Here is a 56,225-nt window from a genome sequence, read left to right on the forward strand (position 1 = left end):
GGGGCTACGGATTGACCAAGCGAGGCGGCCAGGTCAGCCTGCTCGACAGCGTGGGCGCCCACGACTTGGAAGAAGTCAACGACCTTCGATACATCTTCGATTGCTGCTACTACTGCGGCCAAGTCCCGATGCGGCAGAGCGGCTGCCTCGGCCTGGAACCGCTCGGCGAGTTCCAACAGGCGCTCCCGGATTCCAAAGATGGATGTTTCCATCTCTTCGGTTGCGTCCAACGAGGTGAGAGCCATGCCGCCACCTTATGAGTACAGGCATTAGAGGGGCGAGCAAAAACAGGCGGTGTGTAGGTCCAGTGGCTCCTCCAAGTCCGCAGCCGCTACACCGTCAATGGCCCAGATGGCTGGCCGTTAGGGAATGTTCCTCCAAGGGTTGACGTGACCGGCCGCACAGGCCATGATAGATCGTATACGATTTCGTACATCACATCAGGAGGAGCCTTGTCCGACGGCAATAACGCCCGAAGCACCGCGCAGGCCACTTTGCAGCAAGTGGACGCCCAGACAATCAATGAGGCCGGCAAGGTCCTGGCGGTCCACCTCTCCTACCGCTCGCGCGCCGAACAGCGCGGCCGCATTCCTGCCAACCCCTCCTACTTCATGAAGGCCTCGTCGTCGCTGGCCCTCACCGGCGGCACCGTCGAACGCCCGGCCGGCACCGAACTTCTGGCCTTCGAGGGCGAAGTCGCCCTGGTGATCGGCACCGCAGCCCGCCGGGTTTCGGTCGAGGACGCTTGGGGGCACGTCGGCTTCGTGACCGCCAGCAATGACCTCGGCGTCTACGACATCAAGTACGCCGACAAGGGCTCGAATATCCGCTCCAAGTCGGGCGACGGCTTCACGCCGTTCGGCCCCGCCCTGCTGCCGGCGGCCGACATCAACCCGGATGCACTGCGCATCCGCACCTGGGTAAACGGCGAGGCCGTCCAGGACGACACGACCGCGGGGCTGATCTTCTCCTTCGCGCAGATCGTTGCCGACCTGTCCCAGCTGATGACCCTGCAGCCGGGTGACGTCATCCTCACCGGGACGCCCGCCGGCTCCTCGGTCATCGTTCCCGGCGATGTCGTGGAGGTCGAGGTCGCCGACGAGGCAGCGGGGCTGAGCACCGGACGCCTGTCCACGACCGTGGTCCAGGGCGAACACGGCTTCGCGTCCTTCGGCGACACCCCGAAGATCACGGACAAGGACCGCATCGACGCCTTCGGCAGCGAAGAAGCGGCCGGTCTGGCTCCCGCCGTAACCGGCAAGTCGGCGCTGACGGACGACGTCAAGGCCAAGCTGCTCTCCGTCGCCACGGCCACAATTTCAGGTGCACTGCGCAAGCGTGGCCTCAACAACGTCAGCGTCGACGGTCTGCTGGCTACCAAGCCGGGCCAGAAAGTCATCGGCACCGCACGGACGCTGCGTTACGTCCCCAACCGCGAAGACCTATTCAAGAGCCACGGCGGCGGATACAACGCCCAGAAGCGGATCATCGACGCCGTCGGACCCGGCGAGATCCTGGTCATGGAGGCGCGCGGCGAAAAGGGCTCGGGTACGCTCGGCGACATTCTCGCCATGCGTGCCCAGGTACGCGGCGCGGAAGCCATCATTACCGACGGCGGCGTCCGTGACCTTTCCGAGGTTGCGGCCCTGGACATCCCGACTTTCTACAACGGAGCCCATCCTGCAGTGCTCGGGCGCAAGCATGTCCCGTGGGACTACGACGTGACCATCGGTTGCGGCGGCGCCACGATCCAGCCGGGCGACATCATCATCGCGGATGACAATGGCATCCTCGTGATCCCGCCGGCCCTGGCCGCCGAAATCGCGGACGAGGTCGTCGAGCAGGAGCGCCGCGACAGCTTCGTGTTCCAGATGGTCAAGGAAGGACACAAGATCGACGGCCTGTTCCCGATGAACGCCGACTGGCTGGCCAAGTACCAGCAGTGGGTTGCAGAAGGCAACGGGGCCTAACCATGTCGACCGCCGCGACGACGACCGCCTCGAAGTCGGAACGGGCCTACCAGCTGCTCCATGAGCGGATCGGCAACGGCCAGCTGGTGCCGGGTTACCGCCTGGTGCTGAGCAGCATTGCCGACGAACTCGGCTGCAGCGTGGTACCGGTCCGGGAAGCGATCCGACGGCTTGAGGCCGAAGGACTCGTCACCTTCGAGCGGAACGTCGGAGCAACGGTCGCCTCCATCGACGCCACGCTCTACCTGCACACCATGCAGACCCTGAGCATCGTCGAAGGCGCCGCGACGGGCCTGGCCGCCCACCTCATCACCGACGAGGACCTTCGCCGCGCGCGCGAGCTGAACAACCAGCTGCGCGAGTGCCTGGAGAACTTTGAACCGGTCCGCTTCACGCGGCTGAACAACGAATTCCACGCCATCCTCTACGGCCGCTGCCCCAATCCGCACATCCTGGACCTGGTGCACCGCGGCTGGAACCGCCTGAACGCCATGCGTGCCTCCAGCTTCGACCTCGTGCCCGGCCGGGCGCGGGAGTCCGTCGCAGAACACGAAGGGCTGCTCGAACTGCTGGAAGCCAAAGCCAGCCCGCACGAGATCGAGATGGCCGCCCGGGCGCACCGGACGGGCACGCTCAACGCCTACATGGCCCAGAAGAACCAATCACCCTCCCTCCTTTAGCCAACCTCCGCCAACCCACAACGAAAGGTAGATCATGGCCGACCACTTTGTGCCCGAGAACCTGCCCACCCACCTCCAGCACTACATCGGCGGCAAGCTCGTCGACTCGATCGACGGCGATACCTTCGACGTGCTGGACCCGGTCACCAACAAGCCGTACATCAAGGCCGCGTCCGGCAAGGTCGCCGACGTCGCCGCGGCAGTCGCCGCCGCCAAGGACGCTTTCGAGAACGGCCCCTGGCCGAACATGCTTCCCCGCGAGCGTTCCCGCGTGCTGCACCGCATCGCCGACATCGTCGAGTCCCGCGGCCAGGAGCTCGCCGAGATGGAGTGCTTCGACACCGGCCTGCCGATCAAGCAGGCCCTGGGCCAGGCGCGCCGCGCCGCGGAGAACTTCCGTTTCTTCGCCGACCTGATCGTTGCCCAGCACGACGACGCCTTCAAGGTCCCCGGCCGCCAGGCCAACTACGTCAACCGCAAGCCCATCGGCGTGGCCGGCCTGATCACGCCGTGGAACACCCCCTTCATGCTCGAGTCCTGGAAGCTGGGCCCGGCCCTGGCGACCGGCAACACCGTGGTCCTGAAGCCCGCCGAGTTCACCCCGCTCTCCGCCTCCCTGTGGCCGGGAATCTTCGAAGAGGCCGGCCTGCCGGAGGGCGTCTTCAACATCGTCCACGGCTTCGGCGAAGAGGGCTACGCGGGCGATTCCCTGGTCAAGCACCCGGATGTTCCGCTGATCTCCTTCACCGGCGAGTCCCGCACCGGCCAGATCATCTTCGGCAACGCGGCTCCCTACCTGAAGGGCCTGTCCATGGAGCTGGGCGGCAAGTCCCCCGCCGTCGTCTTCGCCGATGCCGACCTGGAGGCCGCCATCGACGCGACCATCTTCGGCGTCTTCTCCCTCAACGGCGAGCGCTGCACCGCCGGATCCCGCATCCTGGTCGAGCGGAGCATCTACGACGAGTTCGTGGAGCGCTACTCCGCCCAGGCAAAGCGCGTGAAGGTCGGCTATCCCCACGACGAGGCGACCGAGGTCGGTGCCCTGGTCCACCCGGAGCACTTCGAAAAGGTCATGTCCTACGTGGAGATCGGCAAGCAGGAGGCACGCCTGACCGCCGGCGGCGGCCGCCCGGAGGCATTCCCGGAAGGCAACTTCATCCAGCCGACCGTCTTCGCCGACGTCGCACCGGATGCCCGGATCTTCCAGGAGGAAATCTTCGGCCCGGTCGTCGCCATCACCCCGTTCGACTCGGACGAGGAGGCGCTGGAACTGGCCAACAACACCAAGTACGGCCTCGCCGCCTACATCTGGACCAATGACCTCAAGCGGGCCCACAACTTTGCCCAGAACGTTGAGGCCGGCATGGTGTGGCTGAACTCCAACAACGTCCGCGACCTGCGCACCCCCTTCGGCGGCGTCAAGGCCTCCGGCCTGGGCCATGAGGGCGGCTACCGCTCCATCGACTTCTACACCGACCAGCAGGCCGTCCACATCAACCTCGGCGAGGTGCACAACCCGGTCTTCGGCAAGGCCGAGGACGCCGGCGCCGTCAGCGACAGCTAGCCCTTAGACACATCCCAAAGGAGAGAACAATGAGCAACGAGATTCCCAAGCCTTCCGTCCCGGCACCCGACATCCTGCGCTGCGCGTACATGGAGATCGTCGTCACCGACCTCGCCAAGTCCCGCGCCTTCTACGTCGACCTGCTCGGCCTGCACGTCACCGAAGAAGACGAGAACGCGATCTACCTGCGCTCCTTCGAGGAATTCATCCACCACAACCTGGTGCTCCGCAAGGGCCCCGTGGCCGCCGTCGCCGCCTTCTCCTACCGCGTGCGCAGCCCCGAGGACGTGGACAAGGCCGAGGCCTACTACCAGGAACTCGGCTGCCGCACCGAACGCCGCAAGGAAGGCTTCGTCAAGGGCATCGGCGACTCGCTCCGCGTGGAGGACCCGCTGGGCTTCCCCTACGAGTTCTTCCACGAGACCGAGCACGTCGAGCGCCTGCACATGCGCTACGACCTCTACTCCGCCGGCGAACTCGTCCGCCTGGACCACTTCAACCAGGTCACCCCGGACGTCCCGCGCGGCCGCAAGTACCTCGAAGACCTCGGCTTCCGCGTCACCGAAGACATCAAGGACGCCGAGGGCACCACCTACGCCGCCTGGATGCACCGCAAGGGCACCGTCCACGACACCGCCCTCACCGGCGGCAACGGCCCGCGCATGCACCACGTCGCCTTCTCCACCCACGAGAAGCACAACATCATCCAGATCTGCGACAAGATGGGCGCCCTGCGCATGTCCGACCGGATCGAGCGCGGCCCCGGCCGGCACGGCGTCTCCAACGCCTTCTACCTCTACATCCTGGACCCGGACGGCCACCGCGTGGAGATCTACACCCAGGACTACTACACCGGCGACCCGGACAACCCCGTCATCACCTGGGACGTCCACGACAACCAGCGCCGCGACTGGTGGGGCAACCCCGTCGTCCCGTCCTGGTACACCGAAGCCTCCCTGGTCCTCGACCTGGACGGCAACCCGCAGGAAGTCGCCAAGCGCGAAGACACCTCCGAAATGGAGGTGACCATCGGCGCCGACGGGTTCTCCTACACCCGCGCGGACGACGAGTCCGGCTCCTACCGCGGCGAGGCGGCCAAGGGCTTCAAGCTCGGCAACCTGGTCTGATCCCGGGCCTGGCGCCCAACGCGCCGGGCAGCACGGACAAACGGTGACAAGTACGGCGGCGGCACGCACCGCCGTCGTACTTGTCACCTTCCGCGTTAAGGACCACGCAGTTACCCCACTGGCCCGGAGCGGTACGCCGGGAACGGGCGGGGACGGCGCGCCGGGAACGGCGGAACGGTGCTCCGGAAGGCCCGACGCGGCAGCGCTCAGACGTGTCCGGCGCGGATGCGGGCCCGCTGGTCCTTGACTGCGATGGCCAGCGTCGCGAGGACGATCACGGCGATCGCCGAGAAGCCGATGGTGATCGCCGTCGTCCAGTTGGTCTGCGCCAGGGTGGCGAATGAAATGGCGGTGATGAGCGCGATGCCGACGGCCGTGCCGATGCGCTGGCCGGTCTGCTGGACGCCGCCGGCACTGCCCGCATAGTCGATCGGGATCTCGGCGAGCGTCAGCGTCTGGTTCGGGCTGACCACCAGCCCCTGTGCGGCGCCGACGAAGGACAGGCTCAGCATCAGCCACCAGATGCTGGTCCCGTTCAGCTGGTTCAGGTGGACCACGAGCACACTGGATGCCAGCCCGACCAGGGCGCTGGCAATCCCCCAGATGACCACCTTGCGGCCGTATTCCGTGACCTTACCGCCCGCCCAATGCGACCCGAGGGCCACCATGACTGCCGCGGGCAGCCCCACGAGGCCTGCCTCCAGCGCCGTCCGGCCGAGGCCGTCCTGCAGGTACAGGGCGACCAGCACCCACACACTGGTCATGCCCATCATGTAAAGACCGGAGATCGCGGTCCCGTTGGCGAAGCTGGAGAGCCTGAACAGCGCCGGATCCACCATCGGGCTGCGGCCGATCCGCTTGTACCGGTTCTCCCACCACACCCAGGCCGCGAGTCCGGCCAGGCCCACGGGCAGCAGCACCCACACCCAGGCGGCTTCCCGCGACTCGACGAACGGCAGCAGCAGGACCAGCACTACGGCCCCCAGCAGCAGGGAACCGACCGGGTCCAGATCACGCGGCCCGCGGCCGCCGGGATCCTGGCCGGCCGAGGGCGCCGTCCTGGTCCGCATCGGCTTGGGGAACCAGAGGAAGGCCAGGAAGGTGGCCAGGACTCCGACCGGGACGTTGACCAGGAAGGTCCAGCGCCAGCCGTTTTCTTCCCCGGCCAGTTCGACGAGGAGGCCGCCGATGAGCGGTCCGATGGCGGCCGAGACACCGATGACGCTGCCCAGCAGGCCGAAGGCCCGGGCCCGTTCCTCGCCGCGGAAGTACTGCTGGATCATGCCGATGGCCTGCGGGTTCAAAAGGCCCGCGCCGATGCCTTGGATGAAGCGGATGAAGTTGAGGCTGACCGGATCCTGGGCCAGCCCGGCCGCCACGGACGAGAGCGTGAACGTGATGAGGCCGGCGATGAAGATCGGCCCGCGGCCGAAAACGTCCCCGGCGCGTCCCGCCGCCACCAGCACCACGCCGAAAGTCAGCGCGTAGCCCGAGAGCACCCACTGGATGTCGGACTGGGTGGCCCCGAGGCCGATCTCGATCGAGGGTAGTACGACATTGACGATGCTCACGCCCAGCAGGGCCATGAACACCGTCACGAGCAGGACCGTGAGGATGCGCCAGCGGCCGGGGTCCGGCACGAAGTCCGGATCCGCCGGCGGCTGGTTCGGGGACGCGCTCACCCTCCATTCATACGCCGCGTGGCGGAAGCCACAAAACTTGCGCGGCCGTGTCCTGCGAAGCAGACTGCCGATCTATCAATACAGGGTCGCGGCGGCTATAGTTGCCTGGCTGATCGCCGGACCCAGGTGGCAGCGGCCATCGCCCCTGCCAGTTCCAGGAAAATCACCGCCAGCATGGGCTCGGCACTGCCGGCGCCCGCGCCTGTCCCCGCGGACGCTGCCTGCACCGTGGCGGCTACCGCGGTGTGGTGCGCCTGCACCCCGCCGGCAAGCGGCTGCACGAGTAGCAGCAGGTGGAAACCGGCCATCGCGAGGGCCATGGCCATGAAGCGGCGGGCCGCCCCGACGCATCCGGACCGCCAGAGCTGCACGATGCAGGAGAGGCAGGCCGCGGCCATCAGGACCATGAGTCCAAACTCCCACCAGTTCCCGCGGTGCAGCCACGCCATCCAGCCGTGGGCGGCGGCCGATGCCGCTGCCGCCCCGGCACAGAGCCTGGGGTGCAGCGGCACCGGCCGGCGGACCGCGACGTTCGGGCGTTCCCTCACGGCGCGACCGGCCATGGCCACGTCAGCGCCGGCCGGACCCGCCGTAGCGGTGCCGGCAACGGCCATGTCCGCGGTGGCCGTGTCAGCCATGGCAGTGTCCGCCGGCCGGCTTGTTCGGCGGCACGTCCAGGACGGGACTGCGGTCGAAGAAGCCTTCCGGCCGCAGCTTGAAGCCGGCGGTGTCCACCGGCATGATCGGCCAGTCCTCCACCCGCGGGTAATGCGTCAGGCCGAACGTATGCCAGAGCACGATGTCCTCGCCGTCGATCCCCCGGTCCTGCGCCATGTAGGCCGGCAGGCCGGCATCCCCGGCGTGCTGGTTAACGAAATCCCCGGTCGGGTAGCGCTCCTCTTCGGCGTGGCGGGTGACCCAGAGGTCCTTCGTGGCGAAGGCCGCGCGCCGCGCCACCGATGACGCGGAATCCGCGAGCAGCATGGGCTGACCCTGCGGATGCAGCTTGTACCCGACCGGATCGCCCAGGCGGTTCAGCGACTCCGGATTGGAAATGATCCAGGTGCGCCCGGCCGCCATGTCGGCGTCCCTGGCGCCCTCGGCCTCCGTCCGCAGCAACGTACGACGGCGGGTGAACGCGTTTCCGCGCTCGTTGCCCTCGCCGAGCGGGACCCGGACGGCTTCTTCCTCTTCCACCCGGTTCGTCAGGCCGTCCAGCGCCATGTCCAGCCGGGCGCTGAACAGGTGCTGGTGGAACGGGGCACCCAGGCCGGGAGCCAGTTCGGAGGCGTAGGGGTAGCCCTTGCCGGGATGGGCGCTGGTAAACACGATGCCGGTGGCCTTCGCCTCGAACTCGATGGTGCCGTCCAGGTAGAGGTACCAGTAGAAGCCGTAGTCGTAGTTGCCGATGGTGGTGAAGAACGACACGACCATCCGGCGGTTGCGCCGGGTGTAGTTGATGCCGGTCCACAGGTCGGAGTGCTTGGCCAGGATGGACCAGTCCTCCTCGTGCATGCAAATGCCGTTGCGGATCTCGCGCGGGTTGCCGAATCCGTCGGCGATCACGGGCGACAGGTACGTGATGTCGCCCAGGCAGTCACAGCCCAGCTCCAGGGAGTTGGCGTATTGACCCACCAGGTATTCGCCGGTGTCGAAGTAGTTCTGCCAGGACCGTACCGGTGAGGGATCACCATAGGGCACCACCATTTCGGCGATCGACGCGCGCCGGATGATCGAGCGCTTCCGGTGCCCGTCCTGGAAGGCGATGTTGTGCAGGACCACGCCCTCGCGGACGTCGAAGCCGACGTCGAAGCTCCACTTCTCCCACTCGATGTGGTTGCCGCCGGACACGGTGAAGCTCGGGCCCTCCGGCTGCGTGATGCTGATCGGCTTCTGGGTCTCCCGCAACGGGCCGGTCAGCTCGGGATCGGTGTAGTTGCCGTGCTCCGCCGGAACCGCGACCGGGCCGAAGTCCAGCACCTGGTCCACCGTCTTGCTGACGATATCGACGTAGGCAACCAGCCCGTCCACCGGATGGGCCCAGGCGCTGTCCTCGGGGAAATCCTGGTAGAAAGCCAGGCCGCGCAGGATGCGCCGTCCCTTTTCCTCGGGGTATTCGAAGACACCGGCGGAGAGCGGAGCAACCCGCACCTTACCGACGTCGAGGTTGCGGTCGGCGAGCGCCTTCAGCCAGCGCTCGTCCCCGGCGAGAATTTCCTCGACGACCGCGAACTCCTCCTCGAGTACCGGCAGCTCGCCGGTGACGGAGGTGTCCAGCTCCGTCACCGATTCGACTTCGTTCCGGGTCACCGAGACCACCACGTCCTTCGGTGCCGCCCCCGAGACATCGTGCAGGAAGGCACGGAACCGCCGGTCCGCCCCGGGCGCCGCGCCGCGCGGCGGATCGAGCAGGCCCAGGTACGCGAAGCGGATGTTTTCTCCGGCGAGGCCGGCGTCGGCCAGGATCCGGCGGACTTGGGTGATTTCGTCGGCGGACGCCAGCGCATAGGCGGAGGCAAGTTCCGTAGAGGAGATGGTCATGGCTGCCCTTCCAGCGGTTTCGCGACGCGGGGTGCGTCGTTTTTTCTATGGTTGTAGAGAATAGCCTTCCGTAAGATAGCTCACAAGGGTTTTTCTACAATTGACGCAAAACAAGGAGCACCATGCCCAAAATCGTCGACCACGACCAGCGCCGGGTCGAACTGGTCAACGCAACCTGGCGGATCATCGCCCGCCAGGGCATGGAAGGGGCGACCATGCGGGAGATCGCGACCGAAGCGGGATTCGCCAACGGTGCGCTGAAGCCATACTTCCCCACCAAGGACGACCTGCTGACCTTCGCCTTCGGACACGTCTTCAACCAGACGAACCGACGGATGGAGGCGAAGACGGCGGACCTGTCCGGCCTCGAAGCCCTGCGCGCCTTCTGCCACGAAATACTCCCCCTCGACGAGGAAAGAATCAGCGAAGCGCGCATCGTCATCCCCTTCTGGCAGAAGGCCCTGACCGATTCCGCAAAAATGCGCCTGCACGAGGAATCCATGGCCCAGTGGCAGGGGTCCCTCAGCAAGTACCTCGGCCAGGCGCGACAGGCCGGGGAGATTTCGGCCGGAACCGAGGATGACCAGGTCGCCGGGTTCCTCCTGACCTTCGTCCTGGGCGCACAGATCACCGCTGCCCTCACTCCGGCGACGCACTCGCCGGAGCAGCTCATCGCCCAGCTGGACGCCTACCTGGCGCTCCTCGCCGGCGCCTGACCCCAGTTTTTCGCCGGACGTCGAAAAAAGATGACAAGGCCAGGCTCCCGGGCTACATTGGATGCATTGTGATTCACGCCACGCCGTCATTGCAGCCATCGCCCGCAGCGGAACATACCGCGGCGGACAACGCCGTCGCCTTGGCACCGCCGGCCGGGGCACCCCGCAGAGCAGCAGGGTGCGAGCGCGGGACCGGTGCGCACCTCGAAGCCGAGGCCGCCCGTGCCGCGCCTGCTCCGGGTGTCGAAACGGCGCACGCCGCCAGCTTTGACCAGTGGCGCAATCTGGTCAACCAGTCCTTCGTGCCGCTCGATGTACAGGCGGACGCGACGGATGGGTTCCGCGGGCGGATCCGCTCCCGCGTGCTGGACGAGCTCTCCATCGTCGAAGTCAGCGCCAACGGCCACCGGGTGCTGCGCACGCCGTCGCTGATCTCCTCCGCCGACCGGCTGTACTACAAGCTCAACCTCCAGCTCTCGGGCCACGGCCTGCTCATCCAGGACAACCGCGAAGCCAGCCTCCGCCCCGGGGACCTCGCGGTCTACGACACGCACAGGCCCTACACCCTGGGCTTCGAGTCGGACTTCCGCACCCTGGTCCTGATGTTCCCGCACGAGGCGCTAGACCTGCCCGCCGATGCCGTCGGCCAGCTCACCGCCGTCCGGCTCCCGGGCGACGCCGGCCTGGGCCGGATGATCAGCCCGTTCATGGCGCAGCTGGCCGAGAACCTGGACGCGCTCTCGGGCAACAGCGGCCAGCGCCTGGCCAACAACGTGGTGGACCTGATCGCCACCATGTTCGAGAGCGAACTCGACGCCCGGCGCGAAACGGATGCGGGAAGCCATCCGGAACTCCTCGCCAGGATCCGCCGCTACATCGAGGCCAACTTGGGCAATCCGGAGCTCTCCCCCGCCGAGATTGCCGCGGCCCACTACGTCTCGACCCGCCACCTGCACAATATTTTCGCCGCGTCAGGCACGACGGTGGCGAGCTGGATCCGCGCCCGCAGGCTGGACCACTGCCGGAGGGACCTGCGCGATCCCATCCTGGCGGACAGGCCCGTCGGCAGCATCGCCGCCCGGTGGGGGTTCTTGGACGCCGCGCACTTCAGCCGCATCTTCCGCAGCAGCTTCGGAGTGCCGCCCAGCAGCTACCGCCGGCAGGACACCTGACTGGAGGCCACGAAGAGGCCCGCCGGCAGGACACCTGACTGGAGGCCACGAAGAGGCCCGCCGGCAGGACACCTGACCGGAGGCCACGAAGAGGCCCGCCGGCACCGGCCGCCGTCGTCCACACGCCACCACCGCGGACGCTGCCCTAACCGCAAAAGCCACCGGCCGCCGTCGTTCGCCCGGCTGGAGCTCCGCACCTGGACAAGCTGTGCACGATTCGACAAGTGCCGTTCCGCCAAGGGCAAGGCCCGACCGGCCTGCCGTTGCCAGAATCGAAGCATCTTTTTATTCTCCCGTTGGAGGTTTTCATGTCACAGGAACGAACGATGCCACAGCTTGCAGGCGGTTCGGAGACTGGCCTCGGCAAGCGCACGCTGGGTGTTCCGGCGCTGGTCTTCATGATCATCGCCGCCTCCGCGCCGCTCACCGTGGTGGCCGGCGGCACGACGAGCAACTTCGCCGTGACAGGAGTACTAGGGATTCCGCTCTCGTTCATCGTGCTCGGCGTCTGCCTGGCGCTGTTCACCGTCGGCTACGCCGCGATGAGCGCCCATATCAGCAACGCCGGCGCCTTCTACGCCTATATCGCCCAAGGCCTCGGCCGGGCGGCGGGGGTCGGTGCAGCGTGGGTGGCGCTGGTTTCCTACAACGCCATGCAGGTCGGGATCTACGGGTTGTTCGGCTTCGCGTCGGCGTCGTTCGTGAGTGCGAAACTCGGCGTGGATGTGCCGTGGTGGGCCACGGCCCTGGTCGGCTTTCTGGCGGTGGGCTGGCTGGGCGTCCGGAAGGTCGACCTCTCGGCCAAGGTTATCGCGGTCCTCGTCGGCCTCGAGTTCGTGGCCGTGCTGGTATTCGACGTCGTTGCCATCGCCGTCGCGCCGGAGGGGATTTCCGGTGCTTCCATGGATCCCGCCAACCTGTTCACGGCAGGGGTCGGGGCAGCGCTGGCTTTCAGCATCGCAGCCTTCATGGGGTTCGAATCGGCCGCCATTTACAGCGAAGAGGCCAAAGACCCCAAGCGCTCCATCGCCCGCGCCACCTACATTGCCGTGGCCGTCATCTCGCTCTTCTATGCCTTCTCCGGATGGGCCACCGCGACAGCCACCGGACATAGCCAAATCATCGCGAAGTCCCGGGAGTTCGGCCCCGACCTCATCTTCGTGTTCCTGGCCGAGCACGGCGGCACGGTGCTGGCCGACATCGCCCAGGTGCTATTCGTGACGAGTTTGTTCGCGGCGCTGATGGCGTTCCACAACGCCGTGGCGCGTTACGTCTTTTCGCTGTCCCGGGAGGGCGTCCTCCCGCGCCGCCTGGCCTATGTCAATCCGGAGTCCTTCGCGCCGGTGGCGGGCTCACTGTCGCAGTCCCTGGTGGCCCTGGTCATGCTGACGGTCTTCGCGGCCGCGGGAATAGGATCGGAACTGGGGGCGCTCTACCCGGTCCTGACGTTCTTCACTTGGCTGACCAATACGGGGGCGTTCGGGCTGGTCCTGCTGCTGGTGCTGATCTCGGCCGCTGTGATCGGGTACTTCCGGAAGCATGGCGAGGGTTACTCGCTCTGGGTCAAACTCATCGCGCCGGCCATGGCCGTCGTCACTCTGGGCGCCGTGTTCGTCCTGATCGTGGCCAACTTCAACGTCCTGATCGGGTCCGAGGGCTTGTCCACGCTTTCCTGGCTGCTACCGGCGGTTGCCGTGGTGCCCGGCATGGCAGGGCTGTGCTGGGGCCTGTACCTGAGGTCGGTCCGGCCCGACATCTACGCCGGCATCGGCCACGGCGGAACGGACAGCTGACCGCTCACGATCCAGCGGCGGCAAAACCGCACACCCATCGCGTCCGGTACACACCGCTCCTGCTGCCGGCCGGTCCTCCCTTCGGGGCGGGCCGGCCGGTCCCGTTAAGCAGAAAAGCCGGGGCTGCAGAGGTTGGGGGGCTGTGCAGCGCCGGCTTTTCCGGTTCCGGGCTCTCGTTCAGGACCCGGGCGGAGGCCGGCTTCTTCCCAAGCACGGCCATCGAAACCCACCTTAGCCTTGCGGCCAGCGCGTGCGCGATGGGGAGAACTACCCATGCCCCCAACTTGACCTCGGCCCCTGCGGGATGCGGTGACGCACCCGGATTCTGCGGGGAACGCCGTCGCTCCCGCAAACACAGCCCCGGTTACCCACCGGCCCTGCCGGACACGGCCGCCGCGCCTTCACACATGCTGGTCCCGGTGAGGCGCGCAGACCCTGCTGGCGCCTCGTCCGCAGCGGTACACACAGCCCCAGTCGCCCGTACGGGCCCTGCCGGCGCCTCCCGGCCATCCAGGCCGCAGACAACGGAAAGCCGGGCCGCCGCGTAGGGTTCGCGGCGGCCCGGCTGTCGGTATTCCGGCTATCGGCATTCCGGTTGTCGGTATTGCAGAGCGGCTGGTCAGCGCGCTTCGGGATGCGAGCGCAGGTATTCCTGGTGCGCCTCCTCCACCCGCAGGTTCTTCCCCTTGGTCTCCTTGACCATGGAGACCGCCACAAGCGAGATGACGCAGAGGACAGCGATGTAGATGCCGATGGAGATCGTTGTTCCGGTGGCGCCCAGCAGCAGCTCGGCGATCATCGGGGCGAAGGCGCCGCCAAGGATGGCACCGATGGCGTAGCCGATGGAAACACCCGAGTAGCGGACGTTCGCCGGGAACATCTCTGCGTAAAGGGCCGACTGCGGGCCGTAGGACAGGCCCAGGCCGATGGTCAGGACGAATGCGGCGACGGTGAACCAGATGATGCTCGCGGTATCGATGAGCAGGAACATCGGGATGGACCACAGGAGCACCCAGACATATCCAATCTGGAAAGTGCGGATGCGCCCGATCCTGTCGGACAGGATGCCGCCGTACATCGTGAAAATCAGCCAGCCGAACGCGGCGAGCGTGCTGGCCAGCAGAACCGCGGAACGGTCCATGCCCAGGCCGCCTTGCTCGGGCGCTTTAGTGGCGTAGGAGGCAAAGAATGCGATGAGCAGGTAGCCGGCGGCGTTGTTGGCGATGAAGATCAATGCGGTGAGGATGACCTCTTTGGAGTTGTGCTTGAACAGCAGGCCCAAGGGGGCGGCCGATTCCTTCTTGCGCTCCTGCATTTCCTTGAAGACCGGGCTCTCATCTACCGAACGGCGGATCATGAAGCCAACGACGATCAGGACGATGGAGAACAGGAAGGGGATGCGCCAGCCCCAGGCGAGGAAGGCTTCGTCGCTCATGAGGGTGCTGAGCAGCCACATCACGCCGGTGGCCAGGATCATGCCGCAGGGGACGCCGATCTGCGGATAAGCCCCGAAGAAGCCCCGCTTGTCGACGGGCGCGTGCTCAACAGACATCAGCGCCGCGCCGCCCCACTCGCCGCCGGCCGAGAAGCCCTGCAGGATGCGCAGCAGCACGAGCAGGATCGGAGCCCAGATGCCGATCTGCGCGTAGGTGGGCAGCACACCGATAAGTGCGGTGGCGAGGCCCATCAGGACCAAGGTGAAGACCAGCATCATTTTGCGGCCGAGCCGGTCCCCCAGGTGCCCCGCCACGATGGCTCCGAGGGGGCGGAACAGGAAGCTGATGCCCAGCGAGGCCCAAGAGATAACCTGGGCCAGCCCGGCGTTCTCTGCGCCAAGCGGTGCGAAATACAGCTGGGCCAGGACCAGGCCGGCGGCCTGCGCGTAGATAAAGAAGTCGTACCACTCAATGGTGGTGCCGACCAGCGTTCCGGCAAGCACCTTCCGCTCCTCTTTCCGCGTAGAGGGGCTAAGGTTGCCGGCCAGTTCTTCTGACGTTGACATGGAAACTCCGATACTCCCGGTCGAAGATTACCGACAGAACGGTCGGTATGTGACGGATGCCATACTACACGACGGTGAGGCGTATCACACAGAATTTTCGGGCACTTTGCGCTGCTGCGGCAGGCCGCCGTCGAACATCCCGCGGGAGCGGCCACGCGCAACCTGGCCACTCGACGGCGCCGTGCACTGTTCGATAGTTGGACATTTCGTGCCGATATAGAACAATGGTCGTATTGTGAGCGTCCACACAATCATAGGTGGGCGTCTCGACATTGACTGAAGGATGAACCCATGAGCCAGCCTGTCCCCCCGGCCGATGTGTCGACCGCAGGAGTGGAGCGTGCGGCACCGAAGGGGCCAGCACACTCCCAGACCCTCTCGCGCGGCATCCGGGCGCTGGAGATCCTTGCCGAGGCACGGGCCCCGATGACGATTGCCGAACTGTCCCACGCACTGGGGGTCCATCGGTCCATCGCCTATCGGATCCTGCGCACGTTGGAGGACCATTCACTGCTGATGCGCGATTCCGCCGGCAAGGTCCAGGCGGGCCCGGGGCTGGCCGCATTGGCGCGGGGCGTCTCCAGGGATCTCCAGTCGGCCGCCCTGCCGGAACTGACGACCCTCGCCAACAACTTGGCCATGACCGCATTCATCGCAGTCTGGGACCAGCGGGATTGCGTGACTCTGGTGACGGTCGAACCGCGGCATACCGCCGCAGCCCTCGTCCAGCACCCTGGTATGCGGCATTCATTCGCCAGCGGCGCGCCCGGCATCGCCATCCAGGCTGCCGTGGGACGCGAACAATGGGAGCGGCAAGCCCCCGGACAGCCGTTCCGGCCGGAAGCGGAGCTTGCCCGGAAGCTCGGCTATGCCGTCAGCCACGACGAGGTCATTCCCGGCGTATCCTCGGTGGCAGTGCCCGTCATCGTACCGGGTCAGCCACCGGCGGCCATTTCCGTGGTGTACATCCGTACGACGACGTCCACGGAGGACATCGCCGCGTCCCTGCAGCGAGCAGCCTCCGCGATCGAATCCGAACTGCGCTGAATTAGGCGTCCCCGCGGTCGCCGGGTGAGCTGCTGCGGGCGACGGCGGCGGCAAGGAAACCGAGCACGAACAGCGCCGCCGCGGCGGCGATCGGAACAACGAACGCGTCCGCGTAGCCGCCTCGCTCGGCCGCTGCCCCGGCTGCAGCGGATCCTATCGCGCTGCCCAGCACGACGCCGCTTGCCAGCAGCGTCATGACGGTACCGAGCCGGTCCTTAGGTGCGACCAGCGTGCCGATACTGAAAATGGTAACCATGGTCGGTCCGACCGGCAGGCCGATCACGAGCAGGACAATGACCATCGTCCCGACGTCGCCGGGCAGAAGCAGCAAGGCGCTGAAGGCGGCCATCGCCCCGGCGCACACGATCCAGCGTGGCGCTGGCTTCCACCGGGCCGGCCAGTAGGCCACGGAGAGGGCGCCGAAGGCGGAGGTCAGGCCAAGCAGCGAGTACAGCAGCCCGGCAGCATCAGCCGCGCCGAACGTTCCGCCGAATGCACTGAGCGCATTCTGGGATCCGCCGAAGAAGGTTCCCATGGCAATCATGCCCAGGACAGGCACTGACGTCCTCAGCCAGTTGACGGGCTGGCGGCTGCGTAGCGCTTCGGCAGCCGCCTCCGGATGCTGCTGCGCCAGGCTCCGCCGCACGGGTACGACGGCGAACGAGGTGCGGTGGAGGGCAAAGGCAGGCACCAGCGTGGCAGTGATGAGAACGGCCAGAACGAAGGGCAGCCACGGAGCGACCGCAGCAGCCAACAGCCCGACCAGTGCCGGCCCCAAAACGAAGGTCAGTTCGTCCGCGGTGCTCTCGTAGGAGAGCGCGGTGTCCAGAACCTGCTTGTCGTCGCGGGTCATGGCCATCCAACGGACCCGGGCCAGCGGGCTGACCTGGGGAGATGTTGCACCGACTGCAAAGGACGCCGCAAGGATGGCGCCCATTCCGGCCCCTCCCGCTGCGTAGACCGCCAGCAGCAGCATCCCGATGGCCAAGGTATGTGCCGCGGCGGCGAGGAGCAGGACGGGACGTTGCCCCTGGCGGTCCGCGAAGTACCCCAGAGCCGGGGCGCCGATGGCTGAGCCGATACCGACAGCGCCGGCGGCGAAACCGCCCGAGGCATATGACCCAGTGCTGGCGGTCACCATGGTGAGCGTGCCGATGGTCAGCATGGCTAGTGGCAGGCGCGCGGGGAAACCGATGGCCAGGAAGGACGGGCCGGCCAGTTGCGACAGCCGCGCATAGCGGCCCCAGAGGTTGCGTTTTTGCCCGGTTGCAGGGTTTGAAGGAGCCCGGCGGGTGGCAGGACGGCTAGGAAAGCCCGGCGCGGAGCGGCGATTCATTGATTTTCCGTACGCTAGCGTGGCGCATCGTCCCTACCTCCCGATGCGCAGAACCCGGATACGCGGACCATCATACCTGTCCGCGCATCCGTCCGGGCCCGCCGGGGCCCCGTCGGGGTGCGGTCCCCGGCAGCTGCGGCCTCGGCCGCACCCGGCCCTATTGGACGGCGGCCAGCACCGTCCGCACCGTCGACCCGTGGCGGCCCTTCGTGACCCGCAGCTGCGCACCGATCCGCTGTTTCATTTCGGCGACGTGGCTGACCAGGCCGACGACCCGCCCGCCGTCCCGCAACCCTTCGAGGGCGTCCATCACCTGCTCGAGCGACTGCTCGTCCAGGCTGCCGAACCCCTCGTCAACGAACAGCGTCTCGATGTCGATGCCGCCCGATTCGGCTTGCACCACATCGGCTAGCCCGAGGGCCAGTGCCAACGATGCCATGAAGGATTCGCCGCCGGACAGCGTCGCCGTATCGCGGCGCAGCCCGGTCCATTCGTCGCTGACGTGCAGCCCCAGCCCGGACTTCTTGTTGCCCGACTTCGAGTCATCGTGCACCAGCGTGTAGCGGCCGTCCGTCATGGTGTTGAGCCGCTCCGATGCTGCCGCGGCTATCTGTTCGAGCCTGGCCGCCAGCACGTAGGTGGCGAGGGTCATCTTGCGGTCGTTGTCCCCCAGGCCGCGCACCGTGTCCGCGACCGACCGGACGAGTTCGAAACGTTCCTCCACCGGCCTTAGGCGGGCGAGTTGCTCCGCCAGCCGGGTACGGTAGCCCGCCAGTTGTTCCTGCGCGGCCTTCACCATGCCCAGTTGCACCGCTTCCCGCCTGACCTCCTCTTCCAAGGCGCGCGCCTGGTGCCGGGCTGTTTCGACGTCTTCGGCCTTCGGCAGGCCCGCACCCTTCCCGGCCGCCTCCCGGGCCCGGACGATGGCGGGCGATTCAGCCAGCAGCCGCAGCCGCTGGCCGGTTTCGTCGTAGGCGTTCCGGCGGCGCGTCAGGTCGGCGAGCGCAGCCTGGTCCAGCAGCGCGACGCGGGCTTCTTCTTCCGTGCCGAACTCGGACCCAGCCACCGCCGCGGCGAGTTCATCCTCCGCCCGGTCGAGTGCCTGGCTCGCGTGGTCACGCTGGACCAGCAGCTCGGCGCACGCGGTGATCAGCCGTTCGAGGCGGGCAAGTTCGGCCACCCGGTCCTGAAGCCGGCCGCCCTCCGGCAGGACTTCGGCGAGCCGTCGTTCAAGCTCGGCGGTGCGGCTTCGTGCGGCGCTCAATTCGGATTCTGCCGTTGCCCGGTCCACGGCGGTAGCCGACAGCTGCTGCTGAAGTGCCTGCAGCTGCCGTGCGTTGTCCTGCACCTTTTCCTGGAGGATCTCAAGCCGCCGGCGTTCGGCGAGCGCGGCATCCAGTCGTTCCTCGGCGGCGCGTACAGCGTCCTCTGCTTCGGCCAGGGGCGTCGTCCCGCCGCGTGAAGCCAGGACGGAGAGCTCCTGCTCGAGCGCGGAGCAGGCCTGCTGCGCTGCCGCGTGCCGTGCCTCTGCTTCCGCGTGCCTGCTCCTTGCCTGGCCTTCCTGTTCGCGGGTGACGAGTCCATCGCGATCGGGCTGCGCCGGAGCGGGGTGTTCGGTTCCGCCGCACACCGGGCAAGGGCCGCCGGCTGCCAGCGTCTCCGCCAGTTCCGCGGCTGCCTGTTCCAGCCGACGCTCCAGCAGCTGCAGCCAGGTCTCCTTCAGATCCAGCTGCTCTAGCTGCGCGAGATCGCGGCGCCGGCGCGCTTCCTCGGTTTTGCGGACAGAGTCGGCGTAGGCAACGACGGCTTCCCTGATGCTCTTCGCCTGGTCAACCCTTTCGGCCAGCAATGCGGGGTCCTGCGGGAGCCGCTCGACGGATTCAAGCTGCGCCTGAAGGAGCGCCTGTTCCTGCTCCGTCTCCCGCCGCCGCTGTTCCGCGGTTTCCAGCTCTGCCCGCAGGCCTGCGACGTGCCGGTCCTTAAGCAGCTGGGCTTCCTTGGCTTCGGCCAGCCGCTCCGCCTCGGGAAGCATAGCGCGGGCTCGGCCGAGCTCGTCCGAAAGCTGCCTCGAGATACCGTCCAGCAGATCCTTGCCGCCGCGGTCCGGTTCCGGGCGGTCCGCTGCGAAGTGCGGATAGAGCCTGTGGGCCTGTGCGGCGTCGGAGCTTTCGAGGAAATCCTTTGTCGCCTGCTCCACTGAACGGGCCGCCTGGTCCCGGTGCCGGATCGGCGCCGCGAGCAGTTCCGCGGCCCGGTGTGCTTCCAGCGTCCCCATGAGCTCGGCGTGGGCCGCCGCGCCTGCCCGATGCCCGGCAGCAAGCTTCTCCATGCCGGCCAGTTCGGCGGCATCGGACAGCGCGCGTTCCTGGACGACAATGGCATCCTGCAGCCTCCGGACCTGCTGACGCCCGTCATCCGCTGCCGCCTGTCCGGCTGCAGCCTTGTCCGCCAGCGCACCTTCCAGCACCCTGAACAGGTCCTCGTCCGGCAGCGGCTCCGCGGGCAGAACGTCCTCGGCCAGGTGGCGCTGAGCTTCTTCCAGCACCCGGGCCCGAAGCTGGCCGATGCCCGCCCCAGCGGCCTCATAGGCTGTCCTCGCCTTGGCCGCTTCGTCCGCAAGCATCTGCTCTACCGTTTCGAAGCGCTCAGTGTTGAAAAGGCGCTGCAGCAGCGGCCGCCGGTCTTTGGCATCGGCCCGCAGGAAGGCCGCGAAGTCTCCCTGCGGAAGCAGCACTACCTTGGTGAACTGTTCGAGGCTCATGCCGAGGATGGCCAGCAGTTCGGAACCGGCTTCATCATTGCGCCAGGTCTTCGGAATCCAGACGCCATCCGCCTTTTCGCGGAGCAGGGTCAGCGCCTTCTCCGTCACGGTTCCCTTGCGGGAACGGCTGGAAGGCCGTTCCCACTGGGGGCTGCGCGTCACTTCGAAACGCCGGTTGCGGGCGCTGAATTCGCAGACGACTTCCGGGACCGCGTCCGGGGCCGCATGGTCGCTGCGCAGCCGCTTGCCCTGCTGCCGGGCTCCGGGGACCGAGCCGTACAGCGCGAAGCAGACGGCGTCCAGGATGCTGGTCTTGCCGGCACCCGTGGGGCCATTCAACAGGAAGAGTCCCTGGCTGCTGAGCTCGTCGAAGTCGATGACCTCACGTCCGGCGAAGGGCCCGAACGCCTGGATCTCAAGGCGGTGGATCCTCATGCCGACACCTCCGCGGCAGCCGCGCCGGACAGCGTGTCCCGGAGGAGCGCCCGCTCCGCGTCGCTGGCTTCGCGGGAACGGACGTGGTCAAGGAAGCCGCAGCAGAGCTCGAGGTCATTCCTGGCCTCGGCAATCCTCCGGCTATAGCTCATCGCCGCCTTCTCCCGCGGGGACGCAGGCTCGAAGGACAGCACCAGCGTGTCCGCGAAGCGCTGCCGGAGACGTTCCATGGCCTTGGCCGGGCGATCGTCGTCGGTCAGCGTGATCTGGCAGTAGGCTTCCTCGGCCCAGGCATGGTCGGGCGAGGCCAGCAATTCCTCCAAGGTTCCCTTCAGCACGGCAAGGCGCCGGGCGGCCGGCCAGTTCACCGGTTCGACAGAGGCCAGTCCGTCCCCGGCGAATTCGAGGATGAATCCGCCCTTTTCATGCCCCGCTTCGGAAAACGAGTAGGGCAGCGGGGAGCCGGAATAGCGCACCGTGTGGCTCAGTTGCTGGCGTCCGTGCAGGTGGCCCAGGGCCACGTAGTCCAATCCGTCGAAGAGGTCGAGCGGAACGGCCCCGACGCCGCCGATGCTGAGGTCCCGTTCGCTGTCCGAGGTCAGGCCTCCACTGGCGAATGTGTGGGCCATGACGAGGGAATGCACGCGCCCCTGCGAACGCCTGGCCTCGAGGTCCGTCCGCACCCGGTCGAGGGCGGCCCGCGTTACCGCGGCATGGCTGGGAACGGAACTGCCGAGCTCTTCCGCCGTCAGCCGCGGTTCGAGATAGGGAATGCCGTAGACGGCCAGCGTGGCCGCCCCCAGCTCCAGCTCGACCGGGACGGCCAGCTGGTCCAGCCTGGTGCGCAAATGCACGCCGCCGCGGGCGAGGATCTCCGATCCGAACCCGAGCCGGGAGGCGGAGTCGTGGTTGCCGCTGCTGAGGATGACGGCCGCGCCCGCCTCCCGGATGCGGGAAAGCGTTTCCGAAAAGAGTGTCACCGCGTCCACGCCGGGCAGGGCACGGTCGTAGACATCCCCGGCTATCAGGACAACGTCGATCCCCCGGCTGCTGACCGTTTCGAGCAGGTGGTCAACGAAACGCCGTTGCGCGTCGAGCATGCCGACGCCGTGGAACGAGCGGCCGAAATGCCAGTCGGAAGTGTGCAGTAACCTCATGCCTTAAACGCTATCCGCGCCCTCCGACAGTTTTGCGCAAGCAGGGGCGGCACGTCCGCATTTTGGCCGTGCCGCCCCTGCCTCGAGCTCGGGGTTATTTCCCCTGGTCCCGCTTGCCGTCGGTCCCGCCGTCGAAGAAGTCGCGCGCCTCTTCGGCTCCGCGGTCATCCTTCGCAGCGGATTGGGCCTCGGCGGCCGGGGCGGAAGAGCCTGCGGCCGGCCGGCCGGCCTCACGGGTACCGGTGTCAACTTGGCTTCCGGCCTGAACCGGGCGTCCGGCGGGAGCCTGCATCTGCACCGCCTGCTCCGGCGTCCCGCCTGCTGCCCCGGCCTCGACCGTGGCCGGCGGGACCGTCTCCGCGCTGCGGTACAGCAGGCCGGCGATAACGGCGCCCAGCAGCGGAGCAACCCAGAAGAGCCAGAGGTCGCCCAGCGCGGCCGGCTCGGCGAAGTACACACCGGCCGTGGAGCGGGCCGGGTTCATGCCCGCGTTGGAGATCGGGATGAGGACCGCGGTCAGGACTGCGAACGCCAAGCCGACCGCGTACGGCGCGCCGCGCAGCCGCTCCTTCGAGGACGTCGTGCCGAGATAGACGGCGACAAGGACGGCGGTGGCAATGGTCTCGGCGAGGAAGACTCCGGCCATCCCGAAGCCCAGTTCGTCGCCGCTGGCATACTTGTTCGCCACCGAGCTGAACACCTGGGCGGCCTGGCTGCCCACGGGATGGCTGAGCATGACGACCCACAGCACTACGGCCGCGAGCGACGTTCCCGCCAGCTGCGCGATGACGTAGGGGAGGACGCTCTTCCAGCGGGTCCGTCCGGCGAGGGCGCTGCCCAGCGTGATGGCCGGATTGAAATGGCCGCCGGAGATATGCCCGAAGGCCAGCATCCCCGCGACGACGGCGAACCCGAAGCCGAAGGGAACGGCAAAACCGCCCTGGGGATTGAACATGCCGATGCCCATGGCGCCAAAGAACAACAGGAAAGCACCCGCGGCCTCGGCTGCGATGCGGGCCGACAGCCCGTAGCCCTCACCCAGGCGGAGCGGGCGTGCAGCCGCCGGTCCTGCCGCCTCCGGTCGCGCGGTCTGGTCTGCCGACATGTAGTATGTACCTCCTCTGACCGGCCAGAGGCCGGCAATTTTTAACACAAACGGTTACAGCGTTTCACCGCTGACTGGGAATTCGCTGAACGCTGGCTGGATTATAGGCTCCGGTCCTCCCCCATAGACTGGTCGGGTGAACGACGCCCAGCACCCCGGGGAATCCGGTTTCCCCTCCACAGGCACCCCGAGTTCGTCGGGCGTGGCCGGTCCCATCGATTTCCCGTCGCGCGTGCGCGGCTGCCTGCTCGGCGGGGCGCTTGGCGACCAGCTGGGCTATCCCGTCACCGCCAGCAGCCTGGAAGGCATAAGGATCCGGTTCGGAGCCGAGGGCCTTCGCAGCCTCGACCAGCTGCCCGGCGGTGCCCGCATTTCCGGCACGACGCAGCTGGCGCTCTACACTCTGGATGCGCTCATCGAAGCGCTCGAGTGGGCGAATTCCGGCACCGCCGCCGATGAGACCGCGTGCCTGTGGCTGTCCTATCTGCGCTGGTACGCGGGTCTGGAAGGCGGGTTCCCGGAAACGGCACCGCATCCCCTCCCTCGCTGGATCGACGAACAGCAGCTTCTGCACGAGCGCCGCTCCCCCAGCGCTGCCTGCCTGGCGGCTTTGGCAACGGGCGAGATGGGCAGCCGCGCCCGGCCGCTGAACACCGCGGCCGAGGGCGCCGAGAGCGTCGCCCGGTCCGCAGCCTTCGGGCTGCTGCCGCATGTGGCGGCGGAATTCACCGCCCGCCTCGCGGTTCACGGCGCCGCATTGACCCACGGGCATCCCGTAGCGCATCATGGCGCGGCGGCCTTCAGCGGCATGATCCGGCTGCTCGCCCACGGGGATGCCTCACCGGCCCGGGCCGCGGCGGCAGTGCTGGCGGACATGGAATCCGACCCGGAGGCCTCACGCCTGGCCGGCAGGCTGCGGGCCGCCCTGCGGCTGGGCGAGTCGGGACAGGTGCCGCTGGAGGAACTCCGGGATGCACTCGGCGCCGGTCTGGCCGCCGACGAGGCCCTCGCCGTCGCACTGTACGCGGTCCTGGCCGGTTCGGACCCGGACCCGCAGGAACACTTCCGTTCCACACTTGCCTTGGCCATTAACGTCGACGGCGACAGTTCCGCCATCGGCAGCATGGCCGGCAGCCTGCTCGGCGCCTTTTACGGCGAGGCTGCGCTGCCGCCGGCGTGGCTCGCCAGCGCCGAGGGGACCGAGGAGGTCACCGGAATGGCAGCCCTCTTCCTGGCCCAGACCGCCTGAACCCGGGCCATTCGGACCGCCTAGGAGTATCGCGTGACCGAAGAGCACAACCCCGCAGACATCCAGTCGCTGCACGGACGGACCATCGTAGTGACCGGCGGCAACGCCGGACTCGGCTATTTCGCCTCGGAGCAGCTGGCGGCGGCCGGAGCACATGTGGTCATCGCGGCGCGGAACCCGGCGAAGGCCGCCGCCGCGGCGGCCGCTATCACCGCGCGCATTCCCGAGGCGCGGATCAGCTGCCAGCCGCTGGATCTGGCCAGCCTGGACTCTGTCCGAGAGACAGTTGCGTCATTGGCCCGGCTCGACCGTATCGACGCGCTGCTGGCCAACGCCGGGGTCATCGGATCACCCACCCGGCGGGACACGGCCGACGGCTTCGAACTGCAGTTCGGCACCAACCACCTGGGCCACTACGCGCTGATCTGCGGCCTCCTGCCGGAGCTCGAGCGGCGCCGCGCGCGGATAGTCCACGTCGGCAGCATCAGCCACCGCTGGGTCCGGACTGACTTCCGTTCCGCCGCCCATCCGGAGCGCTACTCCAGCTACCGCCAGTACGCGCTGTCCAAGCTCGCCGTCATGAGCTTCGGCTTCGAGCTGGCCCGTCTCCTCGAGCTGTCCGGCTCCGGCGTCAGTTCCGTGGTGGCGCATCCCGGCTACGCCCGCAGCATGTTCACGCCGTCCCGCCCGGGGGTCGAGGGCCGGCCGCATCCTGGCCGGGTCCAGCAGTTGCTGGCCCGCCCTTTGGCCCAGGGCAAGGACGACGGCGCGAGGCCGCTGGTGCGCGCCGTCGGCGGCCCGGATGTGTGCAGCGAAGACTACTGGGGGCCGGACGGCTTCTTACAGCTCACCGGTCGGCCGGCAAGGGTCCGGCCGCGGCGGCACGCCCTCGAGCGCAAATGCGGCGTCCCGCCTCATCGATCTTTCGCGCGACCTGACCGGGGTCCGGCTCCCGCTATAGGCGGGGCCGCACCGGCGGTTTTGCCGGGCGGGCCGCTCCCGGCGCACTGCAGGACACGCCGCTAGGCGCTGGCCGCCGGCCATTCGCCGCCGAGCATCTGCAGAAACTCGCCCTCGGAAAGGACTTCGATCTGCTGGCCCCGGCCGTGCAGCTGGAGCACCTTCTGCGCCTTGGCGGTGATCCGGCCGCGCTTGAGGTCCGCCGCGACGAAGCCGTCCCCCACCACGAGCACGGTGGTCTTCCGGGTGACGCTGCTGGCCGGCTGCGCGCCGAGGGCGGCCGCGCGGCTCTTGGCCTGCTGCCGTTCGATGCCCAGGTTGCCGGTGAAGACGACGGTCTGGCCGTACAGCGGATGTGTCCTGTCCGCGTCCGCGTTCGCGGGCGGGTTGGCTCCCTCCTGCGGCCAGTAGGTCCAGGCCGTCTGCGGCACCGGACCGCCCGCCTGCAGCTCCTGCCGCTCGCGGGCCGCCAGGGTGGGCTTGGAGACGCCGTCCCGTCCCGGCGTGTACTCCTGCAGGCGGGACGCCGAGAGCTGCAGTCCCAGGAGCAGTTCCGCGACGCTCGAGGCCTGGCGGCGTCCGGCGATGTCGATCATGATGCCGGCGCAGGCACGTGCGTCCTCGACCGCGTCGTGGTGGTTGCGCAGCGGGACTCCGGCGGCCTCGGCGACGAACGGCAGCGAGTAGGACACCAGCGAGTAGCTCCGCCGTGCAAGGATCACTGTGCAGGCATAGTCGTACGCCGGACCAGCCAGCTCCGATACCTCCAGCGCGGAACGAATGACGCCTAGGTCGAAGGCGGCGTTGTGCGCCACGACCAGGTCTCCGCCGATGAAGCCGGCCATTTCGGGAAACACGTCGCCGAACCGCGGCTTGTCCGCGACCATAGCCGCGGTGATGCCGTGGATCTGCACGTTGCGGGGATCGAAGCGGTCGAATCCTTCCGGCGGGCGCATCAGCCAGGAGGCTTCCTCGACGACCTTGCCGTCCCTGACCTTGCTCAGCCCTACCGAACATGGGGAGCCCCGGAATCCGTTTGCTGTCTCGAAGTCAATGGCCGTGAACTCAATTCCCACGTCGCCAAGACTACCCAACGCCTCCGACAGTCACGGGGAGGCGCGACGGCGGCGACCCGGAGCCGGGGGAACCCTCGGCTCCCAGGCCCGGCCGCCGCCGTCGTACTCCCACCGGAGCATCAGGGTGTGGCCCGGCGCAGGGTCAGGTAGGAACCGCAGGCCAACGCGGCACAGAACACCGTAGCCCAGCCCGAAACACTCAGCGGGGTCTGTGCAACGAACCATGCGCCGACTTCCGGCCACAAGCCCTGCCACGTGGCCAACGCCACGAGCCCCAGCAGTACTACCGCCACCGCGATCCACACCACCAGCATGCCGGTCGCCTGCCACCGCTTGTAGATCGTGGCGAACCAGAATCCGATCATGAACAGGGCCACCATGGCGATGAAGTAGAAGTAGATCTGCACCAGCGCCGGCTGGTCGGCCAGCCACCCCAGCGCATACAGCTGGCCGTTCACTCCCCAGCCGCCCGTGGCCTTCTCGATCAGGCCGAGTACGTAGTAGAGGACGCTGATGGCCAGCGCCACGACCGCGAACAGCCCCAGCGTGCCGATGTAGAACGTCCGCCGGCTGACGCTCATGGCCTGGGAGAACGGGAACGTCTGCGTCATCGACATGATGCCGAGGGCGAGGAAGTACCACATCACGGACTGCGCGGCCCCCGAGTACATGGCCCCGCCGCCGCTGGGAACGAGCGCCCAGATGGCATAGGTGATGAGGAACGCGCTGGCCAGGATGATCGCCGGGATGCCCAGGTACGTCCACTTGTTGATCAGCTGCATGCGCGCCACATTGACCACGCGGTTCATTTCGTTGCCTCCAGTTCAGCGTCGCTGTCCCGCTCCCCCACGGAGAGGTCCGTTCCAGTCGCGGCCATGGTCTTCCGCACGATCAACTGCTGCAGGGTGACGGGCGCCAGTTCAAGTCCCAGCTCGCCGGCCTCGGCACGTTCCCGCGCACTCAGCCGGGCATCGATAGTGACGGAGGCCAGCGAGGCGAATGTCTCCCGGTGGAGCACCGAGCGGCCCGCCGTGAACTCCCCGACCAGCGCGGCCGGCCCCACCACGGTGACGGCCGAGCCGCGGATGGATTCGGCGTCCTCGTCAACGAGGATGCGGCCCTTATCGATCAGGATCACGTGTTCCAGCAGGTTTGCCACCTCGTCGATCAGGTGCGAGGAGAGGACGATGGTCCGCGGGTGCTCGGCGAAATCCTGCACGAGACGGTCGTAGAAGATCTGCCGAGCGACCGCGTCGAGCCCCAGGTACGGCTCATCGAAGAACGTGATTTCGGCCCGCGATGCCAGTCCGATGATGACTCCGACCGCGGAGAGCTGCCCGCGTGAGAGCTTCTTGATCCGCCGCTTGGCCGGCAGCTGGAACTCCTCGACCATGCGGTCCGCAAAGGCCTGGTCCCAGCCGGCGAAGAACATCGAGGCCGCCTTGAATGCCTGGGCGGGGGTGAAGTCGTCCGGGTACTTCTGGGATTCCCGGATGAAGCAGATCCGGCCCAGGACGCGATCGCTCTCGTAGGGGCGGTGGCCGAAGACCCGCACCTCGCCCGAGGTCTGGAAACCCTGCGCCGTCAGCACGGACATGAGGGTGGTCTTGCCGGCACCATTGCGGCCCAGCAGTCCGTAGATCTTGCCGCCCTCAAGGGTCAGATCGACGTTGTCCAGCGCGAGCGAGTCCTTGTACTTCTTGCTGACGTTCCGCACGCTGATGACTTCAGGTGTGGCTGTGCCGGTCACTGTGCAACGCTCCCCTCGGGTAGTTGTGTACCGCTATCGCTGCGGCCGAGCATCTGCGTCAGCTGCTCGGATGTAATGCCCAGTTTTCGCGCCTCCCGGGTCAGCGGCTGCACGTACTGGCGGAAAAACTCTTCCCGCCGCCGTTCCAGCAGCTTCGCCCGGGCGCCGGCTGCGACGAACATGCCGATCCCCCTCTTCTTGTACAGCAAGCCCTCATCCACCAGCCTGCTCACTCCTTTGGCAGCCGTCGCCGGATTGATCCGGTAGAAGGCAGCGAATTCATTGGTCGACGGGACCTGGCTTTCCTCGGCCAGCGCCCCGTCGACGATGTCGTTTTCGATCCGTTCAGCGATCTGCACGAAGATCGGACGCGAGTCGTCAATCAGCACCTCCGCCCTCCTTCCGTTTCCCCCTGCCCCTTGTTCATTGGTTCAGTGGTTCATTACTTGTGTAACTAACCATAGCACCGGAACGACTTGCCGCGTCAAGGGTGGCGTCCGGCGGGGCTGCTAAGAGCGGGGAAGCACGACGACGGCGGACGGGGGTGAAGGGGGCGGATCACCCGGGCGGGGCTGCTAGGCGCAGGAAAGCACGACGACGGCGGGCAGGGCGAAGGGGGCGGAGCGCCGGGGCAGTCGGGGCGGACTGGCCCGCGCGGGGGAAACCTTCACAGAGTGTTTACTTCGGGCCCTGCGCCGCTATGCGGCCCGAGGTCTACGCTGGTCCCATGGACTACCGACCTGACCCTCATTGGTACGTCTTCGACTACGGCATGGTCATCTCGACCGCGCCGGAAGATGCTGATTGGCTGGCGATGGAAGACGCCGCGGGATTGGAACTGCGGCACCAGGCCAGCACCTACTGGAGGCACCGGCGCGACTACGACGAGGGACGCTTGTCCTCGGTTGAGTATTGGAGCCAGGTGCTGGGCCTCCCGGTCTCCCTGGGAAAAGCGGCCGAGCTGGACTCCCTCGATGCCTTCCAGTGGTCCCACCTGAACCTGGACACATTGGACGTGCTGGAACTGCTCAGCTCACGCTCCGCAGGCCTGGCCGTCCTGTCCAATATGCCTGCGGCCATGGCCGACGAGTTCGACGGCGCCAGCTGGACCAAGTACTTCGCGCAGTCCTTCTACAGCTCCCGGATCGGCATGACCAAACCCGATCCCGGCGTCTTCCGGCACGTGGCGGAGGAACTGGGTGCCGAACCTTCGTCGATCGTCTTCATCGATGACAAGGCCGAGAACATCGCCGCTGCCGCGGCGCTGGGCTTCACGACCGTGCACCACGTTCCGGGCACGGACCTGCTGCGCGAACTGCAGCTCTAGGCCGGGCCGCGGTTGCCGTTGTCCGGGGCAGGACCTGCCGTCAGGAGGCGGATTTCTTCCGGTTGCGCGTCTTGATGATTTTCGACGTGACCCAGTACGCGGCCAGGAGTACGACGACGGCGATCACGATCTTCTGGAAGATGCCGGCATACTGTTCGACGACGTGCCAGTTCTCGCCCAGGTAGAAGCCGGCCAGGACGAAAATCGTGTTCCAGACCAGGCTGCCGGCTGCCGTCAGTCCGAGGAACTTCCAGATCGGCATGCGCTCGATGCCGGCCGGGATCGAGATCAGTGAACGGAAGATCGGGATCATCCGGCCGAAGAAGACCGCACTGTAGCCGTGCCGGTTGAACCACGCTTCCGTCCGCTCCACGTCCTCGACGTCCACCAGTGGCAGCTTGTCGGCGATGGCGAGCATCCGTCGGCGGCCCAGCAGGGCGCCGAGCCCGTAGAGCGCCAGGGCGCCGATAACCGAGCCCAAGGTGGTCCACAGAAGGGCCTCAAACAGGCTGAAGTTGCCCCGGCTGGCCGTGAAACCGGCCAGCGGCAGGATGACCTCGCTCGGCAGCGGCGGGAAGAGGTTCTCCAGCGCGATGGCCAGGCCGGCTCCGGGGGCACCGATCGTTTCCATCACGTCGACGGCCCACTGGGCGACGCCGGTCAGGTTGGCGGATCCGGCGGACTGGGCGGCTACAGACGCGACGATACTCATAGTGCCTTCAAGTCTGCCCTATGCCTCTGCCCCGCTGCGAACCGGCGCGGGTAATCCGTGACGAAGGCCACTCGGAGTGCGGGCGGCAAAGCAGGCCGGTGGTCAGGAGAGGGCCTTGACCAGGTGCGGCAGGAGCGCCCGGAAGGCCTGGCCGCGGTGGCTGATGGCGTTCTTCTCCTCGGGGCTGAGTTCGGCGCAGCTGCGCTCCATCCCCGCCGGCTGCAGGATCGGATCGTAGCCGAACCCGTTGGCCCCCCGCGGTTCGGTCAGCAGGGTTCCCGCCAGGCGGCCTTCCTCGACCGCCTCCAGCTCCGGGGACACCACGCTGGCCGCGCATACGAACGCGGCCGCGCGGTGCGGCGCGGCGATGTCCGAAAGCTGGTCCAGCAGCAGGCGCAGGTTGGCGGCGTCGTCGCCGTGCGCGCCGGCCCAGCGCGCCGAGAAGATCCCGGGGGCGCCGCCGAGGATGTCCACGGCCAGGCCGGAATCGTCCGCCACCGACACCAGGCCGGTGGCCTCGAAGACCGCCCGGGCCTTGAGCAGCGAATTCTCGGCGAACGTCACGCCGGTCTCGGGCACGTCCGGCACTCCGGCCGCGGCGGCGTCGATGACCTGGGTATCCACATCCAGCCCGGGGACCTGCCCGCGCAGCAGCTCGCGCAGTTCCCGCAGTTTGCCTTGGTTCCGGGTGGCCAGGACCAGCCTGGGTGCCTCAGCCACGGATGACCTCGGCCAGGGTCTCGGTGAGGGTGTCGCGCTGGATCTGGGCCAGCTGCGCCGTCCCGGCCAGGGCAAGGTCCAGCAGGGCGTCCAGTTCCGCACGGTCGAACGGTGCGCCTTCGGCGGTGCCCTGGACTTCGACGAACTCCCCGGACCCGGTCACAACGACGTTCATGTCGGTCTCCGCGCGGACATCCTCGACGTACGGCAGGTCCAGCATGGGAACACCGTCGATGATGCCCACGCTCACCGCGGCGACCGTGTCCGTCAGCGGAGTCGCGCTGCGCGCCACCAGCTTGTTGTCCTTGGCCCAGCGCAGGGCGTCCGCCAAGGCCACGTAGGCTCCCGTGATGGCGGCGGTGCGGGTGCCGCCGTCCGCCTGCAGGACATCGCAGTCGAGCACGATCGTGTTCTCGCCCAGTGCCTTCAGGTCGATGATGGAGCGCAGGGACCGGCCGATCAGCCGGGAGATCTCGTGGGTGCGACCGCCGATCTTGCCCTTGACGGACTCCCGATCGGAGCGGGTGTTGGTGGCGCGGGGCAGCATCGCGTACTCAGCCGTGACCCAGCCGCGGCCTTCGCCCTTGAGCCAGCGCGGTACGCCGGCGGTCAGGGAGGCGGTGCAGAGGACCCGGGTGTTGCCGAACTCGATCAGCGCCGATCCTTCGGCCTGGTTGGACCAGCCGCGGGTGATGCTGATCGGCCGCAGCTGGTCCGGATTGCGTCCGTCGGCGCGGACGATGGCGGGCGCGGAGGAGCTGCGTTCTACTGAAGTCATGGCTCTACCTTATCGGGAGAGGCTAGATGATGTAGCTGACGCCTGCCACGGCCACCGCGAGGTCGCCTGTATAGCTCTCACGGGCTTCCTCGACCGTCCGCACCGAATCGTTCCAGGGCGGCAGGTGCGTCAGCAGCAGCCGCCGCACCGAGGCTTCGGTGGCGGTGGCACCGGCTCGCTTGCCGGTGAGGTGGACGCCCTCGATCGCGTCGTCGCGTCCCTCATGGAATGCGGCTTCGCACAGGAACATGTCCGAGCCGCGCGCCGCCTCGACCAGCGCGTCGCAGGCGTCCGTGTCTCCTGAGTAGGTCAGCACCCGGGTCACCGGGCCGCCGGAGCCCGGCTCGGTCGCTTCAATGCGCATGGCGTAGGCCTCGTCCACCGGGTGCCGGACGGGGTACGGGGTGATCGCGAACGGGCCGAGCTTGACGCTTTCGCGGTCGGCCCAGTGGTGGAACTCGAATTCCTCGGTCATTCCCGGATCGGGGTCGAGGCCGTAGGCAGTGGCCATGCGCAGCGCCGTATCGGCCGGGCCCCACACCGGAATGCGGCCCTTCGGCCAGCCGTCGGGGTTCCAGCGCACCGCAACGTGCAGGCCGCACAGGTCCATGCAGTGGTCCGGGTGCAGGTGGCTCAGGAAGATCGCGTCGATGTCCTCCAAGTCCATGTACCGCTGGGCGGTGCCGAGGGCGCCGTTGCCAAGGTCCAGCAGGATCCGCCAGGTCCGCTCGCCGTCGTACGCTGTGACCAGATAGCAGGACGCCGGAGACAGCGGACCAGGGAAGGAACCGCTGCAGCCGATTACGGTGAGGTTCATCCGCGCTCCCCTGCCGGCCCGCCGCCGGCCACTCGGCCGGTGCCGGCCAGGGCTGAATCGGCGCGGGCGGCGGCGATCATCTCGTCGGTGATCCGAGCGATGGCCCCGGTGGGGTACTGGGCGGAAACGTGGTCCACGTGTTCGACGGTCCGCACCTCGGGACCGAGGAAGCGCCGGGCGAGCACCTCGAACTGGCCAGCGTCGCCGGTGGCGATGAAGTGGTGCTGCGGCGGGATCCCGTCCTGCTGGAGCAGGCCGTGGCGTACCAGTGCACGGTACACGTCCTTCGCCGTCTCTTCCGCGCTGGAGACGAGCGTGACGCCGTCGCCCATGACGTAGGAGATGACCCCGGTCAGCAGCGGGTAGTGCGTGCAGCCGAGGACCAAGGTATCGATGCCGGCATCCTGCAGCGGCGCGAGGTATTCCTGTGCCGTGCCCAGCAGCTCGTCGCCCGCGGTCACGCCGGCCTCGACGTACTCGACGAACCGCGGACACGCGACCGAGGTCACGTCGAGGTGCGGCGCCGCGGCGAAGGTGTCTTCGTAGGCCCGCGACCCCACCGTGGCCGAGGTGCCGATGACGCCGATCCGGCCGCTGCGGGTGGAGGCGACGGCACGCCGGACCGCAGGCTGGATGACCTCGATCACCGGGATGCCGTAGCGGGCGGTGTACCGTTCCCGTGCGTCGCGCAGCACGGCGGCCGAGGCCGAGTTGCAGGCGATCACCAGCAGCTTGACGCCGGAATCCACGAGTTCGTCCATGACGCCGAGCGCGTTCGCCCTGACCTCGGCGATGGGCAGGGGGCCGTAGGGGCCGTTCGCGGTGTCCCCGACGTACAGGATCGACTCGTGCGGCAGCTGGTCTATGACCGCGCGGGCAACGGTCAAGCCTCCCACGCCCGAGTCGAAAATGCCGATCGGGGCAGAAGGTTGAATCGTTCGCGAAGCTGCACTGACATCCGGACTCATGATCTATCGAGAATAGTTCCTGCGTCCGGAGTTGCAGAACCCGAAGGCGTTCCGTGTAAGCCAATTCACACGCTTGTTTCCCCGGGTAACGGGGCCTGCGCTGCTCCGCGGCGGCACCGGGAGCATCCTAGGCCCGCGATCCGGGGTGGTGCAGGCCGGCCAGCAGCGACTGCATCAGCGACTCCTGCAGCCAGGTCAGGAAGTTGTAGACCAGGGCCAGGTAGGTCTGCAGGTCTTCGGCCTGGGACCAGTCGTCGATCTCGTGCAGCGCCTGGGCGTCTTCGTCCGTCTCGATGTCGAGCCGGTCGGCCAGCACCAGGCGGACGTCGTTGATGGCCCGGCCCAGCAGCTGCGCCTGTTCCGGGGTCAGCTGCAGGGGGTTCTGCTCCAGCAGCAGGGCTCCGGCCCGCAGGGCGGCCACCTTGTCCTCGCGGAGCGAACGCTCGGTGAAGCGGCGGAACTCCAGGGATTCGCCGTCGTTATCCTTGATTCCGTCCGGAAGGAGCCGCAGCAACGCGCTGTCCTCGGGCTTCGACGCCGTGGCATCCAGCCCGACAAGCGCCGCCAGCGGGTCCTCGTCCGCCCGGTCCGCGGGCTCGAGCATGCTGATGACGTCGTCGAAGAGCCGCCGGATCAGGTCCCGTTCGGCCCGCTCAAGCTCGCCGGTGATTCCCTTGCGCGTGTTCCTGAATGCCTTTGCCATGCCTATGCCTGGTTCGCCTTCTGGAACGTGGCCCAGAGTCCGAACGAATGCATGGCCTGCGTATCCCGCTCTGCCTTCTCGCGCGTGCCCGTGGCAACCACAGACTTGCCCTCCTGGTGCACCTGCAGCATCAGCGTGTTCGCCTTGGACTCCGGATAGCCGAAGTAGCTCTGGAAAACGTAGCTGACGTAGCTCATGAGGTTGACCGGATCGTTCCAGACGAGGACGACCCACGGCACATCGGTGGCTGTGTCCTCGCGCAGGAAGGTGTCCCGCCCGGTTTCCGCTTCGACGTCAACAACGGTGTTTCCCACTACCCCGGACAGCGCTGGAACCAGCTCAATTGTTGATGACATGAATTCCATTGTAGGCGCAGGACCTGCGCCGCTGCCTGTTCGGCGCCCGGGTACTCAGAGCGCTGCAGCTTGATTAGAGTTTGATCTGTGAGTACCGAAACAGGCTGGGTTCCGCCCGCGACGTCCCTCTACACCGACCATTACGAGCTGACCATGCTGCAGGCCGCGCTGCGTTCGGGCGCCGCCCGCCGTCGTTCGGTTTTCGAGGCTTTCGCCCGGCGGCTGCCGGACGGCCGGCGGTACGGCGTGGTGGCTGGCACCGGCCGCATCCTGGAGGGGATCCGCAACTTCACGTTCAGCGCCGACCAGCTGGACTTCCTTGCCAGGACCAAGGTCGTGGACACCCCGACCATCGACTGGCTGGCGGACTTCCGGTTCAGCGGCGATATCTACGGTTACGCCGAGGGCGAGGCGTACTTCCCCTACTCCCCCATCCTCACCGTCGAATCCAGCTTCGCCGAAGCTTGCGTGCTCGAAACATACATCCTTTCGATCCTCAACCACGACTGTGCCATCGCCTCGGCGGCCTCCCGGATGACGACCGCGGCCGGCGAGCGGCCCTGCATCGAAATGGGCTCGCGCCGCACCCAGGAGGAATCGGCCGTGGCGGCCGCCCGGGCCGCGATAATCGGCGGCTTCACCAGCACGTCCAACCTGGAGGCCGGGTACCGCTACGGGATCAGGACCGTGGGCACCGCCGCCCATTCCTTCACCCTGCTGCATGACAGCGAACGCGACGCCTTCGCCGCCCAGCTCGCATCGCTGGGACACGGCACCACCCTCCTGGTGGACACGTACGACGTCGAAACCGCGGTGCGCACCGCCGTCGAACTCGCCGGGCCGGACCTCGGCGGCGTCCGGCTGGATTCGGGCGACCTCGTGACCCAGGCGCAGTGGGTGCGCCGGCTGCTCGACGACCTGGGCAACCACAACACGCACATCACGGTCACGTCGGACCTGGACGAATACGCCATCGCCGCGCTGGCCTCGGCGCCGGTGGACTCCTACGGGGTCGGCACCGAGCTCGTCACCGGTTCCGGTGCCCCGACCGCGAGCATGGTGTACAAACTGGTGAGCCGGGAGAACGACGACGGTATCCAGGTCCCGGTGGCCAAGGCGGCCAAGAACAAGATCTCCAAGGGCGGCCGCAAGTACGCGCTGCGCCGGCTGGACGATCGCGGCGTCGCCAGCGCGGAAGTCATCGGCATCGGCCACCGCCCCGACAGCGACAGCAATGACCGGCCGCTGCTGGAGCAGTTCGTCAAGAACGGCGAGCTGCTGCCGGGCTTCACCGGCGCGGAGGCCGTCCGGCGCGCCGCCGAACGGCATCGGCTCTCGCTCGCGGAGCTGCCCGGCACCCACCGCAGGCTGCAGCGCGGCGAAGCAGTTATCCCCACGGAATTCGAGGAGCAGGCATGACACGGGCACTGGTCATAGTTGATGTGCAGAACGACTTCTGCGAGGGAGGGGCGCTGGGCGTCGAGGGCGGGGCGCAGGTCGCCGCGGACCTCAGCGAGCACCTGGAGAACAACGCCGCAGGGTACGACTTCGTGGTCGCCACGCAGGACTGGCACGTGGATCCGGGCAGCCATTTCTCCGACAATCCGGACTTCGTCGACAGCTGGCCGAAGCACTGCGTGGCCGGGTCCAAGGGGGCCCAGCTGCACCCCGAGCTGGACACCGAGCCGATCGACGCGTACTTTCGCAAGGGCGCCTTCGAGGCCGCCTACTCAGGCTTCGAGGGCGTGCTGGCGCCGGAGGACGAAGTGGCCACGGGCGACCTGGACGACGAGGACGCCGATGCGGCCGAAGACGTGATTTCCCTGGACGACTGGCTGCGGCAGAACGACGTCGACGAAGTGGTCATCGCGGGAATCGCGACGGACTACTGCGTCCGGGCCACCGCGCTGGACGCGGTGCAGGCCGGCTACACCACCTCGGTGCTGCTGCCGCTGACGGCGGGCATCAATACCGAGCGCGTCGCCGCGACCATCGCCGAGCTGGAGGACAACGGGGTCGAGGTCCTCCAGGACTGACGGCCCGGCCGCGTTACTTGCGGCCGATGAACCAGTCCTGGAGTTTCTTCAGGCGCTTGTTCAGCTGCTCCTCGTTCGCCTGGGCCACCGCAGGACCGCCGCAGATCCGGCGCAGTTCCGAATGCACTACGCCGTGCGGCATGCCGGAGCGGGCCGACCAGGCGGACACGTTCTTGGCCAGCTGGTTGCGCAGGTCGGTCAGCTGGCGGTGGTCGACGACGTGGGGTTCGGGAGCCGGAGCGGCTGAACCTTGGCGGCGCTTGCGCGACTGCTGCTCCTGCTGGCGCTGCCGCAGCAGCTGGCCGACCTGCTCGGCATCCAGGAGGCCCGGAATGCCAAGGAAATCGAGTTCGTCTTCCGAGCCGAGCTCGCCGCCGGTGCCGAATTCGCCGCCGTCGAAGAGTACGCGGTCAAAGGAGGCCTGCGATTCAAGCGCCTCGAACTTCTGCCGGGTGAGCTCGTCGGAGGCCTTATCCTCGCGGTTGGCCTGCTCCATCAGGGCCTCTTCGGGGATGAAGCCCTCGTCGTTGTCCTTGTCCGGCCGGTCCAGCGCGTGGTCGCGCTCCAGCTCCATCTGGTTGGCCAGCTCCATCAGGTTCGGCACGGACGGCAGGAACACGGATGCGGTCTCGCCGCGCTTCCGGGCCCGGACGAAGCGGCCGATGGCCTGGGCGAAGAACAGCGGTGTCGCCGTCGACGTCGCATAGACGCCGACGGAAAGGCGCGGGACGTCCACGCCTTCGGAGACCATGCGCACCGCGACCATCCAGCGCGTTTCCCCGGCGGAGAACTCCTCGATCTTTTCGGAAGCGCCGGCATCGTCGGAGAGGATCACCGTGGGCGATTCACCCGTGATGCGTTTCAGCTGGCCGGCATAGGCACGCGCGTCCTCGTGGTCCGTGGCGATGACCAGGCCGCCGGCGTCTGGAACGGCGCGGCGCACCTCCGTGAGGCGCTTGTCCGCGGCCGCCAGCACCGAGGGGATCCACTGGCCCTGCGGGTTCAGCGCCGTCCGCCACGCCTGGGCGGTGATGTCCTTGGTGACGGCGGCTTCGCCCAACGACGCCGAGAATTCGTCTCCGGCGCTGGTCCGCCAGCGCATCTGGCCGGAATAGGCCATGAAGATCACCGGGCGCACCACGTGGTCCCTCAGTGCGTTGCCGTAGCCGTAGGTGTAGTCCGCCTTGGAGCGGCGGATGCCGTCCCGGTCCTCGGCATACTCCACGAAGGGGATGGCGGCGGTGTCCGAACGGAACGGCGTTCCGGTGAGCGCCAGCCGCCGGGCGGCCGGATCGAACGCCTCCCGGATTCCGTCGCCCCAGCTGAGCGCGTCGCCGCCGTGGTGGATCTCGTCGAGGATCACCAGGGTCCGGGCCGCCTCCGTCTTGGCGCGGTGCAGCATCGGCTTCATGGCCACCTGGGCGTAGGTGACCGCGACGCCGATGAAGTCCTTGCCGTGCTGGCCGTCGGAGTTCTTGAAGTTGGGGTCGATGGACAGTCCAACGCGGGCGGCCGCATCGGCCCACTGGCGCTTGAGGTGGTCCGTGGGGGCGACGACGACGATCCGGTTGACCGTGCCGCGCTCCACCAGTTCGGTGGCCACGCGGAGGGCGAACGTGGTCTTGCCGGCGCCCGGGGTGGCGACGGCGAGGAAGTCCCGGGGTGCCAGGGTGAAGTATTTTTCCAGCGCCTCGGCCTGCCACTGGCGCAGTTTGGGTGCGGTTCCCCACGCCGCGCGTTCCGGGTACGCCGGAGGCAGCGCCGGGCCGGAACCGAAAAGAGTCGTCTCCTGGCTCATCTGGGCGAAAGCTCCTTGCAGTGCGGTTGATTGATCGTTTGCGGCATGCGGGCACGGCAAAAACACGGCCAGCCGGCGGGTCAGCCGGCTGGCCGGAGGCGTGTCAGATGCTACTTGCCGTTTCCGGAGTCATCCTTGCCCGGGCGGAGGCCTTCGTAGATCTCCTTGCATTCCGGGCAGACGGGGAACTTGTTGGGGTCCCGGCCGGGAACCCATACCTTACCGCAGAGCGCGATCACGGGTTCCCCCGAGAGCGCGGACTCCATGATCTTTTCCTTGCGCACGTAATGGGCAAACCGCTCCCGGTCGCCCGGTTCGAGCTCTTCGCGCTGCTCTTCCCGTTCAATCGTCGCGGTCGAACCGCCCGGCCCCTGGGGCTGGCGGTACGGGTCGTTTTCGAAAGGATCAGGGGGCAAAGTCATGGAACCATCTTAGCCGCTCGTCCCGCCAGGCGGCTCACCGGTTGATCGCGACGGCCTGCAGCAGTTCCGGCGCGCGCCTGTCGTACCACGCGCCGCCGGCCCGCACGCCGATCACCAGCAGGGCCGTGCCGAGCACCAGCCCCACCGCCAGCGCGAGCCAACTGAACAGCGGGGCGCCGGTCACCATGGCCGCCAGGGCCAGGGCGGCTTCCGGCAGGGCGATCAGGACCAGCACCAGCATGCCCAGCATCTGCACGATCATCATCCGCGCGGCGGACCCCGGGGGCGTCTTGAAGGGGCTCTCCCCCGGCAGTGGCACGTTGTAGGTGTACCGGGCGGACACTACGCTGGACAGCCCCAGGCCGCTGAGCAGCACCCCCAGCGACAGCCCCAGCGTGGCCGGAAGCAGCTGCCAGGAGCCGAGGAAAAAGAACGGGGCCACGGCAAAAACCAGGGTCACGGGCAGCGCGAACGCCGCGCAGGCAATGACCCGGCCGGCCCGGTCCGCCCTTCCGCTGACGCCGGAGGTGACGTGGAGGGCGAAGGCCGTGTTGTCGTAGGAAATGTCCGCCGAAATCGCGAACGAGAGCAGGAAGGCCATGATGGGCCCGAGCCACAGCATGAAGCCGAAATCTCCCGCGGGCGCGAACGCGAAAGCCATCACCACGGGAATCAGCGGGATGGAGATCAGGGAAGCCCCGTAGCGCGGATCCTTGAACCAGTAGGTCAGCGCCCGCGCCGCCACTGCCCCTGTCGGCGTGGCGGGGAACCGGGAGAACCAGCCAAGCCTGCCGGCCCCGCGGCGGGTCACCGCATTGTAGGGAGGCGTCACCAGCGCCCGGGCGAGGCTGAGCTTCCACAGCCAGGCAATGAGCGCCAGGAAGGCGGCGCCGATCCCGAAACGTGCCGCCGCGGTGCCCCATTGGCCGACGGCGATGTCCCCCGGGGCCGCCCAGATGCTGCCCAGCGGTGTCCACGCCAGCGTTTCCGCCAGGGCCGGCAGGAAGTCCTGCGAGCTCTCCAGCCCCTCCGTGATGCCGATGATGATCGGGCCGAGCAGCATCAGGGGAATGATGCCGATCACGCCGCTGAGGTCCTTGAACCGGCGGGAGCTTGCCAGCGTGGTCGAGGCCGAGGTCGTCAGGCGCGAAAGCACGACGGCGGTCAGGGCCGCTACGGGGGCGCAGACCACCGCGGCAATCATCGCCGCCGGGTGCTGCCACCACGCCGCGGCCTGGCCCAGCGAGGCGAGCAGCGTGACGGCTCCTGGAATGCCGATCAGACCGCCCAGGGCCAGCCCTGCAAGCAACTGCGGCATCGGGATCGCGAACGGCACGAAACGGGCGGGGTCGAGCGTCATGTCCACGCCGGTGGCCACCATCGGAATCAGCGCCCAGCCAAGGAAGACAGCGGCCCCGGCAAGGATGATGGCCGTCCTGGCCATGTCCGGTTCGCCGCTGCCCAGGAAGACCAGCCCCACCAGCAGCATGCCGAGCACACCCACGGCGTACAGCGCGCCAAGGATGACGCCGACCAGCTGCCAGGGGCTGCGCTTGAATCCGTTGCGCAGCAGGGTGAGTTTGAGCCTTAGGAGGTGCGCAACCACGACAGTCCTTCCGACCGGCCGCGGCCGCCGACCAACTGGACGAAGCGGTCCTCCAGGCTGGCGCCGTCACGGACCTCGTCCACCGTTCCGGCCGCCAGGACGTTGCCCTGCGCGATGACGGCCACGTGGTCGCACATGCGCTGCACCAGGTCCATCACGTGGCTGGAGACGATGACCGTGCCGCCGGAGGCAACATAATCGTGGAGGATGTCGCGGATGTTCGCGGCGGAAACCGGGTCGACCGCTTCGAACGGTTCGTCCAGGACCAGCAGCCTCGGCGCATGGATCAGGGCTGAAGCGAGCGCGATCTTCTTCGTCATGCCGGCCGAATAGTCGACGACCAGCGTCCCGGCGTCGCCGGCGAGGTCCAGTGCGCGCAGCAGATCCGCGACGCGGGAAGCAACGGTGGCGCGGTCCATCCCGCGCAGCAGGCCGGCGTAGGTCACCAGCTGTTCGCCGGTGAGCCGGTCGAAGAGCCGCACGCCGTCCGGCAGGACGCCCATCAGTTGCTTGGCGGCCAGCGGCTGTGCCCAGACGTCGGTCCCGTGGACCCACACCTGCCCATAGTCCGGACGCAGCATGCCCGTTGCCATGGACAACGTGGTGGTCTTTCCGGCGCCGTTCGGACCGACGAGGCCGTAGAAGGAACCCGCCGGCACGTCAAGGTTGATGCCGTTCACCGCGATCTTCCCGCCGAAACGCTTGGCCAGGCCGCGCAGCGCCAGCGCGGGGGCAGCAGGCTGCGGCCGGTGCGGGCCGGCGCCGCCGATGGTGCCGGTGAGGCCGACGGCGGTGCGTGCATCGCCGCGCCGGGCGGCGTCAGGCAAGGGGTCCTGCGGCCCTGGGCCGGCGGGCTGGACAAAGTCGGGCGAAGTCATGAGGCCAAACTAGCAATCGGCCGCCCGCGGCCGCATCATCCGCCAGGACTAAAAATCCGTCCTCACGGCGGCGCGTTCATACTGCGGGGCCCATGGCAGGTCCACCCCGAGGTCTACGGCGGCGCGCAGCCACCAATGCGGATCGCGGAGGGCGGCGCGGGCCAGCAGGACCGCGTCGGCATCGCCGTCGGCAACGATCTGTTCGGCATGGCTGGTCTTCGAAATCAGTCCCACGGCCCCCACGGGAAGCCCGGTTGCACGGCGGATCCGGGCGGCGAAAGGCACCTGGTAACCGGGTTCCAGCGGAATCTGCACACCGGGTACGGCCCCGCCGCTGGAGACGTCGACCAGGTCCACGCCCCGTTCCCCCGCCGCCTGCACGATGGCCGCGACCTCCTCCGGTTCCAGCCCTCCCCGGGCCCAGTCCGAGGCCGAAACCCGCAGCAGCAGCGGCATCCGGTCCGGGATGACGCTGCGCACGGCCTCCACCACGGCCAGCAGCAAGCGGCTCCGGTTGGCCGCGGAACCGCCCCACCCGTCACTTCGCGTGTTCACGAGCGGACTCAGGAACTGGTGGAGCAGGTAGCCGTGGGCCGCGTGCAGCTCGATCGTGTCGAACCCGGCCCAGGCCGCCCGGGCGGCGGCGGCCCGGAAGTCGTGGATAACGCCGGCGATGCCCGCCTCGTCGAGCTCCTGCGGAGCGGCGAGCGGACCGAAAGGCTCCGCGGTGGCCCCCACCGTCTGCCAGCCGCCCTGGGCCGCCGGAACGCTGCCGCTCTCCGCCGCGAAGGGCCAGTAAGTCGACGCCTTGCGGCCGGCATGGGCGAGCTGGATTCCGATCTTCGTCCCGCCGGGACCGTTGCGGTGCACGAAATCCGTGATCCTGCTCCAGCACTCGGCCTGCCCGTCCGTCCAGATGCCCGTGTCACGCGGGCTGATCCGGCCGGCGGCGCTGACCGCAGTGGCCTCCGTCAGGATGAGGGCCGCTCCCCCTGCGGCAAACTGGCCCAAGTGCACCAGATGCCAGTCATTCGGTGTTCCGGGCTCGTCGGCGCCGCGCACCGAATACTGGCACATGGGTGCGACCCAGCCCCGGTGGGCCAGCGTGAGGCCGCGCAGCGCGAGGGGGCTGAACAGCTGCGAAGGCATTTTAGAACAGGGCCCGGGCCAGCGCCTGGCGTGCCTTCGAGACCCGGGGGTCCGACGTGCCGACCACTTCGAACAGTTCCACCAGCCGTGCCCGGGCGGCCTCCCTGTCCTCGCCGGAATGCAGGCCGACGAACTTCACGAGCCGGGCAAACGCGTCTTCGACATGGCCGCCGGCAACGTCGAGGTCCGCGACGGCCAGCTGCGCCGCCACGTCGTCCGCCGCCGAGGCAGCGGCCTCGCGGATCGCGGTGGCGTCCGCCTTCTCCAGCCGCTGCATCAGTTCCACCTGCGCGAGGCCGCTGCGGGCGTCATGGTCCGCGGGCGACTCGGCCAGGGCCTTGCGGTAGGCCGCGGCTGCGGCCGCATAGTCGCCGGCCTCAATGGCGTCGAAGGCCTCCTGGTGGAGCGGCGGCAGCGGCGGTTCTTCCTGGGGTTCCCCGTCCGCCGAGGGCGCGGTGCCGGTGACGCCGTTCGCCTCGGCAACCTTGAGCAGTTCGGCGACGAAGGACCGCAGTTCCTCTTCGCTGGCGGCTCCCTGGAAGAGCGGAATGGGCTGCCCCTTGAGCAGCGCCACCGCTGCCGGGACGCTTTGCAGCTGGAACGCCTGGCCGATCTGCGGGTTCGCGTCCACGTCCACGCGGCCCAGCACGAACCGGCCGGCGTACTCGGCGGCGACCTTCTCCGTGGCAGCCGACAGCTGCTGTGCCTGGTCGCTCCACGGTGCGGTCAGTTCAACGATGACGGGGACCTGCGCCGAGAGCTGGACCAGGGCCGAAAAGCTCTCCTGGTTGACGTCCACGATGTAGGCCGGACGCCCTTCGGCTGGTCCCTCCGGCTGGCCCGGACCGCCCTGTCCCGGAGCCGCAGCCGGAGCCTGCGGCCGCTTAAGCGACGACAGATCCACGGCCCCGCGGAGGTTGACGGATGCTGGCGCAGGGCCCCGCCCTGAAGCTGGAGTGGTCATGACATCACCCTAGTACGATCGCGGGCGGCGGAAGGAATCCGCCGCCCGGCTTGGCTTTACTTGAGCTTGGCGTCCACGAGGTCCTGCGCCACCCCGATGACCGAGATGGGCTCCTTGGCCCCGGCCGGCGGGACGTAGACCGCCACCGATTCGCCATACGTGACATCCACGCCCGACGTCGTGGAGCTCTTCCCCGCCAGCGCGGCGAACTCGTCGGAGAGCTCGACGGTGGCGCCGGCCTCGGCCGGTACGCTGCTCATCACGTTGCGGATGTAGCCGAAAACCATCGCACCGCCGTCGGCCGTTTTCAGCGCCCGCACCGAGTCCGGCTCCACCTTGCGGCTGAAGGTGATGTCCGCGTTCTTGTTTGCCTTGACCTGCGAGTCCTGGAAGGCGCGGATCTGCTCGGCGAAGGTGTTCTTGCCGACCTTGTCCTGGTTCTTGCCGCTGTTGAGGTTGGCGGCCAGCACTTCGAGCGCCTGCTGCGGCGCATGGAGCAGGCCCTCCGCGGAGTCCGCGGCAACGGCCGGGGTTCCCCCGCCTTCGCTCGCGACCTGCGGGAAGGTGGTGCCGGGCAGCATCTGCACGGCCTCGACCATCTTGTAGTTCTCCCGCGGCCCGGCCTGCGAGAGCACGATGACCTGCGGCACCGGGTTCTCCTTGCCCTGGGTGACGGCGACGGCGGTGCGCGGCCAGGCGGCGGTGGTTCCCACCATGGCAGTCTTCAGCGGCTCGGCCGACACCGGGGCGGGCGCTGCCACGTCGGGGTTTTCGGCCCGCACCGTATAGTTCGCCTTGCGCAGCGTCAGCGCGGAACCGCCGACCCGCGGGGCCAGTTCCTTGGCATCCCGGGCGGAGTCGCCGGCGGTCACCGCGGCCTCCACCGAGTCCAGGATCCGGTTGAGCTGCCCGTCCAGGAGCACGGGGTACGAACCGCCGGATTCCTTCGGGGCGGCCGTCCCGCCCGCATAGGCCGGCAGTGCGGTGGTGGCAAGGAGGCCGGCGGCAGCGACGGCCAGCACCGGACGAACGGAGTCTGCCATGCGTAGCCGGAGGCCGCCGCGCGTCGGCTCGCCCTCCGCCGTGCCGGAAGCCGTGGAACCGGAGGCTTCGGCAGCCGCGCCCCGATCGGCCGGTTGGCCCCCATCGAGTCCGGGTCCGCCCCGCCGTGCGAGTGCCGCGAGCGCCAGGCCCAGCACCACCAGCAGCGCGCCGACGATGACCAGGACGATTCCCCAGGGCGCACTGTTGTCGTTCGGCCAGCTGACCGTAACGGCGGTCGGGGCAGGCTGCTTGCCGTCGGCCGCCAGGAGGATGGACCACTCGCCGTCCGCAGGCGCGATCCAGCGGTGGTCTGCCTGGCCCTCGGCCGTTTCCTCGCTGACCCACAGGTCCGATCCGGCGGGGTTCGGCACCTCGGCATCGCCCTTGACGGTTTCGGCCTGCAGCTGGCCTCCGTCGACGCCGGTGATGGAGTTATGGGCGGCTTTGCCGACCCAGGCATCGACGTCGCCCGCGCGTCCTACCGCAAGGAGGAATTCGCCGTCGGCCTCCACGGAGATGTCCACGCGCTCATCGTGGACGCCGAAGACTGCCGGTTCGATCACCGTCACCGGAGCCGTCGAATCTCCGGCCGGGTAGCTGGCCGAGAGTGTCTCGGGCGGGGCCCAGATGGTGCGGAACCCGATGCCCAGCAAGATGGCCACGAGGCCGGCTGCGATCAGGGCGATGGCAGTCTTCGAACGCACAAAAAAACCTAACGTTTGTCACGGGAAGCGGACCTGGCCACCAACTCGGCCGCGGGCAGTGCCGCGCGCCGGCCGGCTGCTGCAGGCCGGGAGGTCGGTGTTTATAACCCAATGGTAACGAATCGCCTGTTAGAGTGCGTTGTCGGCTGTACCGTCCACCGGGAGCGACGGGGACGCCGATAGTCTCATCCACAACGATCTTCCCGCAGCCACGGGGCCGACTGAACAGGGCATTCGCTTGACGGAGCACGAGGAACGACCTGCCGAACCGCAGGAGCCGGGCGAGGGCGGCACGCCCGCAGGCGCCGCCGGGCCGGAAGCTTCCGCAGCGCCGGGCCCGGGCGGCCACCGGTCCGTCCTGCACGCCCTCGGCCGGCTCGGTGCGTCCTTCCCGCGGGCCCAGCCGCGCGTCCGGTTCGAGATGCCGCCCGAGGCACTGACCCTGGAGGACGAGAAGGCCGTGGCGGCCATGGTCGGAACCCAGGGGGCCGCCCGCCACCCCATCCACTTCGGCTTCATGGGCACCGTCGGCGTAGGCCTGGCACTGCTGCTGTATTTCATCCTCTCCAACATCGGCCAGCTGCTGGGATGGATCGCGGCGGCGCTCTTCATCGCGCTGGGCCTCGATCCGATCGTGCGCTGGCTGGAAAACAAGGGCCTGCCGCGGCCGGCGGGCGTCGTCGCCGTCGTTCTGGCCCTCGCGGGTGCGCTGGCCGCATTCTTTGCCACCCTCATCCCCACGATCGTGAACCAGACGGCACAGATCGTGGCCAACGGGCCGGAGTACGCCGACAACTTCCTGAATTCCGCCTTCTTCCAGTCCATCGACCAGCAGTTCCAGGTCCGCAGCCGCGTGGAGGAGGAAGTAGCCAAGTTCTTCGCCAACTCCGAGGCCGTGACCGGCATCTTCGGCGGGGTGCTCGGCGTCGGCAGCGCCGTCCTGCAGGGTGCCTTCGGGGTCCTGATTGTCCTCGTGCTGACCCTGTATTTCCTGGCCTCGCTGCCGGCCCTGAAGATCTGGGCGTACCGGCTCGCGCCGCGGTCCCGCCGCAAGCGGGTGCAGTCCCTCGCCGAGGAGATTACGGGCAGCGTGGGCAGCTACGTGATCGGGCAGGCCTGCGTCGCGCTGATCAATGCCACCGTGGCCTTCATCGCCATGAACATCGCAGGTGTCCCCTTCGCGGTGCTGCTGGCGTTCCTGGTCGCACTGCTGGCTTTCATCCCGCTGGTCGGCGCAATGATCGCCGGCGTCATGGTCTCGCTGGTGGCGCTGACCGTGAGCTGGCAGACCGCCACGCTGTTCGCCGTGATCTACTTCGCCTACCTGCAGTTCGAGGCGTACTTCGTGTCGCCGCGGATTATGCAGCGCGCGGTAGCCGTACCCGGGGCCGTCGCGGTGATCGCCGTCATCGCCGGCGGCACGCTGATGGGCGTGCTGGGCGCGCTGATGGCCATTCCGGCCGCCGCCGCGGTCATGCTCCTGCTGAAGGAAGTGGTGATTGTCCGGCAGGACCGGCGCTAAGGCCCGCGGCCGGCGGCGTTCAGCCCCGGTACGTTCAGCCCCGGTAACGGAAGCTGCGGGTCTTCCAGCAGTGATGGTGCCAGTGCCGCCGCTCGGACAGCGCCGCCTCGGCGCCGAACAGGGAATCCTCGCGCCAGGCCACGACGTGCTCCACACCGGGCGCAATGGTGAGGCCGCAGCCTGGACAGCTGTAGTCTTTCACCGCGTTGCGCTGGGTGATCCGCCGCACGTTCCACTCGCCGTCGGGTGCGCTTTGGCGCTCCGGAATACCGAAGCGGGCCCGCTCCAGATCCAGTTCCGCGCCGCGGCTCCACTTGCCCGAAGGCTGGGCCGGCCGGCGGCGCGGGCGATTGGAGCGGGGCATAGGCCCATTCTGCCCGCGTCCTGCGGGGCTCGACAAACTGACGGTAAGCTGGCCTACTGTGCGTCTCGTTATTGCCCGTTGCTCCGTTGATTACATCGGCCGTCTTCGCGCCCATCTGCCCCTGGCCACGCGCCTGCTCATGGTGAAGGCCGACGGCTCGGTCCTGATCCATTCCGACGGCGGTTCCTACAAGCCGCTCAACTGGATGAGCCCTCCCGCCACGCTCCGCGTGAACGAGCCGGTCGAGGGCGACACCCCCGAGGGCGTCACCGAGGTGTGGAACGTCCAGCACGCGAAGAGCGACGACCGCCTTGTCATCCACATCCACGAACAGCTGCACGAGTTCAGCCATGACCTGGGCGTGGACCCCGGGCTCGTCAAGGACGGCGTCGAAGCGGATCTGCAGCGGCTGCTCGCGGAGCAGATCCACACCCTGGGCGACGGCTACTCGCTGATCCGCCGCGAGTACATGACCGCCATCGGCCCGGTCGATATCCTGGCCCGCGACGCCGACGGCGGCACGGTCGCCGTCGAACTCAAGCGGCGGGGAGACATTGACGGCGTGGAGCAGCTGACCCGTTACCTCGAACTGCTGAACCGCGACCCGCTCCTGGCTCCCGTGAAGGGCGTCTTCGCCGCGCAGCAGATCAAGCCGCAGGCACGGGTGCTTGCCGAAGACCGCGGCATCGACTGCCTGACACTGGACTATGACGCCATGCGCGGGGTCGACGATATCGAGTCCCGGCTCTTCTAAGTCCGGCGCCGGCGTCTAGACTGTCGGCTATGGAAGCCAGCGGCCACACCGGAGCGGGCGGCGCCTTCCTCCGCGGGCGGATCGTCAGCGACGGGACGGTCGTCGAGAACGGGGTCGTGGCGTACGACGGCGACCGCCTCGTTTTCGCGGGCCCGTATCCGGAGTTTTCACCTCAGGGGCGTCCGGAACATGATGTGCCGGCCGGCAGCATCCTGGTGCCCGGACTCGTGGACATGCACTGCCACGGCGGCTTCGGGGCCGACTTCTCCTCGGCGGACGAGGACGCCGCACGCCGGGCCGCGGCGTTCCTGCACCGGAGCGGGACGACCACGTTGCTGGCGAGCACGGTTCCGGCCCCGCCGGCCCAGGCACTGGCCGCCCTGCAGGTCCTCGCCGGACTCTGTGCCGACGGGCTGCTGGCCGGCATCCATGCCGAGGGGCCCTTCGTCTCGACCGAATGTTCCGGCGCCCTGGAGCCCGCGCACCTCAACGATCCGGACCTGGAACTGCTGGCGCGGCTGATCGACGCGGGACAGGGCCAGCTCCGCACCATGACGTACGCCCCCGAACTGGCCGGTGCCGGCGAACTGGCCGACCGGCTGACGGCGCACGGCGTCATCCCGTCCATCGGCCATACCGCGTGCGATTCCGCCACCGCCGCCACGGCGCTGGCGCAGGCGTCCGAGGGACTCGCGTCCGCCGGCTTCGACGGCTACAGCGCCCGGCCGACCGTGACGCATCTGTTCAACGGGATGCCGCCGCTGCACCACCGGTCCCCCGGGCCGGCTGCGGCCTGCCTCCGCGCTGCCGCCGCAGGGGCAGCAGCGGTCGAACTGATTGCGGACGGCACGCACTTGGATCCGCAGACCATCCTCACCGTATTCGAGCTCGTTGGTGCCGCCAACATCCTGCTGGTCTCCGATGCCATCGCCGCCACGGGGCTCGAGGACGGCGAGTACGGACTCGGCGGGCGCCTGGTCACGGTGGCCGGCGGCCGCGCGACCCTGGCGGGCACGGACACGCTGGCCGGCGGCACCTCGACCCTGCTGGACGTCGTCCGCACCGCCGTCGGATCCGGCGTGCCGCTCCCCGACGCGCTGGCGTCCGCCACCAGCGTGCCGGCTGCCGTGCTCGGCCTGGCGGACGAAGTGGGCAGCCTGCATGCCGGCTTCCGTGCCGACGTGCTTGTCCTGACGCCGGAACTGCGGCTGAATGCCGTCCTCCGGAAGGGCCGCTGGCTGGCGTGAAGGCCGCAGGGAACTTTGGCTTAACAAAAGGTTGAATCTCGCAAATGAGCGTTGACCTGCCCAAATGCCTATGTGATGCTTAACTCAGTCTTTGTGTAGGTGAGTTTTTCATGCTCGCAAGACATGTTGTTGCGAGCGTGAAGCTCCTCAAACGCTTCGGCAGCCTGCCGGAACCTGAGGTCTTCCGTGGAGTGACCAGGACCGGTGCAAAGGGCACCGGTCTAAGAAGTACCGTTATGAGGAGAAATACATGGCACAGGGGACCGTGAAGTGGTTCAACGCTGAAAAGGGCTTCGGCTTCATCACTCCGGATGATTCCGAGGGAGACGTGTTCGTCCACTACTCCGAAATCCAGACCGGCGGATTCAAGACCTTGGACGAGAACCAGCGCGTAAGCTTCGAGATCGGCCAGGGCGCCAAGGGCCCCCAGGCGACCGGCGTTACCGTCATCTAGTCTCGCTTTAGCTTCCCGGCACAGGCCGGACAGCAAGGAAGCCTCCCGGTTCACCGGGAGGCTTCCTCGCTTTAACGCAGCAGCCTGGCTTTGGCCAGCGGATCCGCTTCGTTCCCCCGCCGGTCGACGACCGCCCCCAGGGCGCGGAGTTTCGCGTCGAAATTCTCATAGCCGCGGTCAATGTGGTCCACTCCCCTGACCTCCGTCATCCCGTCTGCGACCAGGCCGGCAATCACCAGGGCCGCGCCCGCGCGGATGTCATTGGCTTCGACCGGGGCCCCGGAAAGCTGCGGTACTCCCTTGATGAGCGCATGATGGCCGTCCAGGCGCACGATGGCGCCGAGACGTGCCAGCTCGTTGGTGAACCCCCAGCGCGCTTCGAAGACGTTTTCCGTCACCATCCCGTTCCCCGTGGCGACGGCGTTCAGCGCGACCACGAAGGGCTGCAGGTCCGTGGGAAACCCGGGATAGGGCAAGGTGGAAACATTGATCGGCGACGGCCGGCCGGAGCCCTCCACCACGAAGCCGTCGGCCCGGCGCTCAACCGTGCACCCGGCCTGCTCCAGCTTGTCCAGGACGACCCCCAGGTGCGACGGGTCGGCGTGCCGGATATCAACCCGTCCTCCCGTGATCGCGGCCGCGAAGGCCCAGGTGCCGGCCACGATTCGGTCGGGCACGGTGCGGTGCGCAACCGGCTGGAGGCGTTCGACGCCGGTAATCACCAGCGTGGGCGACCCGATCCCTTCGATGCGGGCGCCCATCGCGACCAGGAGCCGCGCGATGTCGGAAATTTCCGGTTCCCGCGCGGCATTGTCGATCGTCGTCACCCCCTCGGCCAGGGTCGCGGCCATCATCAGGTTTTCCGTGGCGCCCACCGAGGGGAAGGAAAGGCGGTGGTGGGCGGCCTTTAAGCCGCCGGGCGCCTTCGCCACGAGGTACCCGTGGTCGATCACGATCTGGGCACCCATCAGCTCCAGGCCGCTGCGGTGCATGTCCAGGCCGCGGGACCCAATGGCGTCGCCGCCGGGAAGCGCCACCTCGGCCTGCCGGCACCGGGCCACGAGCGGACCCAGAACCGAAATGGACGCCCGCATGGCCCGGACCAGGTCGTAGTCCGCCTGGTGCGCGGGCGCTGACGGAACGTCGATGTGCACAGCCGCCTGCTCGACGTCGTACTCCACTCCGCAGCCGAGCCGGCGCAGGAGTTCGGCCATGATCCAGACGTCCTGGATGTTGGGCACATTCGTGATGGTGGACCGGCCCTCGGCCAGGAGCACCGCGGCCATCAGCTTCAGGACACTGTTCTTTGCCCCGGCCACGTCCACCTGCCCGGAAAGCCGGGTGGGTCCGGTGACGACTATGACGTCTTCCATGTTGCTCATCCTAGTAGGAGGTCAGATGGGTAAAACGAAAGCGGCCCCCATCGGGAGCCGCTGTATCCGGTCCATGGACGCCGCGCACCGTTCAGCGCCAGGTTCCGATGCCGATCACCGGGCCGGCTTCGAGCCAGGAGGACAATCCGGCGTAGACATCGTAGTTCATCGCCAGCAGCAGTTCCTGCTTCTCGTGCGTCAGCATCACGACAATGGCTCCAGGCTGGATCCGCAGCCGTTCGTCCTCGGTGGGCTGGCGCCAGCCTTTCAGCTCGAGCGCACTGCGCCGGAACCGATGGCGCGGGCGGGGGCTTAGCGAGAACAGCCGCAGCCATTCCAGGTGCTTGTCCGCATAACGACAAACCCCCATTTGCCAGCTGCCGGGCAGCAGGCAAATGGAGGCATCGAAGGTACCCAGGGCGCGCCGCAGTTGATAGCGGCGCACCCCGAATGCCAGCAGCGCCAGGACGAGCAGCACGAACAATGCCGCAAGGACAACGAACGCGACGGATAGCTCGTTCACTGGCGCCGCCAGTTGGGCCTAAGCCGTGGCCAAGTCGTTGACCGTGGCGTTGTCCGCCACGATCACAACCCGGTTGCTGTCAACGGAGAAGAACCCGCCGTCGACGGTGACAGTGATGCGGTCGCCGTTGACGGGCTGGATAGCCAGTTCTCCGGGCGCCAGGATGGCCAGGACCGGAGTGTGGCCGGGCAGGATCCCGATCTCGCCGTCGGCGGTACGGGCCTTGACCAGGGACGCCGCGCCGGACCACACGAAGTGGTCCGCTGCGACAATCTCAACTTCCAGATCAGCTGTTTCGTTAGCCATGGGCTTTACTTACCGGTCTGTTCCTGGATCTTGGCCCAGTTCCGCTCGACATCGTCGAGGCCGCCGACGTTGAAGAAGGCCTGCTCGGCGATGTGGTCCAGCTCGCCGTCGCAGATGGCCTTGAAGCCCTCGACGGTGTCCTTGATGGAGACGGTCGAGCCTTCGACGCCGGTGAACTGCTTGGCGGTGTAGGTGTTCTGCGACAGGAACTGCTGGATGCGGCGCGCGCGGGAGACGACGATCTTGTCTTCTTCGGACAGTTCGTCGACACCCAGGATCGCGATGATGTCCTGGAGCTCCTTGTTCTTCTGCAGGATCTGCTTCACGCGGATCGCCACGTCGTAGTGCGCCTGGCCGATGTACTGCGGGTCCAGGATTCGCGAGGTGGAGGTCAGCGGGTCCACGGCCGGGTAGAGACCTCGGGACGCGATTTCGCGCGAGAGTTCCGTGGTCGCGTCCAGGTGGGCGAAGGTCGTTGCCGGAGCCGGGTCGGTGTAGTCGTCAGCAGGCACGTAGATGGCCTGCATGGACGTGATCGAGTGGCCCTTGGTCGAGGTGATGCGCTCCTGCAGGAGGCCCATCTCGTCGGCCAGGTTCGGCTGGTAGCCCACGGCGGACGGCATGCGGCCCAGCAGGGTCGATACCTCGGAGCCGGCCTGGGTGAAGCGGAAGATGTTGTCGATGAAGAGCAGCACGTCCTGGTTCTGCACATCGCGGAAGTACTCCGCCATGGTCAGGGCGGACAGGGCCACGCGCAGGCGCGTTCCCGGCGGCTCGTCCATCTGGCCGAAAACAAGGGCGGTGTCCTTCAGGACGCCGGCCTCTTCCATTTCCACCCAGAGGTCATTGCCCTCACGGGTACGCTCGCCGACACCGGCGAACACGGAGGTACCGCCGAAGTTGCGGGCCACACGGGTGATCATTTCCTGGATGAGCACGGTCTTGCCAACGCCGGCGCCGCCGAACAGGCCGATCTTGCCGCCCTTGATGTACGGGGTCAGCAGGTCGATGACCTTGATGCCGGTCTCGAGGATCTCGGTGGAGCTTTCGAGATCCGCGAAGCGGGGAGCCTTGCGGTGGATGGGCCAGCGCTCGGTGATTTCCAACTGGGTCTCTTCGACGTCCAGCGGCTTGCCCAGCACGTTGAAGATGTGGCCCTTGACGCCGTCACCGACCGGAACCGAGATCGGCGCGCCGGTGTCCTGCACCGTGGTGCCGCGGACAAGGCCGTCGGTCGCCTGCAGCGAGATCGCGCGGACCAGGTTGTCGCCCAGGTGCTGCGAGGTCTCGAAGGTGATCGTGTGGGTCTCGCCGTTGAGGGTGATCTCGGCGGTCAGGGCGTTGTACATCTCGGGGATGGCGTCGGCCGGGAATTCGACGTCGACAACCGGGCCGATCACACGGGCGATACGGCCAGTGGCGCCCGAGGCGACGGAACCGGTTCCGTGCTCGATGGTTTGGGCAGTCATCTCTCTCACTTCTCAGTTAGATGCGTGGTTAAGTTTACGGTCTTGATGGAGTGCTTCGAGCTCGACGGTCAGGACGCACTCAGTGCGTCGGCACCGCCGACAATCTCGGTGAGCTCCTGGGTGATCTCGGCCTGGCGGGCGTTGTTGCGCAAACGGGTGTACTTCTTGATCAGCTCGTTCGCGTTGTCGCCTGCCGACTTCATGGCGCGCTGGCGGGCGGCGAGCTCGCTCGCAGCCGCCTGCAGCAGCGCTGCGAAGATACGCGACTCGATGTAGCGCGGCAGCAGGGCGTCCAGGACCTGCTCGGGCTCGGGCTCGTACTCGTACAGCGGCAGCAGCTCCGACTCCGACGCGGCCTCCTGCTCCACGACCTCCAGCGGGAGCAGGCGGATGACCGTCGGCTCCTGGGAGACCATGGACTTGAACCGCGTGTAGACGACGTGGATCTCGTCGACGCCGCCGTCTTCGTACGGCGCGTTGAACGCGCCGAGGACGGCGTCGCCGATCTCACGTGCGACGTCGAAGGACGGCGAATCGGTTCCACCGGTCCAGACCTGCTGGTAGTCGAGACCGCGGAAGTCGAAGTAAGCCTGTGCCTTGCGGCCGACGAGGTAGTGCTGGACTTCTTTGCCCTCTCCGCGCAGCAGCTCGGTCAGGGACTGTGCCTGCTTCAGGACCGAAGCCGAGTAAGACCCTGCCAGGCCACGGTCCGAGGTCAGTACCAGCACGGCCGCCCGCCGGATCTGCTCCGGTTCGGTGGTCAGCGGGTGGTCGATCTCGGACTGCGATGCCACAGCAGAAACGGCACGGGTGATCGCATTGGCGTAAGGCAGCGATGCAGCCACCCGGCTGCGCGCCTTGCCAATACGAGAGGCAGCGATCAGTTCCATCGCCTTGAACATCTTGCGCATCGAACTCGTCGAGGCGATCTTCTGGCGGTAGACCCGAATCTGGGCTCCCATACTTTTCCTTTCCTAATCCCCCCTGGCTGAGCGGGGCCGGGTTATTCGCGCGGAGGGACGAACCCGGCCCCCGCTCAGCCAGCGAAAACGAATTAGCGCTTCTGCCGGACGATCTGTTCCTGGTCGACGGCGTCCTGGGCCAGAGCGTCATACTCCTCATGGCCTGCGCCTACGAGCTGGTTGTCGCCTTCACCGAAGAAGCCCTTCTTGAATTCGGTGATCTGCGCGGTCAGCTCCTCGACCGTGGAATCCTCGAGCACGTTGGTCTGCGCGATGGTCGTCAGTGCCTGCGACCGGTGCCGCAGGTGCTCCAGGAACTCCGACTCGAAGCGGTTGACGTCCTCAACCGGGACATCGTCAAGGAAGCCCTTGGTGCCGGCCCAGATCGAAACGACCTGCTCCTCGACGGGGAACGGCGAGTACTGGCCCTGCTTGAGCAGTTCCGTCAGGCGTGCGCCGCGCTCGAGCTGCTGCTTGGAAGCGGCGTCGAGGTCCGAGGCGAACATCGCGAAGGCCTGCATGTCGCGGTACTGCGCCAGCTCCAGCTTCAAGGTACCGGAGACCTTCTTCATGGCCTTGACCTGCGCGGAACCACCGACGCGCGACACCGAGATGCCGACGTCGACAGCGGGACGCTGGTTGGCGTTGAAGAGGTCCGACTGCAGGAAGATCTGGCCGTCGGTGATGGAGATGACGTTGGTCGGGATGTAGGCCGAAACGTCGTTGGCCTTGGTCTCGATCAGCGGCAGGCCGGTCATCGAGCCCGCGCCCAGCTCGTCGGAGAGCTTGGCGCAACGCTCGAGGAGGCGGGAGTGCAAGTAGAACACATCGCCCGGGTAGGCTTCGCGTCCCGGCGGACGGCGCAGGAGGAGCGACACGGCGCGGTACGCCTCGGCCTGCTTGGAGAGGTCATCGAACACGATCAGGACGTGCTTGCCGCCGTACATCCAGTGCTGGCCGATGGCCGAGCCGGCGTAAGGAGCCAGGTACTTGAAGCCTGCCGGGTCGGACGCGGGAGAGGCCACGATGGTCGTGTACTCGAGCGCACCCTTCTCTTCCAGGGTCTTGCGGACGGCCGCAATGGTGGACGCCTTCTGGCCGATGGCAACGTAGATGCAGCGGACCTGCTTATTGACGTCGCCCGACTCCCAGTTGGCCTTCTGGTTGATGATGGTGTCGATCGCGATGGCCGACTTGCCGGTCTGGCGGTCGCCGATGATCAGCTGGCGCTGGCCGCGGCCGATCGGGATCATGGCGTCGATGGCCTTCAGGCCGGTCTGCATCGGCTCGTGCACCGACTTACGCTGGGTCACGCCCGGCGCCTGCAGTTCCAGGGCGCGGCGGCCTTCGGCCTCGATCGGTCCCATGTCGTCGAGCGGTTCGCCGAGGGGATCGACGACGCGTCCGAGGAAGTTGTCGCCGACCGGCACGGACAGGACTTCACCGGTGCGGTGGACTTCCATGCCTTCTTCGATGCCGGTGAACTCACCGAGGATAACGACACCGATTTCGCGGGTGTCGAGGTTCTGGGCCAGGCCCAGGATGCCGTTTTCGAAACGCAGCAGCTCGTTCGACATGGCGGAGGGAAGGCCCTCCACACGTGCGATGCCATCGCTGGCGGTGGTTACGCGGCCAACTTCAACGCGCTCGGCCGTTCCGGGTTCGTAGGATGCCGCGAACTCGTTCAGTGCATTACGGACGTCGTCGGCGTTGATGGTCAATTCGGCCATCTGCAGTCCCTGCTCTCCTATGTTGCGATCGCCGCCTGCGGCGACCTGTGTGTAATTCAGTCTGTGATGAGGCCGTGGCCAGCTCGTCCCTGCGGGACCAGCTAGACCGCGAGCTTCCGTTGAAGTTCCGCCAGGCGGGCGATGACCGACGAATCGACCACTTCGTCCCCGACCTGGACACGGACTCCGCCAACCAGCGATGGGTCAACGTTGACGTTGATCTTCAGCTCGCGGCCGTACAGCTTGTCCAGCCCTGCCTGCAGTCGCGTGATCTGACTCGGGGTCAGCGGACGGGCGACGCTGACCTCGGCGATCCAGCGCCGCTGGCGCTGGGCGACAAGCTCCACGAAACGCTGGACGAGGGCAGTCGGCTTGAGTCCGCGCGGGGCGGACACGGCCTGGCTGATCAGGACCTG

Annotated in this window: 52 protein-coding genes (1 of these 52 running past the window's edge); 17 read left to right on the forward strand and 35 right to left on the reverse strand. The window is 67.8% G+C overall.

Annotated elements, in window-relative coordinates:
* Window positions 1-245 (reverse strand): hypothetical protein (locus AHIS1636_RS06015; RefSeq protein WP_264794919.1); only part of this gene is annotated, 245 nt, incomplete at its 3' end.
* A 249-nt stretch (window positions 246-494) separates the two neighbouring features.
* On the opposite strand from AHIS1636_RS06015, the gene AHIS1636_RS06020 reads away from it, so the two are divergent.
* From AHIS1636_RS06020 to hpaD, 4 genes are read left to right on the forward strand one after another with little or no spacing between them, the layout of a single operon-like run.
* A complete protein-coding gene (locus AHIS1636_RS06020) occupies window positions 495-1,970 on the forward strand; it encodes a fumarylacetoacetate hydrolase family protein (protein WP_264795273.1) in 1,476 nt (491 codons plus the stop codon).
* 2 nt (window positions 1,971-1,972) lie between these two features.
* The gene (locus AHIS1636_RS06025) at window positions 1,973-2,650 is read left to right on the forward strand and encodes a GntR family transcriptional regulator (RefSeq protein WP_264794920.1); all 678 of its coding nucleotides are present in this window, start codon (window positions 1,973-1,975) and stop codon (window positions 2,648-2,650) included.
* Window positions 2,651-2,684: 34 nt separating this feature from the next.
* Window positions 2,685-4,214, forward strand: coding sequence for a 5-carboxymethyl-2-hydroxymuconate semialdehyde dehydrogenase (hpaE, locus tag AHIS1636_RS06030; RefSeq protein WP_264794921.1), 1,530 nt, complete (start codon window positions 2,685-2,687; stop codon window positions 4,212-4,214).
* A gap of 29 nt (window positions 4,215-4,243) precedes the next feature.
* On the forward strand, window positions 4,244-5,341 hold the full coding sequence (gene hpaD, locus AHIS1636_RS06035; RefSeq protein ID WP_264794922.1) for a 3,4-dihydroxyphenylacetate 2,3-dioxygenase: 1,098 nt from the start codon (window positions 4,244-4,246) through the stop codon (window positions 5,339-5,341).
* Window positions 5,342-5,547: 206 nt separating this feature from the next.
* Here the strand turns inward: hpaD and AHIS1636_RS06040 are convergent, their stop codons facing one another.
* The 3 genes from AHIS1636_RS06040 to AHIS1636_RS06050 form a co-directional block, all read right to left on the reverse strand.
* Window positions 5,548-7,023 carry an MFS transporter gene (locus tag AHIS1636_RS06040; protein ID WP_264794923.1) on the reverse strand — a complete coding sequence of 492 codons (1,476 nt, stop codon included), beginning with the start codon at window positions 7,021-7,023 and terminating at the stop codon, window positions 5,548-5,550.
* A gap of 95 nt (window positions 7,024-7,118) precedes the next feature.
* Window positions 7,119-7,661, reverse strand: a complete 543-nt coding sequence (locus AHIS1636_RS06045; RefSeq protein ID WP_264794924.1) for a hypothetical protein — start codon at window positions 7,659-7,661, stop codon at window positions 7,119-7,121.
* Window positions 7,654-9,564, reverse strand: coding sequence for a primary-amine oxidase (locus AHIS1636_RS06050; RefSeq protein WP_264794925.1), 1,911 nt, complete (start codon window positions 9,562-9,564; stop codon window positions 7,654-7,656). Before AHIS1636_RS06050 ends, AHIS1636_RS06045 begins: the two co-directional genes overlap by 8 nt.
* A 122-nt stretch (window positions 9,565-9,686) precedes the next feature.
* Here AHIS1636_RS06050 and AHIS1636_RS06055 point away from each other — a divergent pair, with 122 nt between their 5' ends.
* The 3 genes from AHIS1636_RS06055 to AHIS1636_RS06065 all read left to right on the forward strand — a co-directional run bounded on the left by AHIS1636_RS06055 (window position 9,687) and on the right by AHIS1636_RS06065 (window position 13,245).
* Window positions 9,687-10,280, forward strand: coding sequence for a TetR/AcrR family transcriptional regulator (locus AHIS1636_RS06055; RefSeq protein ID WP_264794926.1), 594 nt, complete (start codon window positions 9,687-9,689; stop codon window positions 10,278-10,280).
* A 284-nt stretch (window positions 10,281-10,564) separates the two neighbouring features.
* Window positions 10,565-11,452 carry an AraC-like ligand-binding domain-containing protein gene (locus AHIS1636_RS06060; RefSeq protein WP_264795274.1) on the forward strand — a complete coding sequence of 296 codons (888 nt, stop codon included), beginning with the start codon at window positions 10,565-10,567 and terminating at the stop codon, window positions 11,450-11,452.
* 326 nt (window positions 11,453-11,778) lie between these two features.
* Complete coding sequence (locus AHIS1636_RS06065) at window positions 11,779-13,245, forward strand: APC family permease (protein WP_264794927.1); 1,467 nt, start codon at window positions 11,779-11,781, stop codon at window positions 13,243-13,245.
* A 619-nt stretch (window positions 13,246-13,864) separates the two neighbouring features.
* Here the strand turns inward: AHIS1636_RS06065 and AHIS1636_RS06070 are convergent.
* Window positions 13,865-15,247, reverse strand: coding sequence for an MFS transporter (locus AHIS1636_RS06070; RefSeq protein ID WP_264794928.1), 1,383 nt, complete (start codon window positions 15,245-15,247; stop codon window positions 13,865-13,867).
* A gap of 291 nt (window positions 15,248-15,538) precedes the next feature.
* On the opposite strand from AHIS1636_RS06070, the gene AHIS1636_RS06075 reads away from it, so the two are divergent.
* Entirely contained in the window at window positions 15,539-16,294 is a 756-nt protein-coding gene (locus AHIS1636_RS06075; protein WP_264794929.1) for an IclR family transcriptional regulator, read from the forward strand.
* Between the two features lies 1 nt (window position 16,295).
* Here the strand turns inward: AHIS1636_RS06075 and AHIS1636_RS06080 are convergent, their stop codons facing one another.
* From AHIS1636_RS06080 to AHIS1636_RS06095, 4 genes are all read right to left on the reverse strand, one after another.
* Complete coding sequence (locus AHIS1636_RS06080) at window positions 16,296-17,630, reverse strand: MFS transporter (protein ID WP_264794930.1); 1,335 nt, start codon at window positions 17,628-17,630, stop codon at window positions 16,296-16,298.
* 157 nt (window positions 17,631-17,787) lie between these two features.
* Window positions 17,788-20,826, reverse strand: a complete 3,039-nt coding sequence (locus tag AHIS1636_RS06085) for an AAA family ATPase (RefSeq protein WP_264794931.1) — start codon at window positions 20,824-20,826, stop codon at window positions 17,788-17,790.
* Window positions 20,823-21,983, reverse strand: a complete 1,161-nt coding sequence (locus AHIS1636_RS06090; RefSeq protein ID WP_264794932.1) for an exonuclease SbcCD subunit D — start codon at window positions 21,981-21,983, stop codon at window positions 20,823-20,825. The genes AHIS1636_RS06085 and AHIS1636_RS06090 overlap by 4 nt, the downstream gene beginning before the upstream one ends.
* Window positions 21,984-22,077: 94 nt before the next feature.
* The gene (locus AHIS1636_RS06095; protein ID WP_264794934.1) at window positions 22,078-23,088 is read right to left on the reverse strand and encodes an MIP/aquaporin family protein; all 1,011 of its coding nucleotides are present in this window, start codon (window positions 23,086-23,088) and stop codon (window positions 22,078-22,080) included.
* Window positions 23,089-23,224: 136 nt separating this feature from the next.
* Here AHIS1636_RS06095 and AHIS1636_RS06100 point away from each other — a divergent pair, with 136 nt between their 5' ends.
* On the forward strand, window positions 23,225-24,337 hold the full coding sequence (locus AHIS1636_RS06100) for an ADP-ribosylglycohydrolase family protein (RefSeq protein WP_309298579.1): 1,113 nt from the start codon (window positions 23,225-23,227) through the stop codon (window positions 24,335-24,337).
* 33 nt (window positions 24,338-24,370) lie between these two features.
* Window positions 24,371-25,363, forward strand: a complete 993-nt coding sequence (locus tag AHIS1636_RS06105; protein ID WP_264794935.1) for an SDR family NAD(P)-dependent oxidoreductase — start codon at window positions 24,371-24,373, stop codon at window positions 25,361-25,363.
* Here the strand turns inward: AHIS1636_RS06105 and AHIS1636_RS06110 are convergent.
* The 4 genes from AHIS1636_RS06110 to AHIS1636_RS06125 all read right to left on the reverse strand — a co-directional run bounded on the left by AHIS1636_RS06110 (window position 25,360) and on the right by AHIS1636_RS06125 (window position 28,509).
* Window positions 25,360-26,373 carry a 3'-5' exonuclease gene (locus tag AHIS1636_RS06110; RefSeq protein WP_264794936.1) on the reverse strand — a complete coding sequence of 338 codons (1,014 nt, stop codon included), beginning with the start codon at window positions 26,371-26,373 and terminating at the stop codon, window positions 25,360-25,362. The genes AHIS1636_RS06105 and AHIS1636_RS06110 overlap by 4 nt on opposite strands.
* A 119-nt stretch (window positions 26,374-26,492) precedes the next feature.
* Window positions 26,493-27,182: a hypothetical protein gene (locus AHIS1636_RS06115; RefSeq protein WP_264794937.1), complete on the reverse strand. Its 690-nt coding sequence runs from the start codon at window positions 27,180-27,182 to the stop codon at window positions 26,493-26,495.
* On the reverse strand, window positions 27,179-28,123 hold the full coding sequence (locus AHIS1636_RS06120) for an ABC transporter ATP-binding protein (RefSeq protein ID WP_264794938.1): 945 nt from the start codon (window positions 28,121-28,123) through the stop codon (window positions 27,179-27,181). Before AHIS1636_RS06120 ends, AHIS1636_RS06115 begins: the two co-directional genes overlap by 4 nt.
* Window positions 28,120-28,509: a GntR family transcriptional regulator gene (locus AHIS1636_RS06125; protein ID WP_264795276.1), complete on the reverse strand. Its 390-nt coding sequence runs from the start codon at window positions 28,507-28,509 to the stop codon at window positions 28,120-28,122. Before AHIS1636_RS06125 ends, AHIS1636_RS06120 begins: the two co-directional genes overlap by 4 nt.
* A 341-nt stretch (window positions 28,510-28,850) precedes the next feature.
* Here AHIS1636_RS06125 and AHIS1636_RS06130 point away from each other — a divergent pair, with 341 nt between their 5' ends.
* Window positions 28,851-29,450, forward strand: a complete 600-nt coding sequence (locus tag AHIS1636_RS06130) for an HAD family hydrolase (RefSeq protein WP_264794939.1) — start codon at window positions 28,851-28,853, stop codon at window positions 29,448-29,450.
* Between the two features lie 40 nt (window positions 29,451-29,490).
* Here AHIS1636_RS06130 and AHIS1636_RS06135 read toward each other — a convergent pair whose 3' ends face one another.
* The 7 genes from AHIS1636_RS06135 to clpS all read right to left on the reverse strand — a co-directional run bounded on the left by AHIS1636_RS06135 (window position 29,491) and on the right by clpS (window position 34,504).
* Window positions 29,491-30,162 carry a DedA family protein gene (locus AHIS1636_RS06135; protein WP_264794940.1) on the reverse strand — a complete coding sequence of 224 codons (672 nt, stop codon included), beginning with the start codon at window positions 30,160-30,162 and terminating at the stop codon, window positions 29,491-29,493.
* A 102-nt stretch (window positions 30,163-30,264) separates the two neighbouring features.
* Window positions 30,265-30,882 (reverse strand): RdgB/HAM1 family non-canonical purine NTP pyrophosphatase, encoded by a 618-nt coding sequence (rdgB, locus tag AHIS1636_RS06140; RefSeq protein WP_264794941.1) that lies wholly within the window; start codon window positions 30,880-30,882, stop codon window positions 30,265-30,267.
* Entirely contained in the window at window positions 30,875-31,660 is a 786-nt protein-coding gene (rph, locus tag AHIS1636_RS06145; protein WP_264794942.1) for a ribonuclease PH, read from the reverse strand. The genes rdgB and rph overlap by 8 nt, the downstream gene beginning before the upstream one ends.
* 22 nt (window positions 31,661-31,682) lie before the next feature.
* Window positions 31,683-32,477: an MBL fold metallo-hydrolase gene (locus tag AHIS1636_RS06150; RefSeq protein WP_264794943.1), complete on the reverse strand. Its 795-nt coding sequence runs from the start codon at window positions 32,475-32,477 to the stop codon at window positions 31,683-31,685.
* Window positions 32,474-33,445 (reverse strand): glutamate racemase, encoded by a 972-nt coding sequence (gene murI, locus AHIS1636_RS06155; RefSeq protein WP_264794944.1) that lies wholly within the window; start codon window positions 33,443-33,445, stop codon window positions 32,474-32,476. The genes AHIS1636_RS06150 and murI overlap by 4 nt, the downstream gene beginning before the upstream one ends.
* Before the next feature lie 127 nt (window positions 33,446-33,572).
* Complete coding sequence (locus AHIS1636_RS06160; RefSeq protein ID WP_264794945.1) at window positions 33,573-34,148, reverse strand: DUF2017 domain-containing protein; 576 nt, start codon at window positions 34,146-34,148, stop codon at window positions 33,573-33,575.
* Window positions 34,149-34,150: 2 nt separating this feature from the next.
* Window positions 34,151-34,504 (reverse strand): ATP-dependent Clp protease adapter ClpS, encoded by a 354-nt coding sequence (gene clpS, locus AHIS1636_RS06165; protein ID WP_264794946.1) that lies wholly within the window; start codon window positions 34,502-34,504, stop codon window positions 34,151-34,153.
* Window positions 34,505-34,591: 87 nt separating this feature from the next.
* On the opposite strand from clpS, the gene AHIS1636_RS06170 reads away from it, so the two are divergent.
* Window positions 34,592-35,923: a nicotinate phosphoribosyltransferase gene (locus AHIS1636_RS06170; RefSeq protein WP_264794947.1), complete on the forward strand. Its 1,332-nt coding sequence runs from the start codon at window positions 34,592-34,594 to the stop codon at window positions 35,921-35,923.
* Window positions 35,920-36,540, forward strand: a complete 621-nt coding sequence (locus AHIS1636_RS06175) for an isochorismatase family protein (RefSeq protein ID WP_264794948.1) — start codon at window positions 35,920-35,922, stop codon at window positions 36,538-36,540. The genes AHIS1636_RS06170 and AHIS1636_RS06175 overlap by 4 nt, the downstream gene beginning before the upstream one ends.
* Window positions 36,541-36,553: 13 nt before the next feature.
* On the opposite strand, the gene AHIS1636_RS06180 is transcribed toward AHIS1636_RS06175, so the two are convergent.
* The 7 genes from AHIS1636_RS06180 to AHIS1636_RS06210 all read right to left on the reverse strand — a co-directional run bounded on the left by AHIS1636_RS06180 (window position 36,554) and on the right by AHIS1636_RS06210 (window position 45,105).
* Entirely contained in the window at window positions 36,554-38,338 is a 1,785-nt protein-coding gene (locus tag AHIS1636_RS06180; protein ID WP_264794949.1) for a DEAD/DEAH box helicase, read from the reverse strand.
* 110 nt (window positions 38,339-38,448) lie between these two features.
* Window positions 38,449-38,760: a DUF3039 domain-containing protein gene (locus AHIS1636_RS06185; RefSeq protein WP_264794950.1), complete on the reverse strand. Its 312-nt coding sequence runs from the start codon at window positions 38,758-38,760 to the stop codon at window positions 38,449-38,451.
* A gap of 34 nt (window positions 38,761-38,794) precedes the next feature.
* Window positions 38,795-40,366, reverse strand: a complete 1,572-nt coding sequence (locus AHIS1636_RS06190; protein ID WP_264794951.1) for a transporter — start codon at window positions 40,364-40,366, stop codon at window positions 38,795-38,797.
* Window positions 40,348-41,244: an ABC transporter ATP-binding protein gene (locus AHIS1636_RS06195; protein WP_264794952.1), complete on the reverse strand. Its 897-nt coding sequence runs from the start codon at window positions 41,242-41,244 to the stop codon at window positions 40,348-40,350. The genes AHIS1636_RS06190 and AHIS1636_RS06195 overlap by 19 nt, the downstream gene beginning before the upstream one ends.
* A 48-nt stretch (window positions 41,245-41,292) precedes the next feature.
* Window positions 41,293-42,393 (reverse strand): NADH:flavin oxidoreductase/NADH oxidase, encoded by a 1,101-nt coding sequence (locus AHIS1636_RS06200; protein ID WP_264794953.1) that lies wholly within the window; start codon window positions 42,391-42,393, stop codon window positions 41,293-41,295.
* 1 nt (window position 42,394) lies between these two features.
* Window positions 42,395-43,357, reverse strand: a complete 963-nt coding sequence (locus tag AHIS1636_RS06205; protein WP_264794954.1) for a tetratricopeptide repeat protein — start codon at window positions 43,355-43,357, stop codon at window positions 42,395-42,397.
* A gap of 56 nt (window positions 43,358-43,413) precedes the next feature.
* On the reverse strand, window positions 43,414-45,105 hold the full coding sequence (locus tag AHIS1636_RS06210) for a DUF8094 domain-containing protein (protein WP_264794955.1): 1,692 nt from the start codon (window positions 45,103-45,105) through the stop codon (window positions 43,414-43,416).
* A gap of 238 nt (window positions 45,106-45,343) precedes the next feature.
* Here AHIS1636_RS06210 and AHIS1636_RS06215 point away from each other — a divergent pair, with 238 nt between their 5' ends.
* Window positions 45,344-46,627: an AI-2E family transporter gene (locus tag AHIS1636_RS06215; protein ID WP_264794956.1), complete on the forward strand. Its 1,284-nt coding sequence runs from the start codon at window positions 45,344-45,346 to the stop codon at window positions 46,625-46,627.
* 34 nt (window positions 46,628-46,661) lie between these two features.
* Here AHIS1636_RS06215 and AHIS1636_RS06220 read toward each other — a convergent pair whose 3' ends face one another.
* Window positions 46,662-46,991: an Rv1322 family protein gene (locus AHIS1636_RS06220; protein WP_264794957.1), complete on the reverse strand. Its 330-nt coding sequence runs from the start codon at window positions 46,989-46,991 to the stop codon at window positions 46,662-46,664.
* A 58-nt stretch (window positions 46,992-47,049) separates the two neighbouring features.
* On the opposite strand from AHIS1636_RS06220, the gene nucS reads away from it, so the two are divergent.
* The 3 genes from nucS to AHIS1636_RS06235 all read left to right on the forward strand — a co-directional run bounded on the left by nucS (window position 47,050) and on the right by AHIS1636_RS06235 (window position 49,446).
* Window positions 47,050-47,745 (forward strand): endonuclease NucS, encoded by a 696-nt coding sequence (nucS, locus tag AHIS1636_RS06225; protein ID WP_264794958.1) that lies wholly within the window; start codon window positions 47,050-47,052, stop codon window positions 47,743-47,745.
* 29 nt (window positions 47,746-47,774) lie between these two features.
* Window positions 47,775-48,992 carry an N-acetylglucosamine-6-phosphate deacetylase gene (locus AHIS1636_RS06230; protein WP_264794959.1) on the forward strand — a complete coding sequence of 406 codons (1,218 nt, stop codon included), beginning with the start codon at window positions 47,775-47,777 and terminating at the stop codon, window positions 48,990-48,992.
* A gap of 250 nt (window positions 48,993-49,242) precedes the next feature.
* The gene (locus tag AHIS1636_RS06235; protein WP_005268536.1) at window positions 49,243-49,446 is read left to right on the forward strand and encodes a cold-shock protein; all 204 of its coding nucleotides are present in this window, start codon (window positions 49,243-49,245) and stop codon (window positions 49,444-49,446) included.
* 71 nt (window positions 49,447-49,517) lie between these two features.
* On the opposite strand, the gene murA is transcribed toward AHIS1636_RS06235, so the two are convergent.
* From murA to AHIS1636_RS06270, 7 genes are all read right to left on the reverse strand, one after another.
* Entirely contained in the window at window positions 49,518-50,819 is a 1,302-nt protein-coding gene (gene murA / locus AHIS1636_RS06240) for a UDP-N-acetylglucosamine 1-carboxyvinyltransferase (RefSeq protein ID WP_264794960.1), read from the reverse strand.
* 91 nt (window positions 50,820-50,910) lie between these two features.
* The gene (locus AHIS1636_RS06245) at window positions 50,911-51,342 is read right to left on the reverse strand and encodes a DUF2550 domain-containing protein (RefSeq protein ID WP_264794961.1); all 432 of its coding nucleotides are present in this window, start codon (window positions 51,340-51,342) and stop codon (window positions 50,911-50,913) included.
* 18 nt (window positions 51,343-51,360) lie between these two features.
* Window positions 51,361-51,648 (reverse strand): F0F1 ATP synthase subunit epsilon, encoded by a 288-nt coding sequence (locus AHIS1636_RS06250; protein WP_264794962.1) that lies wholly within the window; start codon window positions 51,646-51,648, stop codon window positions 51,361-51,363.
* Window positions 51,649-51,653: 5 nt separating this feature from the next.
* Window positions 51,654-53,117, reverse strand: coding sequence for a F0F1 ATP synthase subunit beta (gene atpD / locus AHIS1636_RS06255; RefSeq protein WP_264794963.1), 1,464 nt, complete (start codon window positions 53,115-53,117; stop codon window positions 51,654-51,656).
* Between the two features lie 68 nt (window positions 53,118-53,185).
* Window positions 53,186-54,079 (reverse strand): F0F1 ATP synthase subunit gamma, encoded by an 894-nt coding sequence (locus AHIS1636_RS06260; protein ID WP_264794964.1) that lies wholly within the window; start codon window positions 54,077-54,079, stop codon window positions 53,186-53,188.
* Between the two features lie 92 nt (window positions 54,080-54,171).
* Window positions 54,172-55,809, reverse strand: a complete 1,638-nt coding sequence (gene atpA / locus AHIS1636_RS06265) for a F0F1 ATP synthase subunit alpha (protein WP_264794965.1) — start codon at window positions 55,807-55,809, stop codon at window positions 54,172-54,174.
* 101 nt (window positions 55,810-55,910) lie between these two features.
* Window positions 55,911-56,225, reverse strand: the end of a protein-coding gene (locus AHIS1636_RS06270; RefSeq protein ID WP_264794966.1) for a F0F1 ATP synthase subunit delta. The gene runs 501 nt beyond the window's last position; the window shows 315 of its 816 coding nt (coding positions 502-816); its start codon lies beyond the right edge, outside the window; the stop codon is at window positions 55,911-55,913.

It is taken from the genome of Arthrobacter mangrovi (assembly GCF_026011795.1).
GTDB lineage: Bacteria > Actinomycetota > Actinomycetes > Actinomycetales > Micrococcaceae > Crystallibacter > Crystallibacter mangrovi.

What these genes read in the sequence shown, in the direction of transcription:
- AHIS1636_RS06160 (WP_264794945.1), bottom strand. Translation starts at nt 34,148, where the DNA reads ATGGCAAAGGCATTCAGGAACACGCGCAAGGGAATCACCGGCGAGCTT.
- AHIS1636_RS06200 (WP_264794953.1), bottom strand. Translation starts at nt 42,393, where the DNA reads ATGCCTTCGCAGCTGTTCAGCCCCCTCGCGCTGCGCGGCCTCACGCTG.
- murI (WP_264794944.1), bottom strand. Translation starts at nt 33,445, where the DNA reads ATGAGTCCGGATGTCAGTGCAGCTTCGCGAACGATTCAACCTTCTGCC.
- AHIS1636_RS06075 (WP_264794929.1), top strand. Translation starts at nt 15,539, where the DNA reads ATGAGCCAGCCTGTCCCCCCGGCCGATGTGTCGACCGCAGGAGTGGAG.
- AHIS1636_RS06195 (WP_264794952.1), bottom strand. Translation starts at nt 41,244, where the DNA reads ATGACTTCGCCCGACTTTGTCCAGCCCGCCGGCCCAGGGCCGCAGGAC.
- AHIS1636_RS06180 (WP_264794949.1), bottom strand. Translation starts at nt 38,338, where the DNA reads ATGAGCCAGGAGACGACTCTTTTCGGTTCCGGCCCGGCGCTGCCTCCG.
- AHIS1636_RS06050 (WP_264794925.1), bottom strand. Translation starts at nt 9,564, where the DNA reads ATGACCATCTCCTCTACGGAACTTGCCTCCGCCTATGCGCTGGCGTCC.
- atpA (WP_264794965.1), bottom strand. Translation starts at nt 55,809, where the DNA reads ATGGCCGAATTGACCATCAACGCCGACGACGTCCGTAATGCACTGAAC.
- AHIS1636_RS06085 (WP_264794931.1), bottom strand. Translation starts at nt 20,826, where the DNA reads ATGAGGATCCACCGCCTTGAGATCCAGGCGTTCGGGCCCTTCGCCGGA.
- AHIS1636_RS06235 (WP_005268536.1), top strand. Translation starts at nt 49,243, where the DNA reads ATGGCACAGGGGACCGTGAAGTGGTTCAACGCTGAAAAGGGCTTCGGC.
- hpaE (WP_264794921.1), top strand. Translation starts at nt 2,685, where the DNA reads ATGGCCGACCACTTTGTGCCCGAGAACCTGCCCACCCACCTCCAGCAC.
- clpS (WP_264794946.1), bottom strand. Translation starts at nt 34,504, where the DNA reads ATGTCATCAACAATTGAGCTGGTTCCAGCGCTGTCCGGGGTAGTGGGA.
- hpaD (WP_264794922.1), top strand. Translation starts at nt 4,244, where the DNA reads ATGAGCAACGAGATTCCCAAGCCTTCCGTCCCGGCACCCGACATCCTG.
- AHIS1636_RS06150 (WP_264794943.1), bottom strand. Translation starts at nt 32,477, where the DNA reads ATGAACCTCACCGTAATCGGCTGCAGCGGTTCCTTCCCTGGTCCGCTG.
- AHIS1636_RS06115 (WP_264794937.1), bottom strand. Translation starts at nt 27,182, where the DNA reads ATGAACCGCGTGGTCAATGTGGCGCGCATGCAGCTGATCAACAAGTGG.
- AHIS1636_RS06065 (WP_264794927.1), top strand. Translation starts at nt 11,779, where the DNA reads ATGCCACAGCTTGCAGGCGGTTCGGAGACTGGCCTCGGCAAGCGCACG.
- AHIS1636_RS06045 (WP_264794924.1), bottom strand. Translation starts at nt 7,661, where the DNA reads ATGGCTGACACGGCCACCGCGGACATGGCCGTTGCCGGCACCGCTACG.
- AHIS1636_RS06135 (WP_264794940.1), bottom strand. Translation starts at nt 30,162, where the DNA reads ATGAGTATCGTCGCGTCTGTAGCCGCCCAGTCCGCCGGATCCGCCAAC.
- AHIS1636_RS06090 (WP_264794932.1), bottom strand. Translation starts at nt 21,983, where the DNA reads ATGAGGTTACTGCACACTTCCGACTGGCATTTCGGCCGCTCGTTCCAC.
- AHIS1636_RS06080 (WP_264794930.1), bottom strand. Translation starts at nt 17,630, where the DNA reads ATGAATCGCCGCTCCGCGCCGGGCTTTCCTAGCCGTCCTGCCACCCGC.
- AHIS1636_RS06250 (WP_264794962.1), bottom strand. Translation starts at nt 51,648, where the DNA reads ATGGCTAACGAAACAGCTGATCTGGAAGTTGAGATTGTCGCAGCGGAC.
- AHIS1636_RS06130 (WP_264794939.1), top strand. Translation starts at nt 28,851, where the DNA reads ATGGACTACCGACCTGACCCTCATTGGTACGTCTTCGACTACGGCATG.
- AHIS1636_RS06025 (WP_264794920.1), top strand. Translation starts at nt 1,973, where the DNA reads ATGTCGACCGCCGCGACGACGACCGCCTCGAAGTCGGAACGGGCCTAC.
- murA (WP_264794960.1), bottom strand. Translation starts at nt 50,819, where the DNA reads ATGGAAGACGTCATAGTCGTCACCGGACCCACCCGGCTTTCCGGGCAG.
- AHIS1636_RS06095 (WP_264794934.1), bottom strand. Translation starts at nt 23,088, where the DNA reads ATGTCGGCAGACCAGACCGCGCGACCGGAGGCGGCAGGACCGGCGGCT.
- AHIS1636_RS06055 (WP_264794926.1), top strand. Translation starts at nt 9,687, where the DNA reads ATGCCCAAAATCGTCGACCACGACCAGCGCCGGGTCGAACTGGTCAAC.
- AHIS1636_RS06230 (WP_264794959.1), top strand. Translation starts at nt 47,775, where the DNA reads ATGGAAGCCAGCGGCCACACCGGAGCGGGCGGCGCCTTCCTCCGCGGG.
- AHIS1636_RS06260 (WP_264794964.1), bottom strand. Translation starts at nt 54,079, where the DNA reads ATGGGAGCCCAGATTCGGGTCTACCGCCAGAAGATCGCCTCGACGAGT.
- AHIS1636_RS06220 (WP_264794957.1), bottom strand. Translation starts at nt 46,991, where the DNA reads ATGCCCCGCTCCAATCGCCCGCGCCGCCGGCCGGCCCAGCCTTCGGGC.
- AHIS1636_RS06185 (WP_264794950.1), bottom strand. Translation starts at nt 38,760, where the DNA reads ATGACTTTGCCCCCTGATCCTTTCGAAAACGACCCGTACCGCCAGCCC.
- rph (WP_264794942.1), bottom strand. Translation starts at nt 31,660, where the DNA reads ATGACTTCAGTAGAACGCAGCTCCTCCGCGCCCGCCATCGTCCGCGCC.
- AHIS1636_RS06175 (WP_264794948.1), top strand. Translation starts at nt 35,920, where the DNA reads ATGACACGGGCACTGGTCATAGTTGATGTGCAGAACGACTTCTGCGAG.
- AHIS1636_RS06070 (WP_264794928.1), bottom strand. Translation starts at nt 15,247, where the DNA reads ATGTCAACGTCAGAAGAACTGGCCGGCAACCTTAGCCCCTCTACGCGG.
- atpD (WP_264794963.1), bottom strand. Translation starts at nt 53,117, where the DNA reads ATGACTGCCCAAACCATCGAGCACGGAACCGGTTCCGTCGCCTCGGGC.
- AHIS1636_RS06205 (WP_264794954.1), bottom strand. Translation starts at nt 43,357, where the DNA reads ATGACCACTCCAGCTTCAGGGCGGGGCCCTGCGCCAGCATCCGTCAAC.